Source organism: Bacillus sp. EB106-06-01-XG163 (assembly GCF_058791615.1).
On record NZ_JBYTDS010000005.1, the window covers coordinates 171758 to 229428 of the forward strand.

The 57671-nt window shown below is 46.0% G+C and carries 56 protein-coding genes and 1 pseudogene (2 of these 57 running past the window's edge); 10 read left to right on the forward strand and 47 right to left on the reverse strand.

Features of this window, described 5'->3' with window-relative positions; translation table 11 throughout:
• Both lgt and hprK read right to left on the reverse strand, forming a co-directional pair.
• Window positions 1-257, reverse strand: the 5' portion of a protein-coding gene (gene lgt, locus AC3WTF_RS08430) for a prolipoprotein diacylglyceryl transferase (protein ID WP_007407440.1). It extends 559 nt beyond the left edge of the window; only the first 257 of its 816 coding nucleotides appear in the window; its start codon is at window positions 255-257; its stop codon lies beyond the left edge, outside the window.
• A 14-nt stretch (window positions 258-271) separates the two neighbouring features.
• Complete coding sequence (gene hprK / locus AC3WTF_RS08435; protein ID WP_003151456.1) at window positions 272-1204, reverse strand: HPr(Ser) kinase/phosphatase; 933 nt, start codon at window positions 1202-1204, stop codon at window positions 272-274.
• A gap of 169 nt (window positions 1205-1373) precedes the next feature.
• Between hprK and nagA the strand changes: the two genes are divergently transcribed.
• The 3 genes from nagA to AC3WTF_RS08450 are packed head-to-tail and all read left to right on the forward strand — an operon-like array spanning window position 1374 to window position 4031.
• Complete coding sequence (nagA, locus tag AC3WTF_RS08440; RefSeq protein ID WP_144463876.1) at window positions 1374-2564, forward strand: N-acetylglucosamine-6-phosphate deacetylase; 1191 nt, start codon at window positions 1374-1376, stop codon at window positions 2562-2564.
• The gene (nagB, locus tag AC3WTF_RS08445) at window positions 2561-3286 is read left to right on the forward strand and encodes a glucosamine-6-phosphate deaminase (RefSeq protein ID WP_039063705.1); all 726 of its coding nucleotides are present in this window, start codon (window positions 2561-2563) and stop codon (window positions 3284-3286) included. The genes nagA and nagB overlap by 4 nt, the downstream gene beginning before the upstream one ends.
• A gap of 13 nt (window positions 3287-3299) precedes the next feature.
• Window positions 3300-4031, forward strand: a complete 732-nt coding sequence (locus AC3WTF_RS08450) for a GntR family transcriptional regulator (RefSeq protein ID WP_012118554.1) — start codon at window positions 3300-3302, stop codon at window positions 4029-4031.
• Window positions 4032-4174: 143 nt separating this feature from the next.
• Here the strand turns inward: AC3WTF_RS08450 and AC3WTF_RS08455 are convergent, their stop codons facing one another.
• The 6 genes and pseudogenes from AC3WTF_RS08455 to AC3WTF_RS08480 all read right to left on the reverse strand — a co-directional run bounded on the left by AC3WTF_RS08455 (window position 4175) and on the right by AC3WTF_RS08480 (window position 10892).
• Window positions 4175-4750, reverse strand: coding sequence for a TetR/AcrR family transcriptional regulator (locus tag AC3WTF_RS08455; RefSeq protein ID WP_015418312.1), 576 nt, complete (start codon window positions 4748-4750; stop codon window positions 4175-4177).
• Between the two features lie 167 nt (window positions 4751-4917).
• A complete protein-coding gene (locus AC3WTF_RS08460) occupies window positions 4918-8787 on the reverse strand; it encodes a lamin tail domain-containing metallophosphoesterase family protein (RefSeq protein ID WP_492314232.1) in 3870 nt (1289 codons plus the stop codon).
• Window positions 8788-8880: 93 nt separating this feature from the next.
• Window positions 8881-9240, reverse strand: coding sequence for a phage holin family protein (locus AC3WTF_RS08465; protein WP_007407446.1), 360 nt, complete (start codon window positions 9238-9240; stop codon window positions 8881-8883).
• Window positions 9241-9435, reverse strand: coding sequence for a PspC domain-containing protein (locus tag AC3WTF_RS08470; protein WP_007407447.1), 195 nt, complete (start codon window positions 9433-9435; stop codon window positions 9241-9243).
• Window positions 9436-9439: 4 nt separating this feature from the next.
• Window positions 9440-10537: a DUF4097 family beta strand repeat-containing protein gene (locus tag AC3WTF_RS08475; RefSeq protein WP_007614045.1), complete on the reverse strand. Its 1098-nt coding sequence runs from the start codon at window positions 10535-10537 to the stop codon at window positions 9440-9442.
• Window positions 10538-10561: 24 nt separating this feature from the next.
• A pseudogene (locus AC3WTF_RS08480) lies at window positions 10562-10892 on the reverse strand (hypothetical protein).
• 197 nt (window positions 10893-11089) lie between these two features.
• Between AC3WTF_RS08480 and AC3WTF_RS08485 the strand changes: the two are divergent.
• Entirely contained in the window at window positions 11090-11350 is a 261-nt protein-coding gene (locus AC3WTF_RS08485; protein ID WP_032867067.1) for a hypothetical protein, read from the forward strand.
• Window positions 11351-11375: 25 nt separating this feature from the next.
• Here AC3WTF_RS08485 and uvrA read toward each other — a convergent pair whose 3' ends face one another.
• The 3 genes from uvrA to AC3WTF_RS08500 all read right to left on the reverse strand — a co-directional run bounded on the left by uvrA (window position 11376) and on the right by AC3WTF_RS08500 (window position 16654).
• The gene (uvrA, locus tag AC3WTF_RS08490) at window positions 11376-14249 is read right to left on the reverse strand and encodes an excinuclease ABC subunit UvrA (protein WP_492314233.1); all 2874 of its coding nucleotides are present in this window, start codon (window positions 14247-14249) and stop codon (window positions 11376-11378) included.
• A gap of 7 nt (window positions 14250-14256) precedes the next feature.
• Window positions 14257-16242 carry an excinuclease ABC subunit UvrB gene (gene uvrB, locus AC3WTF_RS08495; protein WP_003151439.1) on the reverse strand — a complete coding sequence of 662 codons (1986 nt, stop codon included), beginning with the start codon at window positions 16240-16242 and terminating at the stop codon, window positions 14257-14259.
• Window positions 16243-16417: 175 nt separating this feature from the next.
• The gene (locus AC3WTF_RS08500; protein ID WP_003151438.1) at window positions 16418-16654 is read right to left on the reverse strand and encodes a CsbA family protein; all 237 of its coding nucleotides are present in this window, start codon (window positions 16652-16654) and stop codon (window positions 16418-16420) included.
• A gap of 301 nt (window positions 16655-16955) precedes the next feature.
• Between AC3WTF_RS08500 and AC3WTF_RS08505 the strand changes: the two genes are divergently transcribed.
• The 3 genes from AC3WTF_RS08505 (at window position 16956) to AC3WTF_RS08515 (ending at window position 21462) form a co-directional block, all read left to right on the forward strand.
• Window positions 16956-19457: a PEP/pyruvate-binding domain-containing protein gene (locus AC3WTF_RS08505; protein WP_047936244.1), complete on the forward strand. Its 2502-nt coding sequence runs from the start codon at window positions 16956-16958 to the stop codon at window positions 19455-19457.
• A 71-nt stretch (window positions 19458-19528) separates the two neighbouring features.
• Window positions 19529-20152, forward strand: coding sequence for a TetR/AcrR family transcriptional regulator (locus tag AC3WTF_RS08510; protein WP_015240677.1), 624 nt, complete (start codon window positions 19529-19531; stop codon window positions 20150-20152).
• Window positions 20125-21462 (forward strand): MFS transporter, encoded by a 1338-nt coding sequence (locus AC3WTF_RS08515; protein WP_047936245.1) that lies wholly within the window; start codon window positions 20125-20127, stop codon window positions 21460-21462. The genes AC3WTF_RS08510 and AC3WTF_RS08515 overlap by 28 nt, the downstream gene beginning before the upstream one ends.
• Window positions 21463-22047: 585 nt before the next feature.
• On the opposite strand, the gene AC3WTF_RS08520 is transcribed toward AC3WTF_RS08515, so the two are convergent.
• The 5 genes from AC3WTF_RS08520 to ctpB form a co-directional block, all read right to left on the reverse strand.
• Complete coding sequence (locus tag AC3WTF_RS08520) at window positions 22048-22821, reverse strand: thioesterase II family protein (RefSeq protein WP_042635520.1); 774 nt, start codon at window positions 22819-22821, stop codon at window positions 22048-22050.
• Window positions 22822-22871: 50 nt separating this feature from the next.
• The gene (locus AC3WTF_RS08525) at window positions 22872-23939 is read right to left on the reverse strand and encodes a DUF3810 domain-containing protein (protein WP_047936435.1); all 1068 of its coding nucleotides are present in this window, start codon (window positions 23937-23939) and stop codon (window positions 22872-22874) included.
• 278 nt (window positions 23940-24217) lie between these two features.
• Window positions 24218-25408: a cell division topological determinant MinJ gene (minJ, locus tag AC3WTF_RS08530; protein WP_047936246.1), complete on the reverse strand. Its 1191-nt coding sequence runs from the start codon at window positions 25406-25408 to the stop codon at window positions 24218-24220.
• Between the two features lie 74 nt (window positions 25409-25482).
• Window positions 25483-25836: a swarming motility protein SwrAA gene (gene swrA, locus AC3WTF_RS08535; protein ID WP_014305920.1), complete on the reverse strand. Its 354-nt coding sequence runs from the start codon at window positions 25834-25836 to the stop codon at window positions 25483-25485.
• Between the two features lie 372 nt (window positions 25837-26208).
• Window positions 26209-27567, reverse strand: a complete 1359-nt coding sequence (gene ctpB / locus AC3WTF_RS08540) for a carboxy-terminal processing protease CtpB (RefSeq protein WP_372584026.1) — start codon at window positions 27565-27567, stop codon at window positions 26209-26211.
• Window positions 27568-27776: 209 nt separating this feature from the next.
• Here ctpB and AC3WTF_RS08545 point away from each other — a divergent pair, with 209 nt between their 5' ends.
• On the forward strand, window positions 27777-29183 hold the full coding sequence (locus AC3WTF_RS08545) for a right-handed parallel beta-helix repeat-containing protein (protein WP_007407463.1): 1407 nt from the start codon (window positions 27777-27779) through the stop codon (window positions 29181-29183).
• Between the two features lie 46 nt (window positions 29184-29229).
• On the opposite strand, the gene ftsX is transcribed toward AC3WTF_RS08545, so the two are convergent.
• The 26 genes from ftsX to degS all read right to left on the reverse strand — a co-directional run bounded on the left by ftsX (window position 29230) and on the right by degS (window position 51501).
• Window positions 29230-30120 (reverse strand): permease-like cell division protein FtsX, encoded by an 891-nt coding sequence (gene ftsX, locus AC3WTF_RS08550; RefSeq protein WP_007407464.1) that lies wholly within the window; start codon window positions 30118-30120, stop codon window positions 29230-29232.
• Window positions 30113-30799, reverse strand: a complete 687-nt coding sequence (gene ftsE / locus AC3WTF_RS08555; protein ID WP_007407465.1) for a cell division ATP-binding protein FtsE — start codon at window positions 30797-30799, stop codon at window positions 30113-30115. Before ftsE ends, ftsX begins: the two co-directional genes overlap by 8 nt.
• Window positions 30800-31017: 218 nt before the next feature.
• On the reverse strand, window positions 31018-31359 hold the full coding sequence (gene cccB, locus AC3WTF_RS08560) for a cytochrome c551 (protein WP_007614074.1): 342 nt from the start codon (window positions 31357-31359) through the stop codon (window positions 31018-31020).
• 35 nt (window positions 31360-31394) lie between these two features.
• A complete protein-coding gene (locus AC3WTF_RS08565; protein WP_129003552.1) occupies window positions 31395-32243 on the reverse strand; it encodes a YitT family protein in 849 nt (282 codons plus the stop codon).
• A gap of 169 nt (window positions 32244-32412) precedes the next feature.
• Window positions 32413-33514, reverse strand: a protein-coding gene (gene prfB / locus AC3WTF_RS08570) for a peptide chain release factor 2 (RefSeq protein WP_096034905.1) whose coding sequence is annotated in 2 segments (ribosomal slippage) — window positions 32413-33441 and window positions 33443-33514 — 1101 coding nt in all. Because the reading frame shifts where the segments join, the coding sequence is not laid out codon by codon here.
• 74 nt (window positions 33515-33588) lie between these two features.
• A complete protein-coding gene (secA, locus tag AC3WTF_RS08575) occupies window positions 33589-36114 on the reverse strand; it encodes a preprotein translocase subunit SecA (protein WP_007407469.1) in 2526 nt (841 codons plus the stop codon).
• A 166-nt stretch (window positions 36115-36280) separates the two neighbouring features.
• Window positions 36281-36847, reverse strand: a complete 567-nt coding sequence (hpf, locus tag AC3WTF_RS08580) for a ribosome hibernation-promoting factor, HPF/YfiA family (protein ID WP_003151413.1) — start codon at window positions 36845-36847, stop codon at window positions 36281-36283.
• Window positions 36848-37041: 194 nt separating this feature from the next.
• The gene (locus AC3WTF_RS08585) at window positions 37042-37419 is read right to left on the reverse strand and encodes a DUF8042 domain-containing protein (protein ID WP_003151412.1); all 378 of its coding nucleotides are present in this window, start codon (window positions 37417-37419) and stop codon (window positions 37042-37044) included.
• A gap of 9 nt (window positions 37420-37428) precedes the next feature.
• Window positions 37429-37773 carry a flagella biosynthesis regulatory protein FliT gene (gene fliT, locus AC3WTF_RS08590; RefSeq protein WP_007407472.1) on the reverse strand — a complete coding sequence of 115 codons (345 nt, stop codon included), beginning with the start codon at window positions 37771-37773 and terminating at the stop codon, window positions 37429-37431.
• Entirely contained in the window at window positions 37773-38174 is a 402-nt protein-coding gene (gene fliS / locus AC3WTF_RS08595) for a flagellar export chaperone FliS (protein WP_003151407.1), read from the reverse strand. Before fliS ends, fliT begins: the two co-directional genes overlap by 1 nt.
• Before the next feature lie 19 nt (window positions 38175-38193).
• Complete coding sequence (locus AC3WTF_RS08600) at window positions 38194-39741, reverse strand: flagellar hook-associated protein 2 (protein ID WP_129003550.1); 1548 nt, start codon at window positions 39739-39741, stop codon at window positions 38194-38196.
• Window positions 39742-39991: 250 nt separating this feature from the next.
• Complete coding sequence (gene hag / locus AC3WTF_RS08605; protein ID WP_038460035.1) at window positions 39992-40822, reverse strand: flagellin Hag; 831 nt, start codon at window positions 40820-40822, stop codon at window positions 39992-39994.
• A 144-nt stretch (window positions 40823-40966) separates the two neighbouring features.
• Window positions 40967-41191, reverse strand: coding sequence for a carbon storage regulator CsrA (csrA, locus tag AC3WTF_RS08610; RefSeq protein ID WP_003151402.1), 225 nt, complete (start codon window positions 41189-41191; stop codon window positions 40967-40969).
• The gene (gene fliW / locus AC3WTF_RS08615) at window positions 41185-41616 is read right to left on the reverse strand and encodes a flagellar assembly protein FliW (protein ID WP_007407475.1); all 432 of its coding nucleotides are present in this window, start codon (window positions 41614-41616) and stop codon (window positions 41185-41187) included. The genes csrA and fliW overlap by 7 nt, the downstream gene beginning before the upstream one ends.
• Before the next feature lie 29 nt (window positions 41617-41645).
• Window positions 41646-42215 carry a DUF6470 family protein gene (locus AC3WTF_RS08620; protein ID WP_032867077.1) on the reverse strand — a complete coding sequence of 190 codons (570 nt, stop codon included), beginning with the start codon at window positions 42213-42215 and terminating at the stop codon, window positions 41646-41648.
• Between the two features lie 91 nt (window positions 42216-42306).
• Complete coding sequence (flgL, locus tag AC3WTF_RS08625) at window positions 42307-43224, reverse strand: flagellar hook-associated protein FlgL (RefSeq protein ID WP_003151396.1); 918 nt, start codon at window positions 43222-43224, stop codon at window positions 42307-42309.
• 11 nt (window positions 43225-43235) lie between these two features.
• Window positions 43236-44753 (reverse strand): flagellar hook-associated protein FlgK, encoded by a 1518-nt coding sequence (flgK, locus tag AC3WTF_RS08630; RefSeq protein ID WP_047936250.1) that lies wholly within the window; start codon window positions 44751-44753, stop codon window positions 43236-43238.
• Between the two features lie 15 nt (window positions 44754-44768).
• Window positions 44769-45251 (reverse strand): flagellar protein FlgN, encoded by a 483-nt coding sequence (locus tag AC3WTF_RS08635; RefSeq protein ID WP_003151394.1) that lies wholly within the window; start codon window positions 45249-45251, stop codon window positions 44769-44771.
• Window positions 45252-45265: 14 nt separating this feature from the next.
• Window positions 45266-45532, reverse strand: coding sequence for a flagellar biosynthesis anti-sigma factor FlgM (gene flgM / locus AC3WTF_RS08640; RefSeq protein ID WP_003151393.1), 267 nt, complete (start codon window positions 45530-45532; stop codon window positions 45266-45268).
• A 69-nt stretch (window positions 45533-45601) separates the two neighbouring features.
• On the reverse strand, window positions 45602-46021 hold the full coding sequence (locus AC3WTF_RS08645) for a TIGR03826 family flagellar region protein (protein WP_025285352.1): 420 nt from the start codon (window positions 46019-46021) through the stop codon (window positions 45602-45604).
• A gap of 73 nt (window positions 46022-46094) precedes the next feature.
• Window positions 46095-46784 carry a phosphoribosyltransferase family protein gene (locus AC3WTF_RS08650; RefSeq protein ID WP_492314236.1) on the reverse strand — a complete coding sequence of 230 codons (690 nt, stop codon included), beginning with the start codon at window positions 46782-46784 and terminating at the stop codon, window positions 46095-46097.
• A 5-nt stretch (window positions 46785-46789) separates the two neighbouring features.
• Complete coding sequence (comFB, locus tag AC3WTF_RS08655; protein WP_492314234.1) at window positions 46790-47074, reverse strand: late competence protein ComFB; 285 nt, start codon at window positions 47072-47074, stop codon at window positions 46790-46792.
• A gap of 57 nt (window positions 47075-47131) precedes the next feature.
• Window positions 47132-48517 (reverse strand): ATP-dependent helicase ComFA, encoded by a 1386-nt coding sequence (locus tag AC3WTF_RS08660; RefSeq protein ID WP_047936252.1) that lies wholly within the window; start codon window positions 48515-48517, stop codon window positions 47132-47134.
• 108 nt (window positions 48518-48625) lie between these two features.
• Window positions 48626-49474, reverse strand: a complete 849-nt coding sequence (locus AC3WTF_RS08665) for a DegV family protein (RefSeq protein WP_007407483.1) — start codon at window positions 49472-49474, stop codon at window positions 48626-48628.
• Between the two features lie 97 nt (window positions 49475-49571).
• Window positions 49572-50261: a two-component system response regulator DegU gene (gene degU / locus AC3WTF_RS08670; protein ID WP_003219701.1), complete on the reverse strand. Its 690-nt coding sequence runs from the start codon at window positions 50259-50261 to the stop codon at window positions 49572-49574.
• Between the two features lie 76 nt (window positions 50262-50337).
• Entirely contained in the window at window positions 50338-51501 is a 1164-nt protein-coding gene (degS, locus tag AC3WTF_RS08675; protein ID WP_007407484.1) for a two-component sensor histidine kinase DegS, read from the reverse strand.
• A gap of 222 nt (window positions 51502-51723) precedes the next feature.
• On the opposite strand from degS, the gene AC3WTF_RS08680 reads away from it, so the two are divergent.
• Both AC3WTF_RS08680 and AC3WTF_RS08685 read left to right on the forward strand, forming a co-directional pair.
• Window positions 51724-52371 carry a YigZ family protein gene (locus AC3WTF_RS08680; protein WP_007407485.1) on the forward strand — a complete coding sequence of 216 codons (648 nt, stop codon included), beginning with the start codon at window positions 51724-51726 and terminating at the stop codon, window positions 52369-52371.
• Window positions 52372-52375: 4 nt separating this feature from the next.
• Window positions 52376-53674, forward strand: a complete 1299-nt coding sequence (locus AC3WTF_RS08685) for an LCP family protein (RefSeq protein WP_047936253.1) — start codon at window positions 52376-52378, stop codon at window positions 53672-53674.
• A gap of 98 nt (window positions 53675-53772) precedes the next feature.
• On the opposite strand, the gene AC3WTF_RS08690 is transcribed toward AC3WTF_RS08685, so the two are convergent.
• From AC3WTF_RS08690 to tuaE, 5 genes are all read right to left on the reverse strand, one after another.
• Window positions 53773-54849 carry a glycosyltransferase family 4 protein gene (locus tag AC3WTF_RS08690; RefSeq protein WP_003151382.1) on the reverse strand — a complete coding sequence of 359 codons (1077 nt, stop codon included), beginning with the start codon at window positions 54847-54849 and terminating at the stop codon, window positions 53773-53775.
• A 132-nt stretch (window positions 54850-54981) separates the two neighbouring features.
• On the reverse strand, window positions 54982-56178 hold the full coding sequence (tuaH, locus tag AC3WTF_RS08695; RefSeq protein ID WP_492314235.1) for a teichuronic acid biosynthesis protein TuaH: 1197 nt from the start codon (window positions 56176-56178) through the stop codon (window positions 54982-54984).
• Between the two features lie 19 nt (window positions 56179-56197).
• On the reverse strand, window positions 56198-56956 hold the full coding sequence (tuaG, locus tag AC3WTF_RS08700) for a teichuronic acid biosynthesis protein TuaG (RefSeq protein WP_012118576.1): 759 nt from the start codon (window positions 56954-56956) through the stop codon (window positions 56198-56200).
• A gap of 23 nt (window positions 56957-56979) precedes the next feature.
• On the reverse strand, window positions 56980-57660 hold the full coding sequence (gene tuaF / locus AC3WTF_RS08705) for a teichuronic acid biosynthesis protein TuaF (RefSeq protein ID WP_007407488.1): 681 nt from the start codon (window positions 57658-57660) through the stop codon (window positions 56980-56982).
• Window positions 57657-57671: the 3' end of a teichuronic acid biosynthesis protein TuaE gene (gene tuaE, locus AC3WTF_RS08710; protein ID WP_042635534.1), read on the reverse strand. Its footprint extends 1473 nt past the window's final position; only the last 15 of its 1488 coding nucleotides appear in the window; its start codon lies beyond the right edge, outside the window; it ends in the stop codon at window positions 57657-57659. Before tuaE ends, tuaF begins: the two co-directional genes overlap by 4 nt.

The following is a 57671-nucleotide window of genomic DNA, read 5'->3' on the forward strand; positions in this document are numbered from 1 at the left end:
ATTTCCCCGGGGTGTTCCGAGTAATAGCTCCACTCGAAAAGCACATAGTATGCCCGTGCGCAAATGATTGCGATCGGGATGGCGAAAAGAACAAGATCAATAAAAATGTCCTTTTTCAGCCCCCGCTTTTCACTCTCCCTCATGGCCATCCAAAGCCCTAATAACGCACCCGCGCCGATAATGATCCCGTACCAGTGCACGGATAAAGGCCCGAGCTGCAAGGCAATCGGATTGATTGGTGTTCCTGCTTCGTTCATATTATTGCCAACTCCTATTCGTCTTGTTCGCCGTCTTCAATGACATCCGCCAGCTTATTCGTAAATTGCTCGGCAGCATTTAAGCCCATCCGCTTCAATCTGAAGTTCATCGCCGCAACTTCGATAATAACGGCGAGATTTCGCCCAGGGCGGACTGGAATGGTCAGTTTTGTAATTTCCGTATCAATGATTTTCATTTTTTCTTCTTCAAGTCCGAGACGGTCGTATTGCTTCCCTTGCTCCCAAAGCTCAAGGTCCATGACGATTGTAATTCTTTTATTGCTTCTGACGGCGCCCGCTCCGAACAGCGTCATGACATTTATAATGCCGAGACCCCTGATTTCGAGCAGATGCTCAATCAGATCAGGCGCGTTCCCGACAAGGGTATCCTGATCCTCCTGCCTGATTTCAACGCAGTCATCCGCGACAAGACGATGGCCTCGTTTGACAAGCTCCAGCGCCGTTTCACTTTTACCGACGCCGCTTTTTCCCGTAATGAGCACGCCGACGCCGTATATATCCACAAGCACGCCGTGAATGGCCGTTGTCGGCGCGAGACGGCTCTCAAGAAAATTCGTCAGCCTGCTTGACAGCCTGGTTGTTTTCAGAGGGGATCTGAGCACAGGCACGCCGTTTTGCTCGGAAGCTTCTACAAGCTCCGGCGGGATCGGCATATCTCTGGAAAGTATGATAGCCGGCGTCACATCGGTGCACAGCGATTTCATCCGCTGTTTCTTATCTTCCTCGGGAAGCTGATCGAAAAATGACAGCTCCGTTTTTCCTAAAAGCTGCACCCGTTCTCTCGGGTAATATGTAAAATAACCGGCGATTTCAATACCGGGCCGTGATAAATCACTCATCGTAATCGGGCGGTTAATCCCTTCTTCTCCGCTGATCAATTCTAAATGGAACTGCTCCATTACGTCTTTGGTCCGAACCTTTGCCAAGATATGTTCCTCCTGTTCTGGGATGTTCCGAGCTTTGAACAGTTATATTTTATCACTTTACCGTCTGAACCAAAACAGATTTATACAATTCCGGCATAACTGGTCTAGATAACTAGTCTGAAAAAGAGTAAAATAAAACTAACAACTAACCAGAAAGGCGTGTTTTAAAGTGGCTGAAAGCTTGTTAATCAGCGGTGCGGACATCGTAACAGAAGAAGAAATCATCCGAAACGGTTTTCTCGGTATAAAGGACGGCATCATTTCTTACGCGGGGAAAACAAGACCGCAAGAAACGTATGAGAAGGAATGGAAGGCGCCCGCGGGCTCGTATGCGCTTCCCGGAATGATTGATATTCATATTCACGGCGGATACGGCGCGGATACGATGGATGCTGATGTTGCAGCTCTTGATACAATGTCCGCCCGGCTGCCCGAAGAAGGAACAACCTCTTTTTTAGCGACAACGATCACACAGCAGCACGAAAACATTGAAAAAGCGCTCGTCAACGCCAAGGAATGGACGGACTCCTCACCGCAGGCCCAAAAAGGCGCTGAGTTGATCGGCATTCATTTAGAAGGACCGTTTGTCTCTCCGAAAAAGGCGGGAGCACAGCCGAAACAATGGATTACTCCTGCTGATGCCGGGCTCTTTCAGAAATGGGAGCGTCTCTCCGGAGGTCTGATTAAAATCGTGACGCTTGCACCGGAAGAAGATCCTGATTTCAGCCTGATCCGTTATTTAAAAGACCAAAACATCATCCCGTCAATGGGACACACAGACGCGGGAGCCGAGCTTTTACAAAAAGCGGCGGATGCCGGGGCGGTGCATATGACGCACCTCTTCAACGCCATGAGCTCCTTTCATCATCGTGAGCCGGGGGGCATCGGTACGGCTCTCGCCTGCGGCCGCATCACGGCGGAGCTGATCACTGACGGCATTCATTCCCATCCTTTGGCCGTTAAGCTTGCCTATTTGGCGAAAGGAAGCAAAAACCTGATCATGATAACAGACTCCATGCGGGCAAAAGGGCTTAAGGACGGAGAATACGAATTCGGCGGACAAAAAGTCACCGTTCGCGGGGACACGGCGCTTCTCTCTGACGGGACGCTGGCCGGTTCCATTTTAAAAATGAATGAAGGCGCGGCGCTCATGCGCAGGTTTACAAACTGCTCATGGCTGGATATAGCAAATATGACATCGGCAAATGCGGCCCGCCGCCTCGGCATATTCGACCGTAAAGGAAGCATCGCCGAAGGAAAAGACGCCGACGTTGTTCTGACGGACGGACAGTGCGGCGTGCTGGCCACGATTTGCCGCGGAAACACCGCATATATCTCAAGGGAGGCTGATTGGACATGAACGTTATCACATGCAGACATTATGAAGAATTAAGTGAAAAAGCCGCAGCGATTATCGCTGAAACAGTGAAACAAAAGCCGGATGCCGTTCTCGGCCTTGCGACGGGAGGCACCCCTGAAGGCGTATACAAAGAACTTGTGCGGATGCACCGCTCAGAAGACTTGTCATTCCGGAATGTCACGACGATCAACCTTGATGAATACGCCGGGCTTTCTCCCGAGGACAAAAACAGCTATCATTATTATATGAATACACATTTTTTTGCACATATCGACAGCCGAAAGGACCGCCGCTTTCTCCCTGACGGACGGGCAGACGATCTTGATGCCGAATGCGGACGATATGACCGATTGATTCAAACACTCGGCGGAGCGGATATACAGCTTTTAGGCATCGGACACAACGGCCATATCGGCTTTAATGAACCCGGGACGCCATTTGAATCCCGAACCCATGTCGTTGAGCTGAATGAAGAGACAAGACAGGCGAATGCGCGGTACTTTCCGTCAATTGATCAAGTCCCTGTAAAAGCCCTGACAATGGGGATCGGGACGATTTTGTCCGGCAAACGGATTTTGATCATGGCATCCGGAAAAAGCAAAGCCCAAGCGGTGAAGCAGCTTCTGGACGGGCGCATCAGCGAAGCATTCCCCGCCTCCGCCCTGCACGCGCATCCGGATGTGACGGTCTTGATTGATGAAAAGGCTGCGGGCGGCGATTGAAAGGATTTGACCTATGCAGATTGATAAACAATCTCCGATTCCGATTTACTTTCAGATTATGGAACAATTAAAAACACAAATCAAAAACGGCGAGCTGAAAGCGGATGCGCTGCTTCCGTCGGAGCGGGAATACGCCGAACAATTCGGCATCAGCCGAATGACGGTGCGCCAGGCGCTTTCCAATCTGGTGAATGAAGGATTTTTATACAGGCAGAAAGGCCGGGGAACGTTCGTCAGCAAACTGAAGATGGAACAGCCGCTTCAAGGGCTGACAAGTTTTACGGAAGATATGAGAAGCCGGGGCATGAAGCCGGGGAGCAGACTTGCCGAATACCAGCTGATTCAGGCGACGGAAGAATTATCTTCTATCCTGGGATGCGGCTATCCGGCAACGCTTCATAAAATCATCCGCGTCCGGCTGGCGAATGATATCCCGATGGCGATTGAAGCCTCGTACATTCCGTTTGACAAAGCGGGAAAACTGGACGCCTCTCATTTTCAATCATCCATGTATGAGCATATTGAAGCGTACAATCAGATGCCGATCTCACGGGCAAAACAAGAGCTTGAACCGGGAGCCGCTTCCGAGGAAGAAGCTGAGCTGCTCGGTATCCAGCCCGGCGCCCCCGTCCTCTATATCAAGCGGACCACTTATCTGCAGGACGGCACTGCCTTTGAGCACGTCAAATCCGCCTACAGAGGCGACCGCTACACATTCGTGCATTATATGGACAGGGTGAAATGAAACATCTCCAACCGTTACGGGTTGGAGATGTTTTTTGATCTGCCATTTTCAAATCAAGCCGGTGAATGTTCTCTATGACTCTGTCAAAATGGAGAGGCTGTGGTTCTGGTATCTATTTTTATAAAGAAAAGAGTAATAAAATGCTACCCTCTGTTTTGGACAATATACGGAACCTGCTTTGAAACCAGCAGCAGCGGTTCTTTGTTTTTATGAGCCAGTGAAAACATGATTGCGCCTTCAATCATCGAGTTGATTGTCACCCCGAGCTTCTCCGCTTCCTCTTGTTCAAACCCATGCTCAAGAAATTTTGCCGCAAACACATCCGTCCACTTCTTGAACACCTCAACACATGTGCATCTTAACGTTTCATTGATCAGAGCGGTCTCACCCGCCAGCAATCCAACCGGCACGCCCTCAATATTCTGCGGATCATTAAACTGTTCAGCCGTTACATGAATAAAGTGCTGAATCGCTTCTATAGGGTCCGCGAATTGAGACATACTATTCTGTATTTGCTTTTCTACGCATCTTCCCGTATATTTGATCGCCGCAATGGCGAGTTCTGCTTTTCCGTTTGGAAAGTGATGATACACAGACCCTCTGGGTGCTCCGCTCTCTTTTATAATTTGATTCAAACCAGTCGCATGGTATCCCTGAATCTGAAAAAGATATGCAGAGGTTTGAATAATTCTTTCTTTTGTCCCGGTTTTACTGTTCATTATGTTTCCTCCTGCATATTACGAAAACCAATCGATTTTAGTATAGAAAAGGGACCTAAAAAAGTCAAAAGCACTTATCACAGCAGGACGCCGCCATTTACGTACAGAAAAAATCCTGCTGACCGTCAGATTTTCTTCTGAGCGATCAGCAGGCTGTATTTTTTTCGTTATGGGTTTGAGGCATGCCTGAAATCAAACTGATCCGGAGCCGGGCGATACGGCGTATTTCCCGTTTTGAACATCCACAACGGTGATATTGTTTTGCCGTTGTACGGGTCCTTAACAACGGTGTACCAGTAATAAACGGAATCAGGCTGCAGGCCGTCCCAGACCCAATTTGCGGTTTTTCCGCTTTTTACGTGTTTTTTATGACCGAGCAGTTCGTTCGTATAGACGTTGCATTCAAAATAATCGGTCGCTACCCTTTTCCTCTTCGGCTGTAAATCCATTTCTGCTGAGAATTCGTCTTTATCAGCGAACAGATCGGTGTCATAGTAATTGATGTCATCCGTGTACGGCGAGTAGGAGAACATGTGAACCTGATTGGCGGCCTGATCGAATTGCATCATGCGCATAAAGCCCTGCCCCCCTTCCGGACCGTCCTGGTAGTCGGTCAGAATTTGGTGGACGAGGCGGTCCGGTTTTCCGTCCCCGTCATCGTCAAGCGCATCGGTTTTTTTCATGGCGTTATGGTAATGGCCGCTTAATACCATCGCCACATTGCGATTCGGCTTGACGACTTTTCGATAGATCGTTTCCCCGATCGGGCTTCGATTTCCGCTCACAAGCAAGTACTCATGAAAGCATAAGATGGCGGTTCGGTCCGGATACCTCTTTAGCACTTGATTGATCCAGTCAATCTCTTGTTCCGCAATGCCCCAGCCCATATAAATCATAATAAAATCGTTCCCGCTTGCCGACAGCAGATCATAATGCCCGCGGTTATTTTTGTATGATCCGCCGTAATGCATGTTCTGTTCAAACCGGCGGCTCCCGAAGAAATCCCCGAATGTTCGGTATGTGCCGTCTTTATGGCCGACGTCGTGATTGCCTGCAAGCACTCCGTACGGAATCCCCGCCTTGTCAAGCGTCCGCATGGAGTGATCGGCGTTTTTCCACTGTTTCATCACCATTGAATCATCGACGATATCACCGGTATGAAAGACATATTTAATATTGTGCTTTTCCTTATTTTCTTTGATCCACTCCGTCATTTTGTCAAAAATGTGCGGGTGCCCTTGTGCGTAATACTGTGTATCCGACATCCAGACAAACGTGTAATTGCCTTTCGCCGGTATTTGATCCTGCACGATGACATTCATTTTTGAGTTCTTCACCACATCCGCTGCGGAAACGGCGGCTTTTAGTGTAAACGGCTTTTTATCTTTGGCAAGGACGCTGTCCGCCTCCTGCCAGCGGCTTGTCCGGTAATTCCAAATATACATGGTTACCTTTCGGCCGGGCAGAGAGCTTCCTTTCCAGACCGCCTCGGCCAGATCCGTTTCGTCGATAGACGGGTCAACGGAGACTTCGAACCGGTGATAAGGAAAACGCTCCATACTTTCCGCCGAAACGGTTTTTCCGTCATTTGCCGAGATGCGGTTCATTTCCGGCAGGGTAAACGGCATTTCATTTTCTTTTATGCCCCTCGGCGGTTCCGTTAATGAGGCGTGTTTATACACTTTCACGCTGCCCGGATTCCGCGCGGTATAACGGAAGCCGCGATAAAATGATACATTCATGTCATCCTTCGTCGGGTCTTTTACCCGGACGGACAGCTTTGCTTTGTGGGCGCCGATTTTTTGATCGGCAAGCTCCGGCTGGTTCGGCTCCTCCCGTTTGATATGGAAGGTGCGGACGGACGTTGTTTCATTTCCGGCAAGGTCTGCCGCAATGATGGTAAGGGTATGTTTTCCGGGCTTGAGATCGGCTGATGACGTGTGATGGGGGAGCGTAATGCTTTCTCCGTCCAAAAACGCTTTGACCTCTTCCACTTTGCTCCATTTGTCACGGATGTCCGCATTCAGCTCAACATTACCTTTCAGCGCCGCGCCTTCTTTGATACCCGGGACAATCTTCGGCCCCGTATTGTCCACCCGCACAGATTGGCTCAGCTGCTCCTCCCCGTCGCTAACAAAAATATGGTGATAGCCTTCAGAAAGCTTCGCCGTGTTCCACGGCAGCAGCCGTGACGTAAACAAATGATCCGGCAGGCTGAATGAGAAGGTCTTCTGCTGATTCGCCCGCCTGCCGTCACCGATAAACAGCTGCTCAGCCGGATCCGTCTTCCCGTCTTTGATCACCGTTCCGTCCGAAAGCACCAGACGGGCATGTTTCACGACAAAATCATCCCGATTCTCTCCCGTATCATACGGAGAAACCTTTGAGCCCGAACGGATGGATACTTTCTGCGTTTTGCCCCCTTTTTGCAGCAGACGTTCCGGAAGGAGAACCGAGTGCGTTCTGTAGCGGTGAGACGGATCGTCAAAAATGTGCAGCACCTCATTTTCCATTATGACGGTGTTTTGAAAATAAAGATTCGTTTTCCGGGCATCGAAGGCGAAATAGACCCCTTTTTCCAGCGCCGGCCGGGTCTCCTGCCGCTTGCCGTCAATCCACAGCTTGATCTTATCGGCGCTGACGTCGGAAGTCGCTTTGAGCAGATAGGTGCCGGATATCGTATCTTCGGATTCAACATTCATTCTGAGTCCGTGTGATTTGCTCGTCTGTTCAATGTCAATCATTTTGACGGGCGTTTTTGCTTCATTTTCTCCATCACTGGCTGCGATATAATACTCAAGCTGATCCTGGCCGAGCAGCTCCGGGGAATAAAGAATGTGATGGTATAAGCTGTCGTTGCGGTCTTTTTCGGCCAGAATTCGTTTGAATGGTTTTTTCTCATTGGTCCGGTAATAAAACGCGGCTGTTTTGACAAGGTTTTTGTCTTTTATGTCAGCCTTTAATTCAATGCTTTCAGCGGGCCGGACGGGCTTTCTGTCTGTAAGGTCTTCGATGACCGGTTTTTCCTTGTCGGGTTTTATCACCCTTTTCTGCTGCGGGATCTGCGCCTGAAAAACGGAGCCCGGTGACGGCTTATGCTCGCTCGTGGAGATCTTCAGCAATTCTCCCGTTCCGTTCAGCGGATATTTGTACAGCAAAGAAGTCAGCCGGCGGAAAGCGTGTTTCCGGTATTGCGCTGAGGCGATATCCTTGCCGGTATTTGCCGACAGCACCACCGTACGCGGGCGGCCGTTGGATATTCCGTCCGTCCCTTCGATGACGGCGAGATGTTTTCCCTCCTTCAGGCGTGTCCCGTAATAGCGGTTGAAATCATCTATCGTCAGTTCTGATGCGGCGCGCCTCAGCCAAAACACGTAAGTCCCGCCTGACGGAATGACGGTATCTTCTTTCGGCCTCCATATCATGTCTGATTCCGGCCCTTCCTTCGGATAGCGGTAGCGGATGTGATAGTCTTTAAAATGAATGGGTCTGTCCGTCGTGTTATACACCTCGATAAATTCATAGGCATCAGCGCCGTCTTCATTTTTCGTATCAACCGCAAGCTCCGTAATCATCAGCTCGGGAATATGATTCAAATCAGCTTGATAGCCGTCCAGCTTCAGCCGCTTTTTCTCCGATTCCGCCCGCTGTCTGCCGTTGGTGAAAACGAGGTAATATTCCAATTCTCCATTCCAGATATCCCGTTTTGAAATCTGGGCCGTAAACAGCCGGATTGCGCCTGGCGCGGGCTCCATCGGCACCATTTTAAACCCAAGCTCATTGCTTTGTTTATAAAAAAGAAACGCCGAAAACGCTTGATAGTCAGCATTCCGTACATGAGCCTGTATGAACAGGTTTCTTTTCATTTCCGCCTTTACTTCGATTTGGGGAGGATTCTCCAGAAGCGGTATGTAATGAGGCGGCTGTCCGAATTCCTGCTGATTCACGGGGATTGCCGATTCTTTGCGCGCCGCATCCGCAGAAGGACTCACACAAAGCAAACCAATCAGAAAAAAGAGCGTCATCACAAGTTTCATCTCATTACCTCCCTATACATTATGTTGCGTCAGGAGGCTGCCGCTTATGTAAATCACACATAAAAAAGCTGCCCTCTCGGGACAGCTCGTTTTTTACCTTTTTCTAAGCGGCTCCAATATGCCTTTTTGGATCAGCAAGTGGAAAACGGACAGCACGACAGACGCCCAAATGGCGGTGCCGAACCCGTCAATCTGAAAGCTGTCTCCCATCAAGGCTGCGGTCATCATTAACGTAATGGCGTTGATGACAAACAGAAAGAGGCCGAGGGTCACAACCGTGACAGGCAATGTCAATATGACGATGATCGGTTTGATCAGCACATTTAACACAGAAAGAATCACACTGGCGATGACAGCCGCTCCGATACTGCTGATATGGACGGAATCAAAATATCCCGCGATAACGATTAATAATAAAGCATTTACTAAAATGCTGACTGCCCATTTGATCATTTATTTCAAATCTCCTTCTAAAGGTACAACAAAACACCAGATAATATATACAATCGGCACGATTCCGCTCGTGACAAGCGCTAATACAACGGTGATAATGCGCAAAAGCGACGCATCCATATTGACGTACTCCGCCAAACCGCCGACGACGCCGGCGATTTTACGGTTTTTTTCTGAACGGTAAAGTCTTTTCATCCAATCACCTCTGAGTATGCTTGAGCTTAATGGCTCCTGTTAACGATTCTGAGAAAATCGAGAGATGCTGATCATGGCCTTGATTTGATGCCAGCATCAGTTCTTTTTGAATGGTATCATTCTTTTCCTTTAAAATTTCCGCATCAATCAGCTCATGGCTGAGAGAGCCGAGATTGCTTTTCAGCTCCGCTTTCACCGCCGAATCATCAGGCAGAGCGATATCCACGTTTCCCGTCGTCGTTTTCGTGTAGATGGAGCGGCAGTGCGGCGCTGTCACGGTAAGCATGATATTGCCGTTAAAGCTTTGAACGTCAATGGATTCACTCGATCCGCGCAAATCAATCAAGCCGTTGATCGTTTCCGCTTCAATCGCGCCGCATTGATGTCCGGCCAGCTTGATTTGTCCGTTAGCCGTTTCCGCCGACGCTTTATCAGCCGTCAAATGAGAGAATGACAGAACGCCGTTTGTGGTTTTCGCCGAGAATTCTTTTACATGTAAATGTTCCCCTCTGATCGGTCCGTTAAACAGCTTCACTCTTATCTTATCGTACTCTTTCTGGGGAACATAAAGCGTGACATTGGTTTTCATCGTTTTCTTTTCCGTGCGGACAAAAAACTTATTGCCCTTCACTTCACACTCAATGTGCTGAAGAAATGCGGTGCGCGCCGCCTCCTGACTGTCCGCCCGGTACACTTTCGCCTGGCACTCCGCTCTGATATCTTCATCCGCCCACGGCACGATATTGACGCTGCCGTTTGCAATCTGCATATCAATGGCCGAGAATTCACTGTCTTTAAATTGAAAAATATGCTGCACTTCGTGTGCGTGGCCGAAATTCAGATCAAGATCCGCTTCCTTCACTTTTTTGACGGCAGAATCAATCCAGTCGAACAGCTTCGCCCCGAGCGACGGCTTTTGGCTTCCTTTTGCCCCGCTTTCGAAATCTTCCGCAGGTTCCTGGACCTCCGCAGATAATGCGGTGATCTGCTCTTCTTTTTCTTTATATTCATGATCCAGTTTTTCAATGAGCGTCAGTGCTTCCTGCGCCGTCAGCATGCCGTCTTCCACAAGCTTTAAAATCCGTTCTTTCTCCTGTTTCATACAAAACGCCTCCCCCGACTTTTCTTACACCTGGCGTAACACCTTAATTCCCTGCACGATATTCCAAATGACCATTCCGATGAGGATCAGAAAATAAACAGCTGCTCCTGTTATCATAACAAAAACGGGCACCATACTCTCCCCCTGAGCCGTAATCAATCCGCCGACAACAAACACCCGCGGTCACAATCAGCAATCCCGCAAACGGAATGATATGGGAAATCAGAGCGCGCATGGCATGCCGCTTCGTCTCTTTTTCATCGACGACAAAGTAAGCCACAATCGGAAGAATGAGCGGCGCGAGAAACACGCTGAAATAACAGATTGATGCGATAATCGCTTGATTTCGGTTCAATAAAAACACTCCCTGTGCCGTGATGTAAAAACCCTTCCTTATACATACGTATGACGAATGGGCGGGTTTCATTTTCATGCTAAGGACATGCTTCGTTATACGTAATTTTTGATTTCAGAGATTTCACTATAGAATCTTTTCCCCGAACCGATTACAATATGTAACAAAGCCTGACCGTATGCAAGGAGGACATACAAATGGAGAAAGATCCCGAAAACGCCCAAGTAACGGAAGAGAGTCTTCTAAATTTAATTCGCGAACAGAAAAGAATGAACAGCGAAATGCTGGCTGAATTGGAACAGATCAAAGCAGCCCCTCTTCCCATTTCCCATGATATCCAATATATAAAAGTGCTGCTGGACAGCAGCAGCACCCATATTCTGCAGGACTTAATGCATTTAAGCAGACAGCTTCCCCAACAGAAAAAAGCCTGTAACACAACAGCCCAAAACCGGTGAGTTTTGGGCTGTTTTTATTGATCTATTATGTGGCTGCCGTTTCTTTTTCAGCCAGCAATGTTTTCATCCGTTTTTTATCACGTTCCATTACCGGTTTCAGATAGCGGCCCGTATATGATTCTTTCACTTCGACAACTTCTTCAGGCGTCCCGGAGGCTACGATCGTGCCGCCGCCCGCTCCGCCTTCAGGTCCCAGGTCTACCATGTAGTCCGCCGTTTTAATGATGTCGAGATTGTGTTCAATGACCAAAACGGTATCACCGTTATCGACGAGTCTTTGAAGCACAACCAAAAGCCTTGCGATATCATCAACGTGGAGTCCTGTCGTCGGTTCGTCCAGAATATACAGCGTCCGGCCTGTGGAACGCTTATGCAATTCGGAAGCAAGCTTGACGCGCTGCGCTTCTCCGCCTGACAGCGTCGTCGCCGGCTGGCCGAGCGTCACATACCCGAGTCCGACATCGGCAAGCGTTTGAAGCTTGCGTTTGATTTTCGGGATATTTTCAAAGAAAGACAGAGCATCTTCCACCGTCATATCCAGAACGTCAGAAATGCTTTTTCCTTTGTATGTGACCTCCAGCGTCTCCCGGTTGTAACGTTTGCCGTGGCACACTTCACACGGGACGTACACGTCAGGAAGGAAATGCATCTCAATTTTGATGATGCCGTCGCCGCGGCAGGCCTCACAGCGCCCGCCTTTTACATTAAAACTGAACCGGCCTTTTTTATAGCCGCGCACCTTTGCTTCATTTGTCTGCGCGAATACATCGCGGATATCATCAAACACGCCCGTATAAGTTGCCGGATTTGATCTCGGTGTCCGGCCGATCGGCGCCTGGTCGATGTCGATCACCTTATCAAGGTGGTCAAGGCCTTTGATTTCTTTATGGCTTCCCGGTTTCGCTTTGGCTTTATGAAGCTTTTGCGCAAGCGCCTTATGCAGAATTTCATTCACAAGCGTGCTTTTTCCGGAACCGGACACACCTGTCACCGCCGTAAAAGTGCCGAGCGGGAATTTGGCGTTCGCTTTTTTCAGGTTGTTTTCTGAAGCGCCTTTGATTTCAATGAACCGGCCGTCAGGCTTTCTTCTCTCCGGAGGCATCGGGATGAATTGAGCCCCTGACAAATAGCGTCCGGTCAGAGAGTCCGCATCATTCATCACTTCTTCTGGCGTCCCCGCCGATATGACGCGGCCGCCGTGAATGCCGGCGCCCGGACCGATATCTATCAAATAATCGGCAGCCATCATCGTATCCTCATCATGCTCAACGACAATCAGTGTGTTGCCGAGATCCCTCATGTTTTTCAGCGCGCTGATCAGACGGTCATTGTCACGCTGGTGAAGGCCGATGGACGGCTCATCAAGAATATACAGGACGCCTGACAAACGGGAGCCGATCTGCGTCGCAAGCCTGATGCGCTGGGCTTCTCCGCCTGACAGCGTGCCCGCCGCCCGGCTCAGCGTCAGGTAATCAAGACCGACTTTATCTAAGAAGCTGAGCCGCTCCACAATCTCTCTTAAAATTAAATCGGCAATCTGCATATCTTTCTCAGACAGCGTCAGGTTTTTGAAAAATTCAAGCGCGTCGCCGACAGAAAGTTCGGTAATGGTTCCGATATGACGCCCGTTGACCAAAACGGCAAGCGCTTCTTTCTTCAGCCGGTAGCCTTTGCACGTCGGGCACGATTTCTGTGACATGTACTGCTCCATCTGTTCACGGATATAATCGGAGCTTGTCTCTTTATACCGTCTCTCAATATTGCGCAGCACACCTTCAAATTCAATTTCATTTTCGCGCACTTGTCCGAAATCATTCTCGTATTTAAAGTAGATCCGTTCATTGCCGCTGCCGTACAGCACTTTATCAAGCTGATGCTTCGGCAGGTCTTTGACCGGAGTCTCCATATCAATGCCGTAATGGCGGCAGACCGCCTGAAGCAGCTGCGGATAATATTGTGAACTGATCGGCGTCCACGGCGCGATGGCGTGTTCCTTTAATGACAGCTCGGGATTGGGGATGACGAGCTCAGGGTCCACTTCCAGCTTCAAGCCGAGACCGTCGCAAGTCGGACAGGCGCCGAACGGACTGTTAAATGAAAACAGCCGGGGTTCAAGCTCCCCGATAGAAAAACCGCACAGCGGACAGGCGTGATGCTCGCTGAACATCAGCTCCTCCTGACCGATGACATCTATCATGACACGGCCTTCCCCTAAACGGAGCGCGGTTTCCAGCGAGTCGGAAAGCCGGGCGGCAACGCCTTCCTTGACAACGATCCGGTCAATGACTACTTCAATGGAATGCTTTTTGTTTTTTTCAAGTTCAATATCGTCGGAAAGCTCGGCCATTTCTCCGTCAATCCGCACCCTTACGTAACCTTGCTTTCTGATTTGGTCAAGCACTTTGACATGGGCGCCTTTTCTGCCTGAGATGATCGGCGCAAGCACTTGAAGCTTCGTCCGCTCCGAATATTCAAGAATCCGGTCAACCATCTGTTCAATCGTTTGCGACGTAATTTCAATGCCGTGCTCCGGGCAGTGCGGTTTCCCGACTCTCGCGTACAGCAGCCGGAGATAATCATAGATCTCCGTTACCGTTCCGACGGTTGACCGCGGATTGCGGCTTGTCGTTTTCTGGTCAATGCTGATCGCCGGAGAAAGCCCTTCGATCGCATCAACGTCCGGCTTATCCATCTGCCCTAAAAATTGGCGCGCATAGGCAGAAAGCGATTCAACATACCGCCTCTGTCCTTCCGCGTAAATGGTGTCAAAGGCAAGGGATGATTTTCCCGATCCGGACAGCCCCGTCACGACGACGAGCTGATCCCGCGGAATCGTTACATCAATGTTTTTTAAATTGTGCGCCCTTGCGCCTTTCACCTCGATCCGGTCAATTGCCATGTGTTCATCATCCTTCCGCTTTAAGCTCTAACAGTAAATCACGAAGCTCTGCCGCCCGCTCGAAATCAAGCGCTCTGGCCGCTTCTTTCATTTCGTGCTCCATTTGCTCAACGACTTTCTGGCGTTCTTTCTTCGTCATCTTCGCCAGTTTAGGCGCGGCTTTTGTTTTATATTCTTCTTTATCCTCAGCGGCCTGCGTCGCGCGGATCACATCGCGGATTTCCTTATTGATCGTTTGCGGCGTAATGCCGTGAATTTCGTTAAAGCGCTCCTGCTGTTCCCGGCGGCGCTTCGTTTCATTAATCGCGATTTCCATCGAATTCGTGATTTTATCGGCATACATGATGACGCGGCCTTCCGCGTTTCGCGCCGCCCGTCCGATCGTCTGAATCAGCGAACGTTCAGAACGGAGGAAGCCTTCTTTATCCGCATCGAGAATGGCGACAAGTGACACTTCCGGAATATCAAGCCCTTCCCTCAGCAGGTTGATGCCGATTAACACATCATGTTTTCCGAGGCGGAGGTCACGGATGATTTCAATCCGTTCAAGCGTCTTAATCTCGGAATGCAGATAATTGACCTTGATGCCGATTTCCTTGAGATAATCGGTCAGATCCTCTGACATTTTTTTCGTTAAAGTCGTCACGAGAACGCGTTCATTCCGTTCAATCCTCGCCTGAATCTCGCCGATCAGATCATCAATCTGTCCTTCGATCGGCCGGACGTCAATGAGGGGATCGAGGAGTCCCGTCGGTCTGATGATCTGCTCGATCATTTCCGGCGTATGCTCAATTTCATACGGTCCCGGAGTCGCCGACACGTACACGATATTGTGCATGTGTTTCTCAAATTCCTCGAATCGGAGCGGACGGTTGTCAAGCGCTGACGGCAGGCGGAACCCGTGATCGACAAGCACCTGTTTTCTCGCCTGGTCACCGTTGAACATGCCGCGCACCTGCGGAATCGTCACATGTGATTCATCAACGACAATCATAAAATCGTCCGGAAAATAATCAAGCAGCGTATACGGCGTAGAGCCCGGCGGTCGGAGTGTCAAATGTCTTGAATAGTTCTCGATCCCTGAGCAAAAACCCATTTCCCGCATCATTTCAAGATCATATCTCGTCCGCTGCTCAAGCCGCTGCGCTTCAAGGAGCTTGCCGTTTTCGTGCATGACTTTCAAGCGCTCCTCAAGCTCCTGTTCAATATTCAGAATCGCTTTTTCCATCTTTTCCGCCCGGGTGACGAAGTGGGAAGCCGGGAAAATCGCAACATGGTCACGGTCGCCGAGAATTTCTCCGGTCAAAGCGTCGACCTCTCTGATCCGCTCAATTTCATCTCCGAAAAATTCCACTCTGATACAATGTTCGTCACGGGAAGCCGGGAAGATTTCCACAACGTCTCCGCGCACGCGGAACGTCCCGCGCTGAAAGTCGATATCATTGCGGGCATACTGGATATCCACAAGCTTTCTCAGCAGCTCGTTCCGCTCAATCTCCATTTCCGGTCTGAGCGACACAACCATCTCCCGGTATTCTTCAGGTGAACCGAGACCGTAGATGCATGACACACTCGCGATAATAATGACATCTCTCCGTTCAAACAGAGAGGATGTCGCGGAGTGTCTCAGTTTATCAATTTCATCATTAATGCTTGCGTCTTTCTCTATAAAAGTATCCGTTTGAGGCACGTACGCCTCCGGCTGATAGTAATCGTAATAGCTGACAAAATATTCGACAGCGTTGTTCGGGAAAAACTCCTTAAACTCGCTGTACAGCTGTCCGGCAAGGGTTTTGTTATGGGCAATGACCAGTGTCGGTTTATTCACTTCTTTAATCAGATTGGACACGGTAAAGGTTTTGCCCGTCCCTGTCGCACCCAGGAGAGTCTGGTGTTTTCTGCCTTCCTGTATGCCTTTGACAAGCTTCTCAATCGCTTGCGGCTGATCTCCCTGGGGCTGATATTTCGAGACTAACTCAAAACGATCTTTCACAAAAAAGCCTCCGTTTCTTTACGAAATCTTCCTATTGATATAGTAACACAATGATGGGCAAAATCACTAAAAATACGAACTAAAGTTCGATGGTTTATTTTTACCAAGTCAATTTTTGTATAAAAAACCTGCTTTTATGGCGTAAAAGCAGGCATTCTATTTCATATTCACCATGTCAGGCATTGTCTTTCTTTTTGTCTGCTTCTTTTTTGGCCATGTACAGCCCTCCGGCCACCAGCGATACGACATCCAATCCAACGATAAAATACGTTTCGGTGTAACCCTTTAAATAGGATGCGAAAAGCAGTGCGGCTGTGAGAGCGATCGCCACATAGTGGTTAAACGTGACGCGCGTAAAAAGGACGACCAGCATAAAAGGGAAACATAATGCAAAAACGGCTTTTGTAATCACAAAAACCCTCCTCGGGAATTCTTCATCTCATCTGATTATAGTAGAAAATGAAGAATCGGACAATCGTTCCCCTGCTATCACAATACCCTTTTTCAGCAGTCTTCAATCATCTGTCAAAAAAAATGTGAATATAAATCCATTGAACCATTAACCAGATGAACCGAATTACCTTTCTTCAGCCGAAAGGATGAGAAGGTTTAGGTCTTTGTATCTTTGACAGTTTCTTCCTCCCTCTTTACAATGTAATGATAGTGTTTACTATCATTTTTCTTGGATGAAGAAAAAAAGGGGGTCATACCGCATGTATTCAGTGCGATTTCAAAAAGCGGAAGAATCGAGCCGCTCTGCAGGAGCAAAAGGAATGAACCTGATTAAACTGACGAAAAACGGGCTGCCCGTTCCCGGCGGTTTCATCATTCAGACGAATGCCCTGACACGTTTTATGGAAGACAACGGGCTTCAAGCAGATCAGGAACAGATGGAGCGCGCCATTATGAACGGCACGTTTTCAAAAGAGCTTCGGGAGGAACTGACCGCGTCGTTTTATGAATTGAGAGAATCATACGCCTCTGTCGCCGTACGTTCCTCCTCCGCGTCCGAAGATCTTGAAGGGGCTTCTTTCGCGGGCCAGTACGAAACCTATTTAAATATCAAAACAGAAGAAGAGTTTCTCGGAAAAGTGAAAGAATGCTGGGCTTCCTTCTTCTCGGCGCGGGTCAGCGGTTATAAAGAGAAAATGAACAATGACACCGCAGAACCGTTAATGGGCGTTGTCGTGCAAGGGCTGATCAATTCCGAGGTTTCAGGAGTCATTTTCAGCCGCAACCCCGTCACACATGATGACGGAGAGCTGATGATCAGCGCGAGCTACGGTCTCGGAGAAGCAATCGTCTCCGGCAGCGTGACGCCTGACACATTTATCGTCAATAAAGACACATTTCAGATTGAAAAAGAAATCGGCTTAAAAGAAATGTATATCGTTTCTAAAGACGAAGGCGTGACGGAAAAAGAGACGACCGCTGACATGAGAAACCGCTTCTGCCTTGATGACGAGAGCATCAAAGAGCTTGCCATGCTGACGATAAAGACGGAAGAACTGTACGGTTATCCCGTGGATCTCGAATTCGGATTTGCCGAAAATAAGCTGTATCTGCTTCAGGCCAGGCCGATTACAACGATCGTGCAGGATCAGAAAGCGGCAGACGAAGAACGGGAATTTATCATGACGCCCCGGGATCAGAAAGAGTTTTGGCTCAATATGGAGGCCAATATAGAAGGCCCCGTCAGCCCGTTATTCGCCTCACTCATTGTGCCGGCTTTGGAATACGGCCTCAAAGAGAGCACGAAGGCATTCCCTGTAATGGGCATCGAAATCGAGCGTGTCAAACTTCATCAGGGCCGTGTTTTTTCCAGACAGCATAAGACGGACGACAAGCTGCCCGCAGAACAGTTAGAAGCGCTTTTCCCCGTCTTGGCTGACCGCATGTACGATATTATTCAGGAAACCTTTCTGCCTTTTTATCAAAAGCTGGACGAACTGGCGCATACAGAACATACGCCGGAGACTGCCCTTAATGCGTTCCGAAACCTGCAAGACTTCTATTTAAAAGGATACGCAGAACATTTCAATATTGTCTTTCCGCAGGTTGCGTTAAACATGATACTGGAATCCATGTACGGACAGGTTGAGAAAGAAAACACATCCCTTCTGTACGAAATGCTGGCTGGCGTCATGAATAAGTCATTGGAGACCGACAGACAGCTCTGGCTGCTTTCCGGACAAGTAAAAGACAGCCCTGAGCTGCGGCGCGTCTTTACGGTTTCTCATGCCGATGAGCTGCATCAGACGCTTCTGCAATCAAATGAGGGAAAACGCTTTCTCGAACAAGTCGGTGAATTTTTACAGGAATACGGCTGGAGATCCGTGAAAAGTCATGATCTGATTGAAGAAACTTGGGCGGAAAACCCTTATTTCGCTTTGGCCAACATTCAGAACTATGTCCGGAACGGATACGATTTTGACAGTGAGTTTCATAAAACGATAGAAAAACGAAAACAGCTCTACGCCGACTTTATGGATAGAATTGAAGATGACGGCTTCCGGGAGACGTTTGACCGCTATTATCAGTGGACATTGTCTTCATCCGTCATCAAAGATGATCACCATTTTTATATTGATGCGATGCTGGACGCCAAAGCGCGCCTTTGCCTTCTGAAAATCGGCGAGCTGCTTCAAAAACAAGGCGTAATCGATGATCGGGAGGATATGTGGTACTTATACAGTGATGAAGTCGAGAAAGCGCTGGCGTCGCCGGTTCCGATGCAGGAAAAAGCCGCTGAACGAAAACAGCTCTTCCAGCAATATCAATTGCTTGAAGCCCCCGCTTATCTCGGGACTCCGACTTCGGAACAGCTGAAAATGGCTGAACAGATTACCGGCTCCATCACAGAAGATGAAAAAAACACTGAACATCAAATTTACGGACTTGCGGCGTCAAGCGGAATCGCAAGCGGCCCTGTGAAAGTCATTCGTGACGCAAGTGAATTTTCCCGTTTTTCAACAGGAGACGTGCTTGTCTGCAAAATGACGACACCGCTGTGGACCAGTCTGTTCCAGGATGCAAAGGCCGTCATTACGGACACGGGCGGCATCCTGTCACATGCGGCGATCATCGCGAGGGAATACGGGCTCCCGGCCGTTCTCGGCACACGTGCCGCGACTGACAGGCTCAACGACGGAGATATCGTCACGGTGGACGGGACAAACGGCAAGATTACGATTGTCAAACGCGCTTCATGCTAGGTTTCCCTCTTTATTGACGGGCAGGGCGGGTGTATACTTGTCCTGCCAGTATTTACGCGAGGTGAAACATGTTGAGAACGACGAACAAGAGAATTATTGACGCCGCGATGAATCTGATCATCCAAAAAGGATACCGCGCAGCGACAACAAAAGAAATCGCAGAAAAAGCAAAAGTAAGCGAAGCAACGATTTTCCGTAATTTTAAAAACAAACAAGGATTAATGAAAGCCATGATTGAACAGCAGACGCCGGTTCCGGAAAGCATGATCACCAAGGCGGAAGGCGATTTGTATGAGGATCTTCTTCATTTCGCCGCGACCCTTCTTCAGCAATTGGAACAAAAAAAAGAAGTGTTCCGCATCTGCCTGCGCGAACCGGAACTATTCGAAGACGTCCTGCAGGATATTGTCGTATATCCGCAATCCGTGAAAAAGCATTTAATCGTTTACTTTAAGGAGCTGACAAAGAAAAATATGATAAGCCCCGGCAGCGAAGAAGCTAATGCAGACGTCTTTATGACGATGATTTTCGGTTATTTTATACACCGGCTGCAGCTGGGAAAAAGAGTCATTACTCTCTCTGAGGAAACGATGCTGAAACACAGCACTGAGATTTTCATGAAAGGCATTACCGGCCGGTCATTTTCCGGCTCCAAGGAGGATGAAGGATGGGTTCAAAGAAAGAATGGGCGCTGATCGTTTCGCTTTTGCTGGGAGCCATACTCGTTCCTATCAATTCTACGATGATCGCAGTCGCCCTTTCATCCATTTCCCGCTCATTCAGCGAATCAATTGCCAGCATCACATGGGTAGTGACCGTGTATTTAATCGTGATGGCCGTGACACAGCCCATTGCCGGCAAACTCGGTGATATGTACGGAAACAAAAAAATGTATTTATGGGGCGTCGGCCTTTTTCTCATCGCATCATTGGGGTGCGCCCTCTCGCCAAGTCTTTTCTTATTGATTTTCTTCCGGGCGCTTCAGGCTGCCGGCGGCGCTTTGCTTACGCCAAACAGCATCGCCATCATCCGCCATGTCGTGTCTGAAAAACGGCTTCCGAAGGTATTCGGCTTTTTCGGCCTCGGTGCCGGGCTGGGCGCGGCTCTCGGTCCGTTTATCGGCTCTCTTTTAATTGAGAGCTTCAGCTGGCATTCGATCTTTTGGGTCAACATTCCGTTTCTTGCAATCGCACTCGTGACGGCATTAGTGATGTTTCCTAAATATAAAGAAGAAACGTCTGACGCTCCGCTTGATATCATCGGGTCCGTTTTGCTTGCCGGAAGCATTGTATCTATTATTCTTCTGACGAAAAATGAAAACTCTTTGGGCTATTGGGTGTACGCACTGCTCATTCTCGTATTTGTTCCGCTATTTTTCAGGCGGGAGCTGCGCACGAAACATCCGATTATTGATTTTGATCTGTTTAAAAACACGACCTTTACGAGCGCCAATCTGTCGGTTCTGTTAAGCAATTTAATGATGTACGCCGTGTTATTGATTATGCCGCTCTTTATGACCGGCCACTTCAGCATGAATACATCGCACAGCGGCATGGCGCTGTCAGTCTTTTCTGTTTTCATGTCCGCCAGCAACTGGGGCGGAGCTCAGCTGCATCAGAAATGGGGCGCGCGAAGAATGATTTTTCTGTCCTTCGGGCTGATGGCCGTAGCCAATCTCTTATTTTTGCTTTTGGTTTATTCCCATTCCGTTCCGTTTCTTATGGCATCGCTTATTGTAGGAGGCATCGCGTCAGGTGCGGGGCTGACGAGCATGCAGGTATCTTCCCTTGCGACGGTAGAACCGGGCATGTCCGGCATCGCATCCGGGATTTTCTCCACCTTCCGTTATTTCGGAAGCATTATTTCTTCAGCGCTGATCGGTTTAATCTCCGGGTTTCATATTCTGTTTATCATATTGATCGGAGTTTCTGTGATCGGCTTGTTCGTATCGCTTGGTATCAAGTCCGGGGAAACCGTTCAGACGAAAAAAAGCCATTCGGCATAACGAAAAAGGTTCCGTAAGCATCTGCTTTCCGGAACCTTTTCTAGTTTTCCTTCTTCATTTTCTCTCTCAAAGTGTCACCGCAATGCCGTTTGCTCTATGAGAATCTTTTGATTTACAAGAGAAAAGGTGAATGTAAATGGCTGAGAGTTCCGATCAAGTTCGGCGCTGACATCGTAATCCGGCCGTAAAAAAAGCCCGGCCGCTGTGTTGTTAGCGGCACCAGGCTTTTTATATGTGATTTTTCATAATTAATAAAACTGAAAGCTTATTATTTCCAATGTTTTTTCTTAATTTTTTTCATAATTCTCCTTACTAAAACCTACCTAAAACAATTATTGAATATTACTTTTATAATTAAGCAAAATTAAGTAACAATCATTGAAGGATTCTCAGACTGATAAAATTTATTTTAAATATAATATTTCAAAACACATTGATCCTCCTTCTAAAGTTGAGTCGCGTCACTTTAGTAGAATCATACCGTGGCTTCCCTTGTCAAAAGGCACAGTTCTTTTTTACACCACTACTTGAGACTTTAACGTTTCTCTCATTTGAATTAATTCAAAATAGAATTAATGGGGGAGATTACCCCCGTATTTCCAGGCGATCCAGGTGGGTGGCCTGGTAAATATTTTGAGTCTCTGTATCTTTAACAATAGTATTTACAATATCATTAGGATACCGATTCAAAAAAAAATGTTCTCCTTTAAACTTATGAAATTTCACGTTTCCTTCAACAACTTCACTCCATTTATGCATTTCATTGATATGAGTCGAAAAATCGCTATCCGCATAAAAAACGCTTACTCCACAACTTATTTTTTCTGCTTTGGGCTGAAACTTATAATTGTCCAAAATTATAAAATCTGCTCGCAAAATCGGAAGAAACATATCCATAATCTCTTTTGTATAAAACTCCTCTGGTATTCCCCCATATTGTTCCACCTTTGTCAAGAAAGTTTCATTAGTCATATTTTCAATGTCTTCTCTCTTTTCAAAAATATGTGGAGCATCTCGCCCAGAAAAAAACAGATGCCTTGGTTCCTTAGTTCCCATTTGCTTAAGTTTATAATATATCTCATAAGTCAATAAGGCTCCCATGCTGTGTCCAAATATAACATATTCATCGTCATATTCTAATTGTTCACTTATTCTTTTGGCGATATCTTCACTTGCTTCACCAACAGACTGGTAACAAGGCTCTGTGAATCGAGTTCCTCTTCCAGCCAATTCACATATACACAATTCATATCTATCCGGCAGTAGTTTTTTCCATTCATAATATGCATTTACCGACGCTCCAGCATATGGAATAGGAAATACTTTTATTTTATTTATTTCACTCACTCCTATGTTCAACTTGAGCCCGCTATCATTACTATATAAACCTATAAGTATTCAAGATACATTTAATTGTACTTCTCTATCTCTCGCTGCTCTGCCAGCAACAAATTCACCATATCACTATAGCTATTCAAACCGTCTGTCTGATTATTTGCCTTCAGATATACATCATTTACATTTCTTGAAATACTTGGAATAACACCCTCATACTTATCCCGGTACTGCTCATTTTGTTCTATATCATGCTGCACCGCCTTGGACAGACTGGACATTATATCAGACGCCTGATCTGGATCCACTTTCTTTAGCTCAGATATAGAATAATCAAATGCTAGAAAAAAACCACTGTAAAGTATCATTGGATCATCCTGCTGCTTACATGCCAGATATGCTATAAAATTAGCCTCATCCTCATGCATGAAACCACTCTGATGTGCCAATTCATGCGCCATAGTAGCAGGCACCAAGAAAACGGGCACATTAACATTGATATTGGATTCATAAGTAAAAGGGACAAAAATACCATGTATCCCTGCATGCGACATTAGTTTTGACATCACCACTGGTTTTGGTGTTGAATATGAATGCTCCAAAACAGGATATTTCTTTGATAACATTTGCATCGAGAACACTGCGTGTTGTGCATAATAATCAAAAACCTCTGGTACATGAGCCAAAAGATCAGTATCCGCTAACTTTTCCCTTGCCAATTCCATTTCAACGGCAAGTGACTTACTCAATTTAACCAGTTCTTCCTTGCTGTAGTTCTCTTCTTTATATTCGGTATGAGACAAAAAAGAATATCTGTGATAGTTTATTCCACCCAAAATAGTATAACAAAAATATATCACGCTACAGATCGTAACGATTCCTAGAGCACCACGATAAACTACCATCCTACGTGCACCTTTACTCATGATGACCTTGCGCACATAATAAACGATATAAAATAGAAATAGTAACACAACCAACACTACGAGCCATTCACTAACAGAAAATGTGACCCAAGAAGGTACAAGTCCTACTGTTTTTGACAATAACGGATATACAGACCTACTGTATTTCTCCGCCCAATCCTGATGGTTCTGCGCGTATTTTGTCAGTATATAAGCTATAACTCCAAGTGAGATCAACGGCAATCTCTTAAGTAAAAGCTTTTTAATAATGTACTCCTCCTATCCAACATAACCATTATAATCAGTTATTCTTAATATATATCCTGCTAAAGATTCATCTTCTAAAGGTTTTGGAGTTAGCAATAACCTTTCCAATAAGCCATACCTCTCCTTCATTTATTTTTTTATTATTTCAAAATAAAACAGCTAAGAAAATATAATTTTCTTAGCTGTTTTATTTTGAAATCTAGTTTAGGAGTTCTTGAAACTATTCCGAATAATTATGAAAAATCACATTATAATGCTGTCATTTCTTCGTGCTCGTGTTCATCCTGCACGAATAAAATACCTAATTCATGATGTTCGCCTTCATAGGACGCGCGCTGATCAAACCGGATCTCACCGTTCAGGCCGATGATCTCCATTTTTACAAATGCGCGGTTTTTTTGAAGTGCTTCATAAAAATCCGACACATGCTTCACGGGGATGCCGTTTACTTTCGTAATAATCTCACCGATCTTCAGCTCAAGATCGTCCGCGGGTGTATTCGGAATGATGCCGAGCACCATTAAGCCCTGATCCCGCTTAGAGAAATAAAACGGAGCCGCGTTATCGTTCAGCCGCTGTCTTAATGATAAAAACAGGCGTCCGAGCACCGCAATACAAGCGGCAGCTCCGGCAAGCGGAGTCCACCAAAGGGCCGCTGCCCCGAATGCGGTCACGATAACCCCGAGAATCATGACACGTTTCGCCGTTATCCTTATGCTGACTTCCGGAAGTGACCCCTGCACACGCTGTCCGAAGCCGGCGATATAAGGAATCCAGATCAAATGGAAAGAGCCGCCCGGCACGGTAAAGACAGGCCACCAAGAAAGGTGTGACTCAAGCCCGCTGCCCGGCACCAATAAGAAAAGCGGAAGCAGCCATGCGCGATTCGCCAATTGTCGGCCGATGGGCAGGCCTCTGCTGCTGACGACAAGCGCCGGAGATGTTTTCAGATGCGCTGAACGGCAGGCAGCCGCTCCCTCCGTGATAATCAAAAGGCCCATAAACACGGCCGCCGATGCCCAATTCACGCCGAATGCCTGCGGAAACCGATCCGCAAACGGCACTGTGTGGGTATACTGAAGGATAAACGCAATGAACATGCCGGCGCTGACAATATAAGCTGAGGACAGCCAATTCATACGGAACGTCAGCGAAGCCAAAGCCGTCACAGCCGCGATTATGCCGAGAATACCGAATGGAATCGAAATTCCCAGTCCAAAAAATAATATGGAGAGAAGAATACCCGGTATAAGTCCTTTTATGTATGTAAAGATAAGCTCGTCATACATATCCGCGATTTTTGTATGAAACGTATGGCGTTCACGTTTGATCCGCAAATATCCGCATGCGAGACTTATGATGATAAAAAACCAGAACATCGGGTGCAAAAAAAACAGACCGATACTTTTCAGAAGTTCAATTCCCCATTGAACAGACACTGCTTTCACCGCCTCAAGCCAAACATTTTAATTCTATTCTACCAAATAATCATTGGCTTGAATATCTCAAACGTCTATCTCTCTTCCGTCATCCAGAGCGTTACATTTGAGAGAGAGAAATCTTTCAGATAGTGGTCAACCTCCACCTCGATCACGCCGCTGATCAGAAGCATGGACCGCTTAATATCCGTCAGATTAATTCCTAAACGTTTATGGTTTTTCATTAAGTAAGTGAAATAATGCTTCGCACACTCTTCATTGATTTCGTGAACGCATTCAACATTTGTGTAATTGACCAGGTATCTGCTGAACAGCATAAGAAGACTTAGTGCTTTTGTTGATGAAAATGTAACGTCTTTTGTTCTGTCTTTTAGTTGTTCCACTAATTCATAATATTTTTTTTCACGCACAATACTTGCCCTCTTCAATTGTGAACCCCCATTTTTTTATCCAGATAAGCACGGGTGATTACAGCTGCCGTGCTGAAGCGCCGCAAACACTTCTGCTTTCGATACTGAAATGCAGCTGCCAAACTAAAACTGTTCTCTATTAGAACCTTCTTTTATTGTAAGAACTAAAACTGACTGAGGCAACTTTCAAAAGTTTCATTTTGAATACATATTAACTCGGCATAAAGTCTCTCTTCTCTATAAATATCGGGTAATGTTTGTCCTTTATAAATGTTTAAATGTGAAAATTTTTTTAATATCTTGTCAAAACCGACATAATTATATGTCTTTTAGTTCATTTTTAGAGTGTGACAAAAGAAACAGGAGACGTAAAAAACGCCTCCTTTTCATTTATTTTACAAATAATGATTTTAACGCCATTTGCAGCTGTAAATCATTTTTTTCGTCAGATTTCTGTTCATTCATCAGCTGATTCATTTTTTCCGCTGTCTTTTTATCAATGACCGCTGTTTTATCAAGTTTGTACCGGTCTTGAAACGCCAGAACGGCTTTTTTCATTGTTTTGCTGAAATAGCCGTCTGCTCTGCCCGGGTCGAAGCCTAGGCCTTTCAGCAGGATTTGGGCGTGCTTGACATCCGCGCTGTTCATATCAGGCTGAAGCGGCTGTTTCAGCTGAAGCGGTCCCGCCGCAAAATAATCCGGCTGGCTCACAGCGATTGTCGGAGCAATGCCTTTTTTGTGAATCCAATTGCCTTTCGGTGTCAGCCATTTATAAAGCGTCAATTTAATGTTGCTCCCGTCTCCCATAGGCACGGCCTGCTGAACCGTTCCTTTACCGAAAGAAGTGTCACCGACAACGTCATAATGTCCCGCTTCTTTTAACGCACCCGCAAGAATTTCTGAAGCGGAGGCGCTTCCTTTATCCGTGATGACATTGACGGGATACGGCTTCTTATGTTTTAAGGTTGAGAAATATTGCTTTTTATCGCCGTTACGCTCCGCAATTTGGATATACGGCATGTCTTTTGTGATGAAATGCTTTAAAATTTGTTCAACGCTTTGAAGGTAGCCGCCGGGATTCCCTCTTACATCAAGGACGAGACCGTCAATCCCTTGTTTTTCAAGCTTTTTCAGCGCCGCGGCGAAGTCCTGGGCGGTATGCTCGGAAAATGTCGATATTCCGATGTAGCCGACATGATGACCGCCTGATTCTTTGCGGGAAGCAAATACGGTTTCAAGCGGGATTTCCGCTCTTTTAATCCGGAATGACAGCTGTTTATCAGTACCCGGACGCTGTATTTTAATAGAAACCTTCGATCCTTTTTTTCCTCTGATTTTCAGCACGGCTTCGTTTAAACCTTTCCCGTTCATTGACTCGCCGTTTATGCTGATAATTTCATCATTCGGCTTGAGTCCCGCTTTTTCCGCCGGAGATTGCTTAAACGGTGATACGATAATGATTTTATTGTCCTCCATACCGACTTCAGCGCCGATCCCTTCGAAAGAAGAATCAAGAGAATCGGAAAACTGCTTAGCGGTCTGCTTGTCCATATAAACGGAATAAGGGTCGTTTAATGTAGACAGCATCCCCTGAATCGCTCCTTCAAGAAGCTTTTCTTTATCTACATTTTCCACGTATTCGTTCGAGATCAGCTCATATGCTTTTTCGATTTTTTCCATTGCCCGGCTTCTTTCTGCGTCTGATGAATTCGGCTGTGCCGCCCCGGCAATATGAGCTCCGCCGCACATGATGCTGACGGCCGCTATCACTGCGATCATTTTCTGCTTCATCGTTTACCTCCTCTTAGTCCTTTTACGAAAATCTGGAGATAGTATGTGTAAATTGCAAAGAATTCATGTAACGGCAACAAAAAAATGAAAACGCGAGATTGTTACATATATATGGGTAACGTATAATATTTTGTATGCAATTCATTAAATATACAGGAGAATGCGATATGAAAATAAAATTATCGATTTTATCCGCGGCGGTTCTGGCCGCAGGCATTACCGCCTTTGTCTGGCCAAAAACAGAGGCCAATGAAAAAACGCAGACGGACGCCTTGTATGTTTCTCCCGCAGGCAGCGACCAAAATGAAGGAACGAAAGAAAAGCCGTTCCGCACATTAAAACATGCGGCTGAAAAGGCAGAGGCCGGGACAACCGTATTGATTCGGGAAGGGACGTACGATGAAACGTTTGAAGTAAAGCACAGCGGCACGGCCGAAAAGCCGATTACATTTCGGAACTATCAGAATGAGCATGTCTCAATCAGCGGCAAATCTGCGCCAAAAAGCGATTCTGAAACTCCGTTAATTCAAATCCGCAATAAACAGTACATTACCATTCACGGCGTTACGCTTGAGAATCTCTCCGTATCATCAGAAGATGCGACGGCCATGGGAATCTATGTCACCGGATCAAGCAGTCATATCAACATTGACGGCAACCATATCCGAAACATTAAAACCACGGCTGATGAGGGAAATGCACACGGCATCGCGTTTTACGGCACAGGCGCCATGAAGGATGTCAGCATCACAAATAATACGGTTGAAAAACTGACGCTCGGCGCAAGCGAAGCGGTCGTGCTGAACGGGAATGTTGACGGATTTAAGATTGCCGGCAATACCATTCGGGACAATAACAATATCGGGATTGACGTGATCGGATACGAAGGAACGTCCAAGCAAAACGACTATGCGCGAAACGGCGTCATTGAAAACAATACAGTGAGCCATAACTCTTCTTACGGAAATCCCGCTTACGGAGATGAATATTCAGCAGGCGGTATTTACGTTGACGGCGCAGAACATGTGGACATTAAGAATAACACCGTTTACAACAATGACCTCGGCATTGAAGCCACTTCCGAACATAGAGGGAAATACGCACGAGATATCCGGATTACGGATAACAAGGTGTACGGCAATGCTTACACCGGTATTTCAATCGGAGGCTATGACACAAAACGCGGCGGCACCATCAATTCGGTGATCGCTCACAACATTATGTACCGAAATGACACGAAGGACCTTGACGGCGGCCAGCTGCTGCTGCAGTACGGCACAAAAGGGAACACGATCGAAAAAAACATCATGACGGCAAGCGGTTCAAGGATTTTTATCGCAAATGATTATACGAAAAACGAAGGCAATACCGTTAATCATAACGTCTATCACAAAGAAGCCGGAAAAGACGGCATTTGGAATTGGAAGAACAGAGAATATGATTCATTCACAGCGTACCAAAAAGGAACGGCAAACGATTCGGATTCCATTTATGCGGACCCGATGTACCGTGACGAATCGTCTTATGACTTTACATTAAAGCCCGGATCACCGGCCCTGCCCGTCATTCAGTAACGAAACCATTAAAAAAAGCCAGTCTATATCAGACTGGCTTTTGTATTTATACACGAAGGAATTTCCGGATGGAAGTCAGACTTCCCCATACTCCGATAACCGCGCCGATCAGAATGAGCACAAGTGATACTTGGAACACAAACGGACTGTACGGCAGAAGTGAAACAAATGATCCCTGAACTTTCGGGGCCACCCAAGCGACCATCGACTGGTACGTACTCAGCACGAGAGCGATCGGTATGATAGAACCGAATACCCCCAGCAGCAGCCCTTCCAGGAAGAACGGCCAGCGGATAAACCAGTTTGTCGCGCCGACAAGCTTCATGATTTCAATCTCTTTTCTTCTGGCGAAAATCGTGATTTTAATCGTATTTGAAATTAAGAACATCGCCGTGAACAGAAGGCCGATGATTAACGCAATCCCGATGTTGCGTGACACCCCGACGATCTTAAACAGACGGCTGACTTCTTCTTTCCCGTATGTCACTTTATACACATGATCCAGCTTTTCAATTTTTTTCGCGACTTTCGGCGTATCATGCGGATCTGTCGTTTTGACGATAAACGCGTTGTTCAGCGGGTTTTCCTGATCTTGCATTTTCATGGCCTTTCCGCTGTCGCCGAAGCTTTTGACCAATTGATCAAGCTCTTTATCTTTAGATGAAAACTCTACGCTTTGGATTCCCGAGATGTCTTTAATCTCATTCTGCAGCGTATCCTGCGTTTTCTTATTGGACGTCAGATCGATTAATACTTTAATTTCCACTTCTTTTTCAGCATTTTTAGCCATGTTGTTTAAATTCAGCATAATGACTAAAAACACGCCGACCAAAATCAATGTAACGGTAACGGCACTGATGGATGCAAATGTCATCCATGTGTTTCTTCCGAGAGATTTAAAACTCTCACGCAAATGGCGCCCGAGAATTTTAATCATAAGAACCATACTCCCCTCTTGACTCATCACGCACAATAATTCCGTCTTCGATCGCGATGACCCGTTTCTTCATGGTGTTTACTATTTCTTTATTGTGTGTCGCCATCACGACGGTCGTTCCGCGGTTATTAATCTCTTCCAGCGTCTTCATGACTTCCCATGATGTTACCGGATCAAGGTTGCCCGTCGGTTCGTCAGCTATCACGACGTCAGGATTGTTGACGATGGATCTTGCGATGGAAACACGCTGCTGTTCTCCTCCGGAAAGCTGGTCGGGAAACTGCCGCGCTTTATGCTTCAGCTGCACAAGATCGAGCACTTCGAGCACGCGTTTTTTAATAACGGACTGCTGCTCTCCGATCACCTCAAGCGCGAACGCGACGTTTTCAAATACCGTCAGTTTCGGAAGAAGTTTAAAATCTTGGAAAACAACACCTATTTTACGCCGCACGAAAGGAATCTCTTTTTCTTTTACAGACGCGAGATCTTTATGATTAATCAATATTTGTCCTTTTGTCGGCTTTTCTTCTCTGTAAATCATTTTAATAAAAGTAGATTTACCGGCTCCGCTCGGTCCCACGACATATACAAATTCTCCGGGATGAATCATGACTGACAGCCCGTTAATCGCTTTTACACCGTTCGGATAGGATTTATATACTTCTTTCATCTCTATCATGAAATCACCTAATCTTTTAATTATGTCTTGCAGCCATAGAGTTCGTAAAAATACTGCGGTTTATGGCCGGTTTACCAGGAAACAGATGAAAAATCTGAAAGTTCCTTTTCCTCAGTACACTTCATTATACGTCAAATTTAGACATATTACTATTACAGTTTCTTTTCATTCCCAGACCGTGAAAAAACCTTGCCCCTATAACAGGCAAGGTTTTTCTGTTATTTTTTCTGTGACAGCCATTTTGCGATCTCAGCGGCTTCCTTATCATTTACAAGATGGCTCGGCATATTGCCGCGTCCGTTTTTAATGATGCTTTCAATTTTAGCTTCATCATACTTCCCGCCGACTTCCTGTAAATTCGGGCCTCCGCCGCCTTCTAAGTCTTTTCCGTGGCAGCCGATACAGCTTTGCTGATAAAGCTCTTCTCCTGCTGACGCAGATGCTTTTGACCCGCCTGAACTGTCAGAGCTTTCTTTTTTCGATTCATTGGAACCGCCGCATGCCGCCAGCAGGACGGACATGGTCAGAACCAGCGCCAGCAGCGCCCATTTTGATTTCATATGTAAGATGCACCCCTTCGCTATTATAACCCCGTTTACGCGCGTTTGAAACCCTCGCCGAGCACCTCGCTTGCGTCTGCGACAATGACAAAGGCTGACTCATCAATCTGTTTGACGATTTGTTTCAGTTTTGTGAATTCGGTCTGGCCAACGACACACATTAAGATCGGACGGTCATGTTCCGTATACCCGCCGACTGCGGAAATCTTCGTCACACCCCTGTCGATTTCTTTAAACACAGCCGATCTGACGGCTTCTTCATGCTGCGTAATAATTAAAGCCATTTTGGAGCGGTTGAACCCGACCTGCACGACATCAATCGTTTTGCTTGAAATAAATACCCCGAGCATCGCATACAGTCCCTGCTCCACTCCGAAAACGATCATCGCGCTCAGCACAATTAATCCGTCCATGATGGCGAGGCACGTTCCCAGCGACAGCCCCGTGTATTTGTGAATGATCTGGCCCGCCAGAGCCGTTCCCCCCGTGGAGCCTTTGCCGAGATACACGATGCCGATTCCCGTTCCGATCCCGACGCCTCCGAAAATCGCCGCCAGCAGTTCATGGGTCGTCGCGGCAGGCAGATCTCTTGTTAAATAGACGGCGAGCGGCAGAACGATGGAACCGGCCAGTGTCTTCATTCCGAACTTCCCGCCGAGAATGATCACTCCGGCGATAAACAAAGGGATGTTAATAATCCACTGCACGTAAGCCGGTTCAAAACCAAACGTTTCTAAAATGGTGCTGATCCCGCTTACTCCCCCCGCTGCTATACGGTTCGGCAGCAAAAATACGTTAAACACGATCCCCGTAATCGCCGCGCCGATCATGATGTATATATAATCTTTGATCAGACGGAGCGGCTTATTGTGATTCACATCCATGCAAAATCCTCCGTTCTCCGATTTTCTCTCGATAGCATTTTAAGTCTTCCCGGCTTAGAAGTAAATAACAGCCAAATACCGTATTAATTTGCTAAAGCGCTGTTGTGAAAAATGGAAAAAGAGAACGGATAAAAAAACACACCTTGCCAAAGGCAGGTGTGTTCCCGGATTACGACAGTTTAGAACGTAAATAGGCGTCAATGAAGATATCGATATCTCCGTCCATAACCGCCTGCACGTTCCCCATTTCGGTATTGGTGCGGTGATCTTTCACCATGGAGTACGGATGGAAGACGTACGAGCGGATTTGGCTGCCCCAGCCGATTTCTTTCTGTTCGCCGCGGATTTCGTCAAGCTCCGCCTGCTGTTCTTCAATTCTGCGCTGATACAGCTTCGCTTTGAGCATTTTCATCGCCCGGTCGCGGTTTTTGATTTGTGAACGTTCCGTCTGGCACGTGACGACTACATTTGTCGGGAGGTGGGTGATCCGAACGGCTGAATCAGTCGTATTGACGTGCTGTCCGCCGGCACCGCTCGCCCGGTACGTATCAACTTTAATATCTTCGGTACGAATATCAATGTCGATTTCTTCATTGAATTCAGGCATGACTTCACATGACACGAATGACGTGTGACGGCGGCCTGATGAATCAAATGGAGAAATCCGCACGAGACGGTGTACGCCTTTTTCCGCTTTTAAATAGCCGTATGCATTGTGGCCTTTAATGAGCAGTGTGACAGACTTAATTCCTGCTTCATCTCCCGGGAGATAATCAAGCGTTTCAACTTTGAAACCGCGTCTTTCCGCCCAGCGGGTATACATTCTGAGCAGCATGGAACCCCAGTCCTGGGATTCCGTACCGCCGGCCCCCGGATGAAGTTCTAAAATCGCGTTGTTTTTGTCATATGGTTCACTGAGCAGCAGCTGAAGCTCAAATTCATTCAATTCCTTCGTTAATGACTTCAGCTCTTTTTCAAGCTCTTGCTGAAGGTCCTGGTCAGGTTCTTCTTTTAAAAGATCATGTGTCATTTGCAGCTCTTCGTGAGACTCGCTCAGCTGATGATAGGAGTTCACGTATTCTTTCAGACCGTTCGCTTCATTGATGACGGTTTGGGCCTTCTGCTGGTCATTCCAGAATTCCGGTTCCGCCATCTTTTCATCTAATTCTGCAATGCGGGCTTCCTTTGATTCGAGGTCAAAGAGACCCCCTGAAGTCCGCTAAACGAGAAGCCATATTTTCGAGCTCTGCCCTGATTTCTGATAATTCCATTCCATTCACCTCATTAAAAGATCCGGGGCGCCATAAGACGCAGACCCGGTCATGTTCGCTTCATACAGTCGAGACTATTCTGTCCGGCCGCAGCAATTTTTATATTTTTTTCCGCTGCCGCAATGGCAAGGCGCGTTGCGTCCGATATCCACAACTTTTCGCACCGGCGCTTTTTTCGCTTGTTTGGCCTCATCGCCGTCCTGCGGCTGATGAGCCGTCGTTTGGCCCTGAACAACTTCTTCGCGTTCCAGATTGCTTTCAATCTCGGCCTTCATGACGAATTTCGCAACTTCGTCCTCAATGGACTCAATCATGTGCTCAAACATTGCGAAGCCTTCCATTTGATATTCACGCAGCGGATTTGTCTGCGCATAAGCGCGGAGGTGAATCCCTTGACGCAGCTGATCCATCGCATCAATATGATCCATCCATTTTGAATCAACGGCACGCAATACGATGACTTTTTCAAATTCACGCATCTGCTCTGTGCCGAAATTCTCTTCTTTTTCATTATATTTTGTCATGATGCGGTCCATGATCATCTCATGCATTTCATCCGGTTCTTTTCCGAAGATATCGCTCTTTTCAAGTGCGCCTTCATCAAGATACGTTGAATTCACCAGCTCCACGAGGCCGTCAAGATTCCATTCTTCCGGAAGCTCCTCTTTCGGCGTATAAGCGGCAATCGCACGCTCCAGAGAAGACTTGATCATGCCTTCCACAATGTCACGCAGGTTTTCAGAGTCGATGACTTCAAAACGCTGCTTGTAAATGACTTCGCGCTGCTGACGGAGCACGTCGTCATATTGAAGAAGCTGTTTACGTGAATCAAAGTTGTTTCCTTCGACACGTTTTTGAGATGATTCCACAGCGCGTGACACCATTTTGCTCTGAATCGGCGTGGAGTCATCCATACCGAACCGGTCAAGCATCGCCATCGTCCGTTCAGCTCCGAAACGGCGCATCAATTCATCTTCCATTGAAAGATAAAATTGTGTGATGCCCGGGTCTCCCTGACGTCCTGAACGTCCGCGGAGCTGATTGTCAATCCGGCGGGATTCGTGGCGTTCCGTACCGACGACTGCAAGGCCGCCAAGCTCTTTTACGCCTTCGCCGAGTTTAATGTCGGTTCCGCGTCCCGCCATGTTGGTCGCAATCGTGACAGCGCCTTTTTGTCCCGCTTCTTCAATAATCTGAGCTTCACGCTCATGGTTTTTGGCATTCAGCACCTGATGCGGAATCCCTTTGTTTTTCAGAAGTTTAGAAATCAATTCAGACGTTTCAACGGCAACCGTACCGACAAGAACCGGCTGTCCGGTCATGTAGCGCTGGGCGACATCCTCCGCCACCGCCTTGAATTTCCCTTCCATTGAGCGGTAGATCAAGTCCGGACGGTCGTCACGGATGACCGGCTGGTTGGTCGGGATGGATACAACCTGCATGTTATAAATATTGCGGAATTCTTCCTCTTCCGTTTTTGCGGTACCGGTCATACCGGCCAGCTTTTCGTACATACGGAAATAGTTTTGGAACGTAATCGTCGCCAATGTCATGCTTTCATTTTGAATCTCCAGGCCTTCTTTCGCCTCAATTGCCTGGTGAAGACCTTCGCTGTAGCGGCGTCCTTTCATCAGACGGCCGGTGAAGGAATCAACGATGACGACCTGGCCGTCTTCAACAACATAATCCACGTCTTTCTGCATCGCCGCATGGGCTTTTAAAGCCTGGTTGATATGGTGGTTCAAGGCCACGTTTTTGACATCAAACAGGTTGTCGATGCCGAACGTTTTTTCAGCCTTCGTCATTCCTTCTTCCGTCAGCTGAACGCCCTTCGTTTTGACGTCATACGTATAATCCTGATCTTTCTTGAGTGTGCGGACAAACGCATTTGCCTGCACGTACAGTTTTGTGGACTTCTGAGCTTGTCCGGAAATAATCAATGGCGTTCTCGCTTCATCGACTAAAATTGAATCGACTTCATCAATAACGGCAAAATGAAGCGGGCGCTGCACCATTTGTTCTTTATAGAGCACCATGTTGTCACGCAAATAATCAAAGCCGAGTTCATTGTTCGTTGAATACGTGATATCGGCTGCGTAAGCTTCGCGTTTTTCGTCTTTTGACATCGAATTCAGGTTCAGGCCGACTGTAAGCCCGAGAAACGCAAAAATCTCTCCCATTTGCTGGGCATCACGGCTCGCCAGATATTCGTTGACCGTTACGACGTGAACGCCTTTTCCCGTCAACGCATTTAAATACACGGGAAGCGTGGACGTCAGCGTTTTCCCTTCCCCTGTTTTCATTTCGGAAATGTTCCCCTCATGAAGGGCGATGCCCCCCATCAGCTGCACTTTAAACGGGAACATACCGGTTACGCGGCGGGAAGCTTCACGAACGACGGCAAACGCTTCGACAAGAAGGTCATCCGTCGTTTCTCCTTTTTCAAGCCGCTCTTTAAATTCTGCCGTTTTATGTTTAAGCGCCTCGTCAGAGAGATTTTCATAATCTCCTCTTACGGCATCAATGTCATTTGCTATTTTTTCGTATTTGTTCAGCGCACGTTTGGTCGGATCAAACATTTTATTTAAAATCCCAAGCATCTATAACGCTCCTCTATGTTCACATGCAGATTTTGCATGGAATAAATGATAATTTTCTGTCCATGTATACCTCTCATTATCATAACATACCTTTTGCCATTTCCAAAGAATTTGCAGGTAAAGATAGAGAAAAACCTTCCGCGCGTTCACGGAAGGCTGGATGGGTTTATTCAGTCGGTTCAATTAATCCGTATTTGCCGTCATTTCTGCGGTAAACGACGTTTGTGAGATTCGTCTCCGCGTTGGTGAATACGAAGAAATTATGTCCGAGCATATTCATTTGGAGAATCGCTTCTTCATTATCCATCGGTTTTAAATTAAAACGCTTTTGACGGACAATTTCCGGGCTGTCATCTTCAATTTCGTCCTGAACCGCTACGCCCGTATCAGCAGCGCTGCCGTTCTCGAAATAATGTTTCGGAAGACCCTGCTCGCGGAATTTTCGGTTGACTTTTGTTTTGTGCTTTCGGATTTGACGTTCCAGCTTGTTTGTTGCGAGATCAATTGCATTGTACATATCCTCGTTATGCACTTCGGAACGAAGCGCCAGATCAGTCATCGGAATGGTGACTTCAACTTTAGATTCCTTATCATTATAGAATTTTAAGTTGACGTTCACATCGGCATTGACGCTCTGCTCGAAATATCGCTCCAGCTTGCCGATTTTTCTCTCCACATGATCCTTTAACGCAGGTGTAACCTCAATGTTTTCTCCTCTGATATTGTAGTTCATCAAAGAACGCCTCCCTTTATCTAAGGATATGTAACTATTTCTCTTTTACCCCTTCTGATCCCTGCTGAAACGTTAAAATAATGTGTAAATTCGGTGAACGATGACGAATGGTGTCGGTTTTATCCGGCAGCTTCCGCCAGGATTATAAGTATATGCGGAGGACGCAGGCAAAAGACCTGCCGCTTGCAGCAGGTCTAGTGAAGAACATACGGTTTGATGCAGTCGTGCGTCTGCTCCATCCACAGCTTATAATGCGGCAGAAAGATGGTTTTTAAAAACTCCTGAAAAGGTGCGGACGGGAAATCATAATCATTTAACATGCTGAAATCCTGAAAGATCTCGTCAAATGAGCGGATCGCCGTCTCCACGCATCGGCACTCAATGATAGACAGCAGAAGCGCATGAGAGGAATCGAGATGAAAAAAAGCCTGAATCAAATCGTTGTAAATCCGCTCGCCCTCCGTCTTAAAAAAATCATCCTGCGTGTCCAACAGGTAGCAAAGCCCCTCATCAATCGTAAAAAGAAGCTGGTAATAGGCTGACACCAAATGGTAATCGTTCAAACTTCTCAAAACACTCACCTATTTGCGTTTGTCGTAATAACGGCCGTCACTTGTCGTTTGATGATACGGATTGAAATACGTATTATGGTAGATTCGTTTTTTCTTAAGCGTTTTTATTTCATTTCGGATACCATCCTGAATCCGTTTCACTTCGCCGGTAATCAGACGGTCCATCGCGGCCACCTGCTGAAGCAGCGTTTTTTCTTCTTCGGAAAAAGGCGGCTTTATGCCCGCAAGCATCTCCTCCCTTTTCTCCGTAAATGCCGTAACGCTGCTGATGAGACCATCGCTCTCCGGGGCGTCCTTCAGTGCGGCGTACATGTTCTTCGTTTCGTTATACAAAGAAAAGACATTGCTGTTCATCAGGCAAGGCCGCCCGCGCCATGGCTGTTTTTCCGTTCACTCTGCATGGCCTGCTTCCACGTGTCGCGAAATTCAGTAACGAGCTTTTCCGCTTCATCTAAAAATTCTCCGTTATTCTGCACGTTCGCGTCGATCAGCCGGCGGCGGATGTAATCATAAATGGATGACATCTGTTCAGAAATCTCAATCTCCCGGTTTAACGTGATGCTGAGCTCTTGAATGATGTTTTGCGCCTTTACGATATTTTCATTTTTGGCTTCAAGGTTGTTTTGCTTCATCGCCTGCCTTGCCAGCTTAATGAATCGCAGGCAGCCGTTATAAAGCATAAGGGTCAGCTCTTCCGGAGCGGCTGTAAAGACGGATGTCTGCTGATAAGCAGCAAAAGGATTATTTATTGCCATTTTTATAAAACCTCCAAGGTTATGATGTTGAAGATCCTAACATTGACGTGAGATATGAAGATTGGCTGTTCAATTTCTCCAATGCCGTATCCAGTGCGCTGAACTTTTTATAATATCTCGATTCAATGTCATCCAGCTTCGTTTTCATATTGGAAATATTTGTTTCTATTTCATTCAAACTTTTTCCGATGGCAAAGCTGGATGATACCGAGCTTTCTGTACCCGCCTGTTTTGAAATTTGAGTCTGCATTTTGTTTAATGTGTCTTTTAATCTCCGGGCAATCCCCTGCTCCTCCGGGTTTTTGATAGTCTTACCGGTTGAGCTGTCTGTAATCGTACTTGTACTGTCTGCATTAAACAGTTTAGCCACGAGAGAGGGGTTCTCGGTAATTTTCTGTTTCAGTTTCGCTTCGTCTTTAATGACAAGCTTTCCAAACTTTCCTTGATCATTAAAACTAGACGTCTCTATACCGAAATCGGCAAGCTGATATTTTTTTCCGTCAATCGTAACCGTTGAGTACAGATCAAGCCGCATCTCAGCCAAACCGTTCTGCAGCGTGCTGTCGCTCCGTAATAACCCGCTTTTAGCCTTTGCCTCCCACTGCTCAATCTGCTTATCGGTCATCGCTTCTCTTTGTTCATCAGTTAGCGGCTTATAATCGCGGTATTTTGATTCTGTTACCTTCTCGTTTGCACTTTTAATTAACGTATTGTATTTATCAACGAAATCTTTAATGTTGTCAAAAATGCCGTCCGTATCAGTCGTGCTGTTAATCGTAACCGTTTTATTGCTGTCCGTCACGCTGTTCAGCGTGTATTTGATGCCGTTGATCGTAAAGTTATTTGACGTTTTTGTCATTTCAAGCCCGTTGAACGTAAACTTCGCGTTTTTCCCTTCGGCATTGGCCGTCAGTTCATTTGTTGCATCATCAACGGCAAAACCGAGCTGATCTTTCAGAAAGCTTTTGGTTGCGTCATCACCTGCGGCAAGGGTAAATCCTTCCCCCGTTTTATTGGAAGTGAACGCAATCGTATCCACATAATCCGTGCCGTTGGAAATTTTCTCTTTTAAAGCCGTCACTCCGAGACCCGAGCTGTTCAGTTTGGAAATGACATCGTCAATCGTATCGGTTGCGGCGATCGTGACGTTTACCTCAGTCGGCTTCGTTTCACCCGGATTTGTGACATTGAATTTCAATGTTTGGCTCTGACCTGAAGTGAAATTGATGGCCCCTGATGATTTATAAGTCGTCGGCGTAGCCAGCTGCTGTACAGACATGCTCGTTGAAATATTCTGTTCAGCACTGACGGCCGTCGCGCTGACACTGGAATCCGAACTTGTTACTGTTTTTTTATTCCAGTTTGTGGACATCAGCATATTATTAAATGTAGTAGAATACATGTCGGCAATCTGGGTATTCATTTCCCGATAAGCATCGCGCTTCCATTCAAGCGTCTGCTTTTGCTGGTTTAATTTATTAAGCGGCTGCTTTTCGGCATCCATTAGTTTTTTCACCAGAGAATCTACATCAAGACCGGAATTAAGGCCTGTGATTCTTGTGACCATATGTACCCTCTCCTTTTCGGCGTTTAGTCGTAGACGGCTCTATGACAACAGTGAGTTTCCGACTGTTTATCATATCACAGCTCCATAAATGTATGATCTTATTCTTATATCGGTCATATTAAAAGGTTTTCAATAATTTAACTGCAAAATATAATGTTTCATTTTGTCAATAGGGTTCTTGGGCATGATGAAGGGGGAGATAGCTGAAGAAACAAAAAAAAGACCCTGGAGAACCAGGATCTTTCCGTCATTAACCTTTCAGCAATTGAAGAACTTGCTGAGGCTGTTGGTTAGCTTGCGCAAGCATAGCTTGAGAAGCCTGAGTAAGGATGTTGTTTTTCGTGTACTCCATCATCTCAGAAGCCATGTCTACGTCACGGATACGTGATTCAGCAGAAGTCAGGTTCTCAGAAGAAGTACCAAGGTTGTTGATTGTGTGCTCTAAACGGTTTTGAACCGCACCAAGTTTAGCGCGCTCGCTAGATACTGTGTCGATAGCTGTTTTGATTGTTGTAAGAGCAGTAGATGCTGCCTCCGCAGAAGTAGAGATATCAATTCCTTTAGTAGCATCCCCAACAGCAAGACTTTCAGAATCCATTTTATTAATTGAAAGCTTCATAGTTTGACCTTCATTAGCACCGATTTGGAAAGTCAGGTCAGTTGCTGTGCCATCAAGTAGTTTCTTTGTGTTGAATTCTGTATCTGTAGAAATTCTAGTTACTTCAGAAGAAAGCTGATCCATTTCTTTTTGTAACTCAGCTCGGTCAGAAGTAGTGTTCGTGTCGTTAGCCGCTTGTGTAGCAAGCTCGCTCATACGCTGAAGAATGCTGTGAGTTTCGTTTAATGCACCCTCAGCCGTTTGGATAAGAGAGATTCCGTCTTGAGCGTTTTTAGACGCCATGTCTAAACCGCGGATTTGAGAACGCATTTTTTCAGAGATCGCAAGACCCGCAGCGTCATCACCAGCGCGGTTAATGCGAAGACCTGAAGATAATTTTTCCATATTTTTTGCAGCAGAGTTTGAACCTGCATTCAGCTGACGGCTAGTGTTAAGAGCCGCGATATTGTGGTTGATTCTCATTTTGTATTTCCTCCTTGAATTGTTTTTCGCACGTCCTTGTGCATTTGCGCAGCGTCATTTCCGAAGAAAATTTTTCCTCTCATTGGCTACACTATATATATCGGATGGCCGCTTCTATTGTTTATATTGAAAATAAAAAAATCCTCACTTTTTTTGTGAGGATAGGTTAAGTAATAAATCAGTATTAAAAGATACGGCTCTGTTGTTCTCTTCCAGGATCGACAAGTAGATTTCTTTCCGATGAATATCTACGTGCTGAGGCGCTTCAATTCCCAGCTTTACTTGTTCTCCTTCGATGGCGATCACCTTTATTTCAATATCCGGCCCGATCTGAATGGATTCATTCACTTTTCTTGAGAGAACTAGCATGATCCTCCTCCTATCAGATGTTTTGTTTCATAGGAAGCATCATGTAAAATGATTTGTTTCGCCTTCATTTCCTTTTTATTGACGATAATCGGCGCTTTTAAATTGGCGGTCGTGTTTTCAAAAGGCTCTTCCAGCGTTAAAATCGCCATCACTTCGACGTCCTCTATATCTTCAATGTGCAAAAGCTCAAGCGTCGCATGGTCAATGTCAAATTCGTACCCTTTAAAGAAAATAAACGGACTGGCGACAATAAAGGCGATATGCTCCTGTTTCACAGACTGCAGCGCCAAAAACGGTGAATCTTCCGACAAAGGAAGAACAACAAATTGAGTCTCGTCATTAAATCCCGGCAGGCCGTTTTCAAATGAGATAATCTGCCCTTCGTCTATTCTGATTTCTCCGTGATATTTTGTTTTAATTATCATGCTTCACAATCCTTTACCACTTTCATCTTTTATTCTGCGTTGCCATCGTCAACCGAAATCGTCACCTCAGGGTCTTGCATCATATCAATCTGAACTTTCCCCGGCGTATAATTCCATACAGGTTTATTGACGGCTGCTTCAATTGAAGGTTTGCGGGCTTCAATATCAATCGTAAGCTTTGAAGGAATGCAGTCAATGTCGACGAGAAACTGCGCAGGCAGAAAGTCGCTGAATTCGCCAAATGGATCGGGCGGTCTGACATCTGCTGCCTGCCGGGCCATCACATTGCCCGTTTTCTTTTCGATAGCCGCCATTTCCTTCCCTTCCCTGACTGTTTTTGCAATAAACTCGCTGCAGGCTTCCGCACCTTTCTGGGCGGCTTCAGCGTTCAGCTTTTCAAATGATTTGAGATTCAAGTTCTCCCACGCCCTCGTCTGGTCAATCGTCAGTTTGGCCGGCGTGCTTTCTATGTTCAGCTCTGCCGGCGGCTGCTCAATTTCCAGGTCAGCGGGCGGCTGTTCCATCTCGATTTCTTCCTTTTGAAAGGTTATACCGATTTTAGCAGGCACACTGTCAATAATCAATCTCGGCATCTGCACAGAGATCCCTCCTGTTTATAGTATTTTAGTAAAAAAAGCGATCTCCCTGTTGTGAGTCGCTTTTTTTATATATTGAAGACGATCAGTTATATTATTTCAGGAAGTCAATCAGTGACGGCTGAATGATGTTCGCATTCACTGACAGCGCTGCTCTATGAACCGTCTGTTGAGATAAATAATCAACAATTACATCTTCCATTTCTACATCTTCATTATCGGACAATACTTTTTCAGCGGTTGCCGCTTGTGATTCCAATCTTGTCTGAATGAGTTCCAATCGGTTTGTGCGTGCGCCGATATTGGATTTTTCAGCATTCATTTTGTCAGTAAAACCGTCGATATCTGACAGAATTTGATTTGAATCTGCTTCGGACAGCGTGCCTTTGCTTAAAGAAGCTTCTAAGGAGTTGAGAAATTCAAATACATTATCTCCATTTTGTGCGACGCCTCCGAAAGCTGAGTTCGGATCAGAATTCACTTTCAACACTGCTCCGTTCGAGATGTTGATGTTAACATCCGAAGCACCTGTATAATTCTCATAGTTGTACGTATATGTGCCGTCGGCATTTTCAGTGATCGGCGGGACGTCTGAATTTGTTCCGTTAAACAGATAACGTCCGTTTACCTGAGTATTCGCGACAGAAACGAGCTGCTTTTTCAGCTGGCCGATTTCTGTACCGATTGCTTTCAATTCTGTTTCACCGTTCGAGTCACTTTTCGCCTGAACCATCAAGTCCCGGATTTTCCCCATAATATCCGTTTCCGAGTTTACGCTTGATTCCGAGTTTTCCAGCCATGTAAAACCTTGCGAAACATTCCGCTGATACTGGTTTACCTGCGCAAGCTGAGTACGGTACTGCATTCCCTTCATTGCAACGACCGGATCATCAGAAGCTTTCGTGATTTTTTTCCCCGTAGACACTTGCTGCTGAAGCCGATCGAGCTTGTCATAACTTGAGCCGATAAATCGAAGAGAATTTTTTGCGATCATCCCTTGAGTTACTCTCATTTACTTATCTCCTATCTTCCTCCGGTGCCCATACCGTTAATAATTTTATCGAATATTTCATCCTGCATCGTTATGATCCGCGCAGCCGCATTATAAGCGTGCTGAAACTGAATCATATTTGTCATTTCCTCATCTAAAGACACTGCACTGACTGATTGTCTCCGTTCATCGGCTGAAAGGGTGTTGCTTTCAGAGTTGTTCATAAGATTGGCCGCTTTTTGTGAATTAACGCCCAGCTTTCCGATAAGGGATTCATAAAAGTCATTAATTGTAGTGGTTTCACCGTTAATAGTCAGCTTGCTGTTCTGTACAGCTGCAAGATTTGTCGCGTTTGTGCCGTCACTTTTTTCTCCGTTTAACGACGCTGCGATATTATCAGTAGACGCAAGAATTTTGTCACTGACTTTTATTTTCGCAGCCGCACCTTTTGCCGGCACCGCTTCATCACCGCTGAAATCAAAAAATGCTGCACCCTGTTCGCCTGTATAGGTCTTCCCTTTTTCATGAACTGCATTAAACGCGTCAGCAAAGGATAGCGCCATATTGTCAAGAGCCGTCAGCATTTCAGGATAAAGACCTTTTTCTTCTCCGTTTGACATATAGCCGTATGATTCAATAAGACCTAAGAGTGAGCCTTTTCCGGTAAATGCATCCGCATTGACCGTACTGCTGCCGACTGACACACTCGACACGAGGCCGCTGTCCTTATCGTAGTTGATTTTCATTTCTGAAACTGTTTTTGTGTTACCGTCGAGCAGCGTACCGAGAGAATTGTTGTTTCCGTTCAGCAATTCGACGTTAACCGTGCCCTCAGCAGTCGCCAAGGCATGTCCGCCCGACTTATTATATGAAACTTTAATGTTTGCCATAGAAGATAATTGATCAATCAATCTGTCTCTTTGGTCATACAAATCATTAGGGAGCATACCGCTCGGCTCAACTGCCGCTATTTGATTGTTAAGGTCATTCAGCTGATTGAGAACGGAATTGACCTGATCCGCTGTGTTATCCAGGTTCTTTTTAATATCACCCTGAATGTTAGTCAAAGAGGTAGATATATAGTTAAAACTTTCGGCAAGAGATTTCCCCTGCTCCTGCAAAACTGAGCGCGCTCCCGTATTTTCCGGATTCGTCGCCAGATCCTGAAGGGCATTCCAAAACGAACTGAGCGATCCGTTTAATCCGTTATCGTCAAGCTCTTTCATGACGCCTTCCATTTGCGACAATGAATTGGAACGGGCTGTATAGTACCCTAATTTTGTATTTTCAGTTCTGTACTGATAGTCTAAAAAACTGTCTCTGACGCGCTCAACTGAACCGGCTTTTACTCCTGTTCCGATTTGGCCGGCCGTCAGATCACTGTTTTTTGATACTGCGGGATAAGGGCTCGTCGATTGTAATGTGACGCGCTGCCTCGTGTATCCTTCTGTATTTGCATTTGCAACGTTATTTGAAACTGTGCTCAATGCAGTCTGCTGCGCACTCAATGCACGCCTTGCTGTTTCCAGCCCCATAAAAGTCGATGGCATTGAAAATCCTCCGTTCTAAGCTTTTGAATCGAATAATGTCAAACGGCTGACAGGCTTGCGCGCCGCTTGCGGCTCTTTATAATTCATATTCTCTTTTTCACCCGGCATGATCATATCGAATGCCCCGGAGATGAATTGTAAAGCCTGAATCGTGAGCTGTTTGTTCATCTCATTCACTTCTTTCAGACGGTCAAGAAGCGCAGACAAAGAGTGAAATAACCCTTCAAGCTCCTGTTTTTCACTGCCTGAAGTTCTGGAGATGCATGCAGCAATTGTATTGTCCTCACCGCGGCTGAGAAACTGAGAAGTTAACCTGATTCGTTCTTCCTCAGTCTGCCCGATTGCCTGAATATACTTTTGCTCTTTGGTCAATATGTTGGAGAGCTCTTTTGTTTTACCTGCTTTCAGCGCTTCCGTTTTCTCCTCAGACAGCGTGAGCAGATGTTCATGCAGTGCGCAAAGTCGCTTCAGTTGATCAATAATTGGCTTTGCTGACATTGGCTTTCTCCTTTTTATTGCTTTTTATAGAAATTTACTATATTTTCAGCGATGCTGTTTGAATCTATTTTATATGTTCCGCTCTCTATATCCGCTTTAAGCTGAGCGATTTTTTCCTGTCGTGTTTTAGTGACCGCATCTGACGCATTTTGAAGCTCTTTTGCATGAGAAGAAATTTCCACTTTGTCCTTCGGCTTTGCAGCCTCTTTTTGTACGGCTTGCTTTTCGTAATTTTTTTGGTATGGATTAACGGATTGTGTTCCGTACTGATTGATTTTCATAGGATTCCTCTCGCTTTCTGTTCGCAGTCTAATTCTTTTATCGACTGCGTTATCAGTTAGTTTAGGGAATCAGGTGTTTTTGGTATTATAGGCATAGTATGTGTCTTTTGTACTGTTTTTATCTTCGAATTCAGCGGCTGTTTTTTGGTTCATATGGTCTAATTGCGACTCAATATCTGTCTGACAGGACTTGCAAAATTTCCCCGTCCTGATTGGATTTCCGCACCTTTCGCAAGGATATGCCAAATTCGGAAGCTGGCTGATCTGAATTCTTTTTTGTTTGATAAACTTGAGGATCAGCTCTTCATCCACACCTGTTTCCTCAGTGATCTGCTGCATCGTCGACTGTCTGTTGATCTGCTTTCTCAAAAATTTATAGACGGTTTCAAATGCTTTTTCTTCTTCTTTAATACATGCCTGGCACACGGTCTGCAGGTTCGTTTTAAAAAATAAAGCATTGCATTTTGGACAATTTGCCAATTCACCCATCGTATTAACTCCTATTCCTTCTTTAATCTGCCTTATATTTCTATCAATTATATCGGCAGAAAAAAAGAATGATTTAGCTCCTGATTAAAGTAAAAGAGGAGACCGATGACGCTTTGCCCGCTGTCAGCAGGACTTCGGCGGCTTGGTGAAGTGTGGCGCCCGTCGTATAAATATCATCTATTAAAATGACGTTCATACCTTCGGCGGAGTTTTCGGCTGCTGAAAACTTTTTTTCTGCAGACAGCCTATCTGTTTTGCTCTTTTTGGATTGTTTTTCGTTGTTCAGTCGGATGAGGGGGGAAATGACAGGCATTCCGAGCAGAGAGGCCAGCAGCTCGGATTGATTGAATCCGCGTTCCGCCAGCCGTTCGCCGCTCAGCGGAATAGGGATGAGAGTATGTGTATTTGATGGATATGCCGCTTTAAAGCCGACAGCAAAGTCACGTTCAAATGCTTGAATGATTTTCGCATCACCCCTGAATTTAAAACGGGCCAATGAGTCCTTCATCGCATCATTATATAAATATACCGAACGGTTTTGCCGCAGCAAAAAGCGCTTTTCCGTTTTTGATTCCCAGGCCGCACAATCAGCGCATTTTTCATTTGACTCCTGAGGCCTCCCGCATATACTGCATACGGGGCCTTCAATTTTTTCGAATTGGCTGCTGCATATGCTGCATATCTCTTGCTCGGGCGCCAGAGAAAACAGAGATCTCCAAGTCAATGAACTTGAAATTGGTGAGTCACACAATAAACAATTCAGAGATATTACGCCCCTTCCCGAGTTTCACAGAACTCGCTTGGATTAACCGAAACAATCGCCGCTGATTCAGCCAGAATGACAAGCAGCGCCGTATTTTTCTGTTTATCAACTATCTCTGCTTTTGCATAAGCAACTTTCTTTTTATCTGTAACATATGCCGGTTCAGCCCGGTTAAGTGAAAGTGCCAGTACATCATTTTTGCATACCCGGCATGTGCATTTCATATTAAGCTGAGACATATGGCGGTCGAGAAGTTCCTTTAATACGATTTCTTTTGAATTGACAAGCATGCTGACAGCTCCTCATAGGAAAGTATGAGTATACTGTATCATGTTTTCTGAAATTAACTAGTCCAACAATTTACTTTTTTGTGCCAATTTGTTCATATGTTCTATATGTTTTTTTGCTTTTTTCATTCCGTTTGTAATTCCGAAATGAAACATGACGACATCACCGCTGAAATGTTTATAATGCCTTCCCGTTCTGCCCGCGATCTGTACGAGCGCGCTCTCGGTAAAGATAGGTGCTTCTGCGCCGAGGACACATGTCTGAACTTTGGGCACGGTAACCCCTCTTTCTAAAATCGTAGTCGTTACCAGCAGGTCAAGCCCGCCGTCTCTGAACCGTTTCACTTTATCCTTTCTGAATGTGTCTTCCGCATGTACGCCTTCTGCCCGTATGTTTAATTTCTGAAAATAATCCGTTGTCTTTTTCAATACGTGTACAGACGGAACGAATAAGAAAACCGGCAGCTGTGATTGAAGTTTTTGGCGGACCCAATCGGTTACAGAGCGCGGCAGTTTTCCTTTCTGAAGCTTCTTCTTCCAATTTCCGCACCACAAAAAACGCGGCTCCGGGAGGGGTTTCCGATGATATCTGGCCGGTATGCGGACGCTTTTCAGCAAACCGGCTTCAGCCTTCTTTTTTAATGTGTCTGAAGGAGTTGCCGTTACATAAACAAGGGCGCTGTTTTTCTTCCTCGCTTTATCAACAGCGAATCTTAATGTCTCATCGGCTGAAAAAGGAAACGCATCTACTTCATCTATTATCATGACATCAAAAATGTCTCGGTAGCGCATCAGCTGGTGAGCGGTTGAAATCATTAACGGGGTCAGACGGCCTTTGTCCTCGCTGCCGCCGTACAAAGCAGAAACTTCGACTTTCTCAAATGCTTTTTTCAGTCTCGGCAGCAGTTCAAGTACGACATCTGTACGCGGAGTCGCGACACAGACGCGCAAACCGTGATTCAGCGCAAACTCGATACCCGGAAACAGCATCTCTGTTTTCCCCGATCCGCAAACCGCCCATACTAACAGCTCTTGTCTCTCTTTTATCGCATCTGTAAGCGCGGCGGCCGCCCGCTTCTGTCCGTCTGTCAGTGTTCCTTCCCAAGAAAGCTTTACAGGCTCCCAGCTGTTTTCATGGGCTTGATTCCAAGAATATAATGATGTCAGTTCATCAGCCCTTCCCATCACGACACAGGCACGGCAATAGGTAATCTGCCTTTTGGCAGAGGGCGCCCAAAATGCCGCAAAGCAGGCTTGATCAGACTGACCGCATCGTTGGCAGACGTAACGATTTTTCCGGCGGATGATTGACGGCTCGGCCGTTATATATTCTTTTTCTGTAAAACGCTTAATGCGCTGGTCTGAAAACGGTATCTCAGATCTCAATAAATGCCGGCCGTAAAAGAAATCCCGCACCTCTGAAAATTCTGAAGCACCTTCGGACATCTCCCTGCCTCCTTTCTGCTCAAAGTATGCCTTGTCGGGAACCCACTTGTCGAATTGCGAAAATTAAAAAATAAAAAAATCTCCGCCCTTGAAAACGGAGATTTTCACTTAGTTTTTAAAGCACCAGCCGATTCCGATGGCGCCTTCGCCCAAATGGGTTCCGATCACGGCACCGAAATAGCTGTTATAGAATTCGACATGAGGATATTTACCGCTTAACTCCTGTATAATAGCCGCCGCTTCTTCTTCCCTGTTTGCATGGATGACAGCGGCCCGCATCGGGATTCCTTTACTTGCATCCTCCCCAAACAGCTCAAAAATTCTCGAAATCGCTTTTTTGCGTGTCCGAATCTTCTCAAAAGGAACAATTACCTTATTGTCAAAATGAAGAATAGGCTTTACCTTTAACAGACCGCCGATAAAAGCCTGAGCACTGCTTAGACGCCCGCCCCGCTGGAGGTGTGATAAATCGTCCACCATAAAATACGCACGGACTGTTTTTTTCATTTCTTCCAGCTCTTTTATAATCTCTTCCGGTGAGTCAACACCGTCTTTAATGAGCTGTGCTGCCTTTAACGCATAAAACCCTTGTGCCAAACAGCTGATCTCTGAATCAAAGGGATAAACTTTAATATGATCAACCATAGTGTTTGCCGAGGCGGCGCTGTTATATGTTCCGCTGATTCCGCTGGACAAATGTATGCTTATGACTGCATCATATGTTTTGCCCAGTTCTTCGTACAATGCGATTAATTCACCGAAAGAAGGCTGAGACGTAGTCGGCAGCTCATCATGATTTTTTACTTCTTTATAAAAACTTCTCCAGTCGAGTTCTGTTTCTTCGCGGAATGTTTTTTCACCGAAAACCACTTGGAGAGGGATCATATGAATATGATGTTCTTCTCTCATCTCTTTCGGAATATATGCTGTACTGTCTGTTACAACTGCAATCTTCATCACTTTACCTGCCTTATTAAGTACTTAATAAGTATTTTAATAGATATGCAGCTGTAAAAAAAGACTTGCCATAACAGGCAAGTCTTCTCACACATGACTAACGCATCTCTACCCAGCCGTTTTTAATGGCCACGACAACGGCTTGTGTCCGGTCATTAACGTTCATTTTCTGCAAAATATTACTCACGTGGTTTTTCACTGTTTTCTCACTGATAAACAATGATTCACCGATTCCGCGGTTGCTTTTTCCGTCTGCAAGCATTTGCAGCACTTCACATTCCCGTCTCGTTAATATATGTAATGGTCTCCGGATTTCCGGGTAAACCTCATGCTGAGGATGAGCAGAAACTCCACTTGTCGCAAGACGGCGGAATTCGTTGACAAGATTGTGGGTTACTTTCGGGTGAAGGTAAGAACCGCCCTCGGCTACCACTTTCACTGCTTCGATTAAAGTATCTGCGTCCATCTCTTTCAGGAGATAGCCTCTTGCACCTGTTTTTAAAGCATGAGTCACATAGTTTTCATCATCATGGATGGAGAGGATAATCACCTTAGATTCAGGGTACAGCTCAACAAGCTGTTTAGTAGCCTCTACTCCATTTACATTCGGCATATTGATGTCCATTATGACAACATCGGGATGATAATGCTCGACGATTCGAGCCGCCTCATCTCCATCGTCACCTTCTGCTACCACTTCAAAGGTAGGTTCAAAATCCAATATTCTTTTTACACCCTCACGGAATAGTTGATGGTCGTCGATAATAACAATATTTACTTTAGTCACACGCTACGCCTCCTTATCCTATTGTTCTATATACGCCGCTGTTCGGTCAATATGTCTTTTGGCTCTATTTAACAAATTATAGGCCGAGAGATAACGGAACCTTAATCATGATAAATGTCCCAAGACCTATTTTAGAGTCTATCGTTATCGTTCCTTCAAGCAGATCTACTCTTTCTTTCATTCCCAGCAAGCCGAATGATTTGTTTTTCTTTTGTTTAGCATCCTTAATATCAAAGCCTTTTCCGTTGTCCTTAATGATGAGAACGACAAAATCAGCGGTTACTTCCACTTTTACTGTAATTTCCTCTGATTCTGAATGCTTGAGTGCATTTGTGACGGCTTCCTGAGCGAGACGGAAAAGCGCCACTTCAAATTGCGGGGCAAGCCTTTGGTTCTCCGTGTCTCCGATACACTGAAAATGTATTTTCACCTTTCCGTTGTATTCTTCAGTTGTATAAAGATATTTTCTCAGTGTCGGAATCAGCCCGAGATCGTCCAATGCCATCGGTCTTAAATCATATATAATCCTTCTGACTTCGTAAAGGGCATTCCGCACATTCTGCCGTAGATTTCTGATTTCCTGAAATCCGTCCTCCGTGCCGCGGTCGCGGAAGATCCGTTCAATTAATTCCGATCTCATCATCACATTTGCCAGCATTTGCGCGGGACCGTCATGAATTTCTCTGGAAACTCTTTTTCTTTCTTCCTCTTGGGCTTCAATGATTCTTAAACCGAAATCTTGTTTAGCCTGCGCATCGGCAAGAAGAAGCCCTACTTGGCGAAGGTCTTGATTCAGGTAATTCAGAACGACGGTTATTTGGCTGACCAAAGATTCTGACCGTTCAATGATTTCCTGAAGCCCCAAAAGCCGGCGTTCTAAATCATCTCTGCGCTCCCGCAGCTGCTTTTCACGCTGTTGGATCATCGTCAGTTCCACTTGAAGTTTGTGCGCCTTTTCATAGGCGTTGCGAATTTCTTCTTCGCTGAACTTATGGAAATTTCTGCTTACTTCAGACAAGCGGTTTCGTGCGTGCCGCGTATGAACTTCAAGTTTGTCGCCCAGCTCAATGACTTCGTAGACCTGCTGTTTGATCTGTTTGAGTTCTTCAACCAGCTGCTCATATTGCTGGCGCGACTGCTCTCCGATTTGAAAAACCTCGTCCTTGCTCCCGTCCACGGTTTTCAGCATTTTCATAAGTATAGAATCCAAAACTTTGGAGTCCATCTTCGATTTATTCATCTGTCTCCCTCCGTAACGGTGTTGTTATGTATTTTTATTATAAATGTAATTGAACTGCAATTTATGTCGAATTATAATGAAAGAATGCGTATATTCTAGAAAAAAACATTTTTATATAGTATCTTACTCTTTCATGATACCAAAATATGCGCAAAAATTCTAAAGTCTGTTCGAATTTGTAGAAACAAGTCTTTTAATGCTTGTCAGGAGGGTCCAGCAATCATGCTGCACAGCTATTTAACAGTTAAAGAAACGGGTGAACATGAGATTGTGATTGAAAAATCGCGTTTTATCTGTCACCTGAGCCGTGCTGCTTCTGAAGAGGAAGCGCAGGAATTTATACAAAAGATAAAAAAACAGCACTGGAATGCGACTCATAACTGCTCAGCTTATCTGATCGGCGAAACCGACCATATACAAAAGGCGAATGATGACGGAGAACCAAGCGGCACAGCCGGCGTCCCCATGCTGGAAGTGCTGAAAAAACGCGGTCTGAAAGATACCTGCGCGGTGGTTACCCGGTATTTCGGCGGAATAAAGCTCGGTGCAGGCGGATTGATTCGTGCATATGGGAAGTCAGTGTCTGAAGGCTTAAATCATATAGGAGTTACGGAGCGGAAGCTGATGCGGATTATGCATACATCAGCGGATTATACGTGGCTCGGCAAGATAGAGAACGAACTGAGAGAGTCAGTTTTTTTACTGAAAGATATCCATTATGCGGATCATGTCGAATTTGAAACGTACGTTGAAGAAAAAGACAAAGAAGCGTTTATCAAATGGATGACAGAACTGACGAACGGCAAGAGTAAGAATACAGAGGGAGAACTGACGTATTTAGAAACAGACGTCAGCCCTAAAGGAGACTAATGTAATGGCTGAACGTGTAAGAGTGCGTGTTCGAAAGAAAAAGAAAAGCAAACGAAAGATCATATTCAAACGGATTTTGCTGCTGCTTACCCTCGTTTTGTTAGTCGCTGCCGGGTTTGGCGGATACAAAGTATACAAAACGATCAATGCGGCAGATAATGCATATGATGCCCTTTCCCGCGGAGACAAATCAAAACTTCGGGATAAAGTCATCGATATGAAGAAAAAACCGTTCTCCATTTTGTTTATGGGGATCGAAAATTATGCCACAAGCGGAAAAGGCGGACGATCAGACTCTCTTATTGTCGTTACCCTTGATCCGAGAAATAAAACAATGAAAATGCTGAGTATTCCGCGTGATACGCGGGTGACGCTTGCCGGCGATACAACCGGTAAAAAATCAAAAATCAATGCGGCTTTTGCTAAAGGCGGGGCGGATGAAACCGTCTCAACCGTCGAAGACTTATTAGGCATACCGATTGATAAGTATGTCACTGTCGATTTTAACGGCTTTAAGGATGTTATTGATGAAGTCGGCGGAGTCAATGTAAAAGTGCCTTTTGACTTCGACGAGATGAGTGACGTCAGTAAAAAGAAACGGATCTACTTCAAGAAAGGAAACATGCATTTGAACGGTGAGCAGGCTCTGGCTTACGCACGCATGAGAAAGCAGGATAAACGCGGAGACTTCGGCCGTAATGACCGCCAAAAGCAAATCCTAAATGCACTGATCGACCAAATGTCTAAGGCTGGAAATATTGCTAAAATCGATAAAATCGCTGAAACAGCAAGCAATAACGTCCAAACGAATATCCGAATCACTGAAGGACTCGCCCTTCAGCAGATTTACAACGGCTTTACCAGCAAAAAGATTGATACACTGACCATAACAGGATCAGATTTATATTTAGGCGGCGGCGGAACCGCGTCTACGGGCGGAACGTATTATTTCCAGCCCGATCCGACCAATCTCGAAAAAGTACGGCAGGAATTGCAGAAACACCTGGATTACCCGTCCGGAAGCAGCACGGCGTCCGATCCTGCTTCTGACAGCACCGGAACGGACAGTACGACTGATTCGACTTCCGACAGCACAGGAACAGGCGGTACGGCTGATTCGACTTCCGACAGCACAGGAACAGGCGGTACGGCTGATTCGACTTCCGGCAGCACAGGAACAGGCGGTACGGCTGATTCGACTTCCGGCAGCACAGGAACAAGCGGCACGACTGATTCAACCAACGGTACGGCCGGTGCAAACGGTACGGACAGCACACAGTCCGGCGGCACAACAGGCTATTAAGAGTAAACCCGATCCTTTGAGAAGGATCGGGTTTTTTTATATAATAAGAGAATAGCAGAATCCACAAAAAAGCAGACCATTCGCATGATCTGCTCTTTTTAATTTTTCTTTACCAATCTCTTGTAAAACTTGGTAAATGGTTTAAATTGTTCATTTACTAACCCTGTGACCTCTGCTATGATTTGCATAAATACAATCAATACAAAAATAATAAACAGCGAAAGCCATATGGTCGCGCTTTTCAGCAGGATGGCACTGACGCTGAAAATAAAGCCGATTAAATAAATGATAATGACAGCCGTACGGTGTGACAGCCCGAAGGCCATCAGCCGGTGGTGTATATGTGACTTATCAGGCGCTGAGATCGGCTGTTTGTTTAAAATCCGTCTGATGACGGCGAATGTCGTATCAAAAATCGGCACGCCCAAAATGATGATCGGAATGATGATGCTGAATAAAGTAACACTTTTATAAAGACCTAATAATGAGAGTACTGAGATGACGTATCCGAGAAAGAGCGATCCGGTATCTCCCATAAATATCTTTGCCGGGTGAAAATTATAAAATAAAAATCCGAGTGTGCTTCCTATCACGACAAGTGAAAGTGACAGAATAAGGATTTTCCCTCCGGACAACGCCATAACGGCGATAGTGGAGAGTCCGATGACCGACAGGCCGGCAGCGAGTCCGTCCAAACCGTCAATCAGGTTCATCGCGTTCGTAATACCGACGATCCATAACACAGTCAGCGGGTAAGCGACCCATCCCAATTCTAAACGTTCCGTTAAAAACGGTACGGAGAAAAAGTCCATTTTCAGTCCCGTGCTCACAATCATAATGGCCACGGCCAGCTGGACGAAAAACTTTACCTTTGCGCTTAATTGGTATTTATCATCGAGGATTCCTAAAATAACAATAATAAACGCACCCACTGTAATGGCGGTCATTTTCGTTTCATTATATATACCGGCCGCGAGCACACCCGCCGCTACGCCGATAAAGATGGCCAGGCCGCCCATACGGGGCATTATTTTATCATGTACTTTTCGGTTGCTGGGCTGGTCAACTGCACCTATTTTGATCGCAATTTTTTTTACGATAGGAGTTAGGATTAAAACCGTTAGCAGAGAGACAAAAAACGCAACAACTATGCGAAACATGCGTTCGTCAAGCATAAAGAAGTCTCCTTTGGAATTATATGAAGTCTTTTCTGATATTGAACCGTTCCTTCCATTATAATTCTTACTAGTTATTATAACAAGCATCATCAAAAAGAAACACGCAAATCAAAAAATGCGCTTTCCCTTTTAATGGGATTGCGCATTTTTCAATATACCCGTGCATTCGAGCATTCGGCCGAATAAAACATTCCAATCCCGTCTCCGGGCCAATTCACGGCGCAAAGCCTCATATGATCCGCTGCGGTCCGCTGCCAGAAGCGCGTCGCAGGCCGCGATGAAATCTGCGGGGTCACTGCCTTCAACGTATTCATAGACGAAAGGCCTTTTGATTTTTGACGTAGAAGAAAGGTTGCAGCCGACAACCGGTTTCCCGGCGGCTAAAAATTCAAAAAGCTTAAGCGGAAATACCGCGTCATTATAAGGTGAATTTTTATACGGCATGATGCCGATGTCGACAAGCTGCATATAGGACGGCACTTCATTCGGCGCGGCAGGTCCCGTCCAGATGACATTCGGACGCTCCAGAAGCGACTTGAAATCCGGATCGTCCTGAGCCGTGTTCGGGCCTACCAATAAAATCGTCCAGTCATGCCTCACATCTGCCGTTTCCGCCATAAGCGCAAAATCGAGCTTCGGTTTGATTCCGCCGATAAAACCGAGAACCGTTCCGTTCCGTCCCCGTAAAATGTCTTCATCCGGCTGTTTATTTTCCCGTGAAAACAGGTCATATTCCACTCCGTTTTCAATGGTGAACACTTTCTGGTGCGGATTCTCCAGCTTTTTTCCGACCTCCCGGTGCAGACAGTCAGATGTACACGTAATGGAATCGGCACGCTGAATGATTCTCATTTCCGCCTGTTTAATGATGTTTCTTCTAACATTTGACAGCACCCCGGACCGGCCGCTGATCGGAGCGGCCCACAGATCACTGCAATCGTAAATCACTTCATCCCAAGGAAACAGATCTGCCAGCAGCGGAAAACCGGGGAAGGTGTACCATAAGCAGCAGCGGGCCCCTTCTCCTTCTTCCTTCAGCATGTTCACCAATGGTGAAAGCTTATGCCTGTAGCACATGTCTGTATACCTGCCGAAGCGGAAAGCTTTTTGCTGCATGAGATCCTTTACAGTGAACTGCCGGATTCCCTCGGCGATCCCGACCATTTGACCATCATTGGCTCGCGGAGACGGGCATACCCAAATGACGCTTTTCGTTTCTTTTTGCCGGGCGAGAAATTCAGCCAGCCGGTGCCGTCTGTATCTCAAACGGTCATGCCCCCATTCCGCCGCTCCGACGATTACGTGAATAATCGGTTCCACCTTCATCACCCAGCTCCTCTGACGCCTACAGTCTTTTCAAGACCGCGTTTTTTGCATATTGCATAAAACACCACGAAGCCTTGATAAAATGCAGGCGCTCAATTTCTCTATAAACAAACCACGTTTTTTTTGCGGCTTTCCACTTGTTGCTTGAAATCGAATTCTGCACAAGCCTGTATTCTGAAAGGCACTCATTCAGGCCGTAAGCCGTAAATCCCCTTTTCAGCAGGGAAAGCCATGTCGCTAAATCCTGCCGCGTTCTGATATCAGGCATTTGAATCTGCCCTGTCTGCTCTCTGTCAATCATGACCGTTAAACATCCGATAATCGTGTTTTTTAAAGCTTCATCATATGACAGGCTTTCAGGGGCTTGAATCGTTTTGTCCGTCGGCGTTCCGTCCTGCTCCATGACGCTGTAGCCCGTAAATGAAAAAGCGCAGGACCGCTCTGCCATAAACGCAAGCTGTTTTTGAAGCTTTTCCTTTTTCCATCTGTCATCGCTGTCCAGAAATGCGACATAACGGCCCTTGGCATGTTTAAGGGCTGTATTTCTGGCAGCCGCGGCTCCCCCGTTTTTCTCTAAATAAACGACGCGGATCCGCTCATCCTTTTGTTCATATTGCCGTAAAATATCTCTCGTTCCGTCCGTTGAACAATCATCCGCGATAATCATTTCCCAATGCGGGTGGCTTTGATGTAAAACGGACTGAATCGTGTCTTCGATATATTCACTTGCATTATAAGACGGTGTAATGACAGATACGAAAGGTTTCCAGTTTGTCATGGTCACATCTCCATCGCAGATTTTTACAAGGACTCTCTAAAAAACTCAGGAATGACAATGAACATAAATGCAACTGCAATGCCGATTAAAACGCCCAGAACCGCTTTCTTTTTCGGCGGCATGCCTTGTCCCGCCGTTTCATTCATCGGCTCTGAATTGATGATGCCGGCCGCTTTCAGGTTCAGCTGCGTATTTTTCAATTCGTATAAAAATCGTTCCTTATCCACTTTGGCGTCCGCGCTGACGGTTTCTCCTTCAAGCGCAGCAATACTCTGCCGCACTACTTTTGCCCGTTTTTCAAACAGGTCCTGATCATTCTTCAGAAAAGTTTTTATGACGGCTTGAAACACCGATTCGGTCTCCTGTTTGTTTTGGCCGCTGTAGCTGACCGTGATCAATGAATCTGATTGTGTTTCGACAGTCAGTTTACTTTTCACGGCCGCTCTTTCTTCGTCTGTTTTATCAGGCAAAGCCTGCTTTAAAAAGGCATCGCTCGTCAAAAGGAGCGGGATTTCTTTTGTATTGTTATAAAGCGGATGATCATAATTTCCCGCGGCGATCGCGGCTTCTGATGTAAAACTGCTGCCCCCGCTGATTTTTGACGGCAATACATATCCCGCTGCCCCTAACACAACGGGCAGCGCAATGATCCAAATGATATTCTTTTTGATACGCCGGGTTATTCTTGTCAACATATCCTTCATCTCGCATCTCC

What these genes read in the sequence shown, in the direction of transcription:
- nagB (WP_039063705.1), top strand. Translation starts at nt 2,561, where the DNA reads ATGAACGTTATCACATGCAGACATTATGAAGAATTAAGTGAAAAAGCC.
- AC3WTF_RS08450 (WP_012118554.1), top strand. Translation starts at nt 3,300, where the DNA reads ATGCAGATTGATAAACAATCTCCGATTCCGATTTACTTTCAGATTATG.
- AC3WTF_RS08455 (WP_015418312.1), bottom strand. Translation starts at nt 4,750, where the DNA reads ATGAACAGTAAAACCGGGACAAAAGAAAGAATTATTCAAACCTCTGCA.
- AC3WTF_RS08460 (WP_492314232.1), bottom strand. Translation starts at nt 8,787, where the DNA reads ATGAAACTTGTGATGACGCTCTTTTTTCTGATTGGTTTGCTTTGTGTG.
- AC3WTF_RS08465 (WP_007407446.1), bottom strand. Translation starts at nt 9,240, where the DNA reads ATGATCAAATGGGCAGTCAGCATTTTAGTAAATGCTTTATTATTAATC.
- AC3WTF_RS08470 (WP_007407447.1), bottom strand. Translation starts at nt 9,435, where the DNA reads ATGAAAAGACTTTACCGTTCAGAAAAAAACCGTAAAATCGCCGGCGTC.
- AC3WTF_RS08475 (WP_007614045.1), bottom strand. Translation starts at nt 10,537, where the DNA reads ATGAAACAGGAGAAAGAACGGATTTTAAAGCTTGTGGAAGACGGCATG.
- AC3WTF_RS08485 (WP_032867067.1), top strand. Translation starts at nt 11,090, where the DNA reads ATGGAGAAAGATCCCGAAAACGCCCAAGTAACGGAAGAGAGTCTTCTA.
- uvrA (WP_492314233.1), bottom strand. Translation starts at nt 14,249, where the DNA reads ATGGCAATTGACCGGATCGAGGTGAAAGGCGCAAGGGCGCACAATTTA.
- AC3WTF_RS08505 (WP_047936244.1), top strand. Translation starts at nt 16,956, where the DNA reads ATGTATTCAGTGCGATTTCAAAAAGCGGAAGAATCGAGCCGCTCTGCA.
- AC3WTF_RS08515 (WP_047936245.1), top strand. Translation starts at nt 20,125, where the DNA reads ATGGGTTCAAAGAAAGAATGGGCGCTGATCGTTTCGCTTTTGCTGGGA.
- ctpB (WP_372584026.1), bottom strand. Translation starts at nt 27,567, where the DNA reads ATGTGCGGCGGAGCTCATATTGCCGGGGCGGCACAGCCGAATTCATCA.
- AC3WTF_RS08545 (WP_007407463.1), top strand. Translation starts at nt 27,777, where the DNA reads ATGAAAATAAAATTATCGATTTTATCCGCGGCGGTTCTGGCCGCAGGC.
- ftsX (WP_007407464.1), bottom strand. Translation starts at nt 30,120, where the DNA reads ATGATTAAAATTCTCGGGCGCCATTTGCGTGAGAGTTTTAAATCTCTC.
- ftsE (WP_007407465.1), bottom strand. Translation starts at nt 30,799, where the DNA reads ATGATAGAGATGAAAGAAGTATATAAATCCTATCCGAACGGTGTAAAA.
- cccB (WP_007614074.1), bottom strand. Translation starts at nt 31,359, where the DNA reads ATGAAATCAAAATGGGCGCTGCTGGCGCTGGTTCTGACCATGTCCGTC.
- AC3WTF_RS08565 (WP_129003552.1), bottom strand. Translation starts at nt 32,243, where the DNA reads ATGGATGTGAATCACAATAAGCCGCTCCGTCTGATCAAAGATTATATA.
- secA (WP_007407469.1), bottom strand. Translation starts at nt 36,114, where the DNA reads ATGCTTGGGATTTTAAATAAAATGTTTGATCCGACCAAACGTGCGCTG.
- hpf (WP_003151413.1), bottom strand. Translation starts at nt 36,847, where the DNA reads ATGAACTACAATATCAGAGGAGAAAACATTGAGGTTACACCTGCGTTA.
- fliT (WP_007407472.1), bottom strand. Translation starts at nt 37,773, where the DNA reads ATGAACAGCAATGTCTTTTCTTTGTATAACGAAACGAAGAACATGTAC.
- fliS (WP_003151407.1), bottom strand. Translation starts at nt 38,174, where the DNA reads ATGGCAATAAATAATCCTTTTGCTGCTTATCAGCAGACATCCGTCTTT.
- AC3WTF_RS08600 (WP_129003550.1), bottom strand. Translation starts at nt 39,741, where the DNA reads ATGGTCACAAGAATCACAGGCCTTAATTCCGGTCTTGATGTAGATTCT.
- hag (WP_038460035.1), bottom strand. Translation starts at nt 40,822, where the DNA reads ATGAGAATCAACCACAATATCGCGGCTCTTAACACTAGCCGTCAGCTG.
- csrA (WP_003151402.1), bottom strand. Translation starts at nt 41,191, where the DNA reads ATGCTAGTTCTCTCAAGAAAAGTGAATGAATCCATTCAGATCGGGCCG.
- fliW (WP_007407475.1), bottom strand. Translation starts at nt 41,616, where the DNA reads ATGATAATTAAAACAAAATATCACGGAGAAATCAGAATAGACGAAGGG.
- flgL (WP_003151396.1), bottom strand. Translation starts at nt 43,224, where the DNA reads ATGAGAGTAACTCAAGGGATGATCGCAAAAAATTCTCTTCGATTTATC.
- flgK (WP_047936250.1), bottom strand. Translation starts at nt 44,753, where the DNA reads ATGCCATCGACTTTTATGGGGCTGGAAACAGCAAGGCGTGCATTGAGT.
- AC3WTF_RS08635 (WP_003151394.1), bottom strand. Translation starts at nt 45,251, where the DNA reads ATGTCAGCAAAGCCAATTATTGATCAACTGAAGCGACTTTGCGCACTG.
- flgM (WP_003151393.1), bottom strand. Translation starts at nt 45,532, where the DNA reads ATGAAAATCAATCAGTACGGAACACAATCCGTTAATCCATACCAAAAA.
- AC3WTF_RS08645 (WP_025285352.1), bottom strand. Translation starts at nt 46,021, where the DNA reads ATGGGTGAATTGGCAAATTGTCCAAAATGCAATGCTTTATTTTTTAAA.
- comFB (WP_492314234.1), bottom strand. Translation starts at nt 47,074, where the DNA reads ATGCTTGTCAATTCAAAAGAAATCGTATTAAAGGAACTTCTCGACCGC.
- AC3WTF_RS08660 (WP_047936252.1), bottom strand. Translation starts at nt 48,517, where the DNA reads ATGTCCGAAGGTGCTTCAGAATTTTCAGAGGTGCGGGATTTCTTTTAC.
- AC3WTF_RS08665 (WP_007407483.1), bottom strand. Translation starts at nt 49,474, where the DNA reads ATGAAGATTGCAGTTGTAACAGACAGTACAGCATATATTCCGAAAGAG.
- degS (WP_007407484.1), bottom strand. Translation starts at nt 51,501, where the DNA reads ATGAATAAATCGAAGATGGACTCCAAAGTTTTGGATTCTATACTTATG.
- AC3WTF_RS08680 (WP_007407485.1), top strand. Translation starts at nt 51,724, where the DNA reads ATGCTGCACAGCTATTTAACAGTTAAAGAAACGGGTGAACATGAGATT.
- AC3WTF_RS08685 (WP_047936253.1), top strand. Translation starts at nt 52,376, where the DNA reads ATGGCTGAACGTGTAAGAGTGCGTGTTCGAAAGAAAAAGAAAAGCAAA.
- AC3WTF_RS08690 (WP_003151382.1), bottom strand. Translation starts at nt 54,849, where the DNA reads ATGCTTGACGAACGCATGTTTCGCATAGTTGTTGCGTTTTTTGTCTCT.
- tuaH (WP_492314235.1), bottom strand. Translation starts at nt 56,178, where the DNA reads ATGAAGGTGGAACCGATTATTCACGTAATCGTCGGAGCGGCGGAATGG.
- tuaG (WP_012118576.1), bottom strand. Translation starts at nt 56,956, where the DNA reads ATGACAAACTGGAAACCTTTCGTATCTGTCATTACACCGTCTTATAAT.
- tuaF (WP_007407488.1), bottom strand. Translation starts at nt 57,660, where the DNA reads ATGAAGGATATGTTGACAAGAATAACCCGGCGTATCAAAAAGAATATC.